This is a genomic window from Streptomyces afghaniensis (genome assembly GCF_044327915.1).
In the GTDB taxonomy this organism is placed as follows: Bacteria; Actinomycetota; Actinomycetes; order Streptomycetales; family Streptomycetaceae; genus Streptomyces; species Streptomyces afghaniensis.
This window is the reverse complement of record NZ_JBIRGJ010000007.1, coordinates 1-54601: the sequence shown is the minus strand read 5'-3', so window position 1 is coordinate 54601 and position 54601 is coordinate 1. Positions and strand designations below refer to the sequence as shown.

The following is a 54601-nucleotide window of genomic DNA, read 5'->3' as shown; positions in this document are numbered from 1 at the left end:
TCTGTGTGAGATCTCCTCGTACCGAGGTGTGTCCTACATCGATTTCGCGGCCGAGTCCCCGATTCTTCCGGGCTCGGCCGCGACGCCTTTCTGACCTGGCCTTTCCCGTGGGAATCCGTTCGGGTGTACGGACACCACTCTTCGGAATTCTGCATTCCGTTTGTGGGGACGCGCTCCCGTCGTCACAACCTTGTCTCACGGACCTTGCCGAATGGGTGGCCATCGGGGCCCGGAGGGGTGATCATGAGGAGACCAGAGCGCACTTCCCATGAGGAGGCACGGGTGGCCGAGACTCTGAAGAAGGGCAGCCGGGTGACCGGCGCCGCGCGCGACAAGCTCGCGGCAGACCTGAAGAAGAAGTACGACGCCGGTGCGAGCATCCGGGCGTTGGCCGAGGAGACCGGCCGCTCGTATGGCTTCGTGCACCGCATGCTCAGTGAGTCGGGCGTCACGCTGCGAGGGCGTGGCGGGGCGACGCGGGGCAAAAAGGCCACGGCCTGACCCCGGGTGGCCCCTCGGCTTCGATGGTGGCCACCCGGTCGGTCGGCTGATCGGCCGGGTGGTTACTGTGCAGTCACTTAGCTGACCGCACACATCGGAGGCGTCCCATGGCTTCGCCCGACAAGGACCTCGTTCCCGTACTCGACAAGGACGGCGTACGGCTCACCGTCGACGACGCGATCGCCACGGTGACGCTGACCAATCCGGCCAAGCGCAACGCGCAGAGCCCCGCTCTGTGGCGGGCGCTGACCGAGGCCGGGCGGCAGCTGCCGGGCTCCGTCCGCGTCGTGGTGCTGCGGGCCGAGGGCAAGTCCTTCTCGGCTGGTCTCGACCGGCAGGCGTTCACGCCCGAGGGCTTCGACGGGGAACCGTCGTTCATCGACCTCGCGCGTGGCAGCGACGCCGAGCTGGACGCGACCATCGCCGAGTACCAGGAGGCGTTCACCTGGTGGCGGCGCAGCGACATCGTCTCCGTCGCCGCTGTCCAGGGGCACGCCATCGGGGCGGGCTTCCAGCTCGCCCTCGCCTGCGATCTGCGCGTCGTCGCGGACGACGTGCAGTTCGCCATGCGCGAGACCAGCCTCGGGCTCGTGCCCGACCTGACGGGCACGCACCCGCTGGTGGGACTCGTCGGATACGCCCGCGCGCTCGAGATCTGCGTGACCGGGCGCTTCGTCACGGCCGAGGAGGCCGTGAACACCGGGCTGGCCAATGTGGCCGTGCCCGTCGGCCAACTCGACGACACCGTCCGCGACCTCGTGTCGGCCGTGCTCGCCGCGCCCCGCGACGCGGTCGTCGAGACCAAGGCACTGCTGCGCGGCGCGCAGGACCGCACCTACGAGGACCAGCGCGGCGCGGAACGCCAGGCCCAGGCCCGCCGCCTGCGCGACCTCGCGGGCGTCGGGGACTGAGCCGGCCGTAGTACGGGCGCCGGCACGGGAGTTGCCGCCGACCGCGCGGTGTCCCGCGCTGCTGCTGGGCCGACGCGGGCGGACGGCAGCGCCACCCATGACGCCGGGCGGCGGGTGCCCACGGTGCGCGGTGCCTGTGCTGCCGCTGGGGCGGCCCAGGCCGATGCGACGGCTGTTCTGCCGCCGGGTGGCGGACGCCCCACGGCGGGTGCGACGGCTGCTCGTGCCGCCGCGTGGCGGACGTCCCGCGGCGGGCCCGCTCCCTCAGCCGTGCCGCCGGGTGGCGGACGCCCCGCGGCGGGTGCGACGGCTGCTCTGCCGCCGGGTGGCGGACGTCCCGCGGCGGGTGCGACGGCTGCTCGTGCCGCCGGGTGGTGGACGCCCCGCGGCGGGTGCCGCTCCCTCAGCCGTGCCGCCGGGTGGCGGACGTCCCGCGGCGGGTGCCGGTCCCTCAGCCGATCCCGCTCACCAGGACCGCCACCGTCGGGTGGTCCGGCAGTGTCGTCCGCACCGCGGTGCGGACCTGGCGCGCCACGTCCCGGGCCCGGTGGTCCTCGCGCACCGCGAGTTCAAGCCGGACGTGGCGGTGCGCCAGCGCGGCGTCGCCCGGGAGCACCTCGATGTGCACGGGGTGGCCCAGCGCGCCGGTCAACCGGAGTACGCCCGGGACCTTGAGCGCGGCGGCGGCGACGCGACCCTCGTCGTCGCCCCCGGCCTGCGCGGCGCGCGGCGGCTCGGGGAGCGGCGCGGTGGGCCCGGCCGGTTCCGTCTCCTCGTCCAGCAGACCTGTCACGCGCAGATCCACTTCCGTCACCGTCAGACCGAGCCGCTGCGTCGCGGCCGTCGCCAGCGTCGCCCGCAGCAGGGACGCCGTCGTCGGCAGCGGCTGCGAGGCCGTGGCCGCGAACTCCGCCGTCACCCGCAGTGGCCCGGGCGGCAGACCGCTCGGCGGGGCCGGCACGGCCGGGCTCCCGGTGTCAGCCGGATCGGCGAGCGCGACCCGGAGCGCGTCGATGCGCACGCCCGGAGCGTCCGCCGCCGCGCGCCGCAGCACCGCCTCGGCCGCCTGCTCGGCGATCCAAGCGCCATCCCGCGCATCACCCAGCGGCAGGAGCCTGCCGAGGCCCAGCTGATGTCTCACTGCCTGCGTCCATCGGTCGGCCGTCATTCCTCCAGCCTGCCGTATCAAAGGCGCGTATCCACGCAACCGTGCTTACCGTGGTCGAAGGACGACAACCGAAAAGGACGTACGGCGATGACTGACATGACCGAGAACCGGGGCGGGGAGACCGAGACGTCGGCGGCGCGCAGGAGTCCGCTGGCCAAGCGCGCCGGGGGAGACCCCGGATCCCGGGGACGGACGACCATCGCGGACGGCGTCGTGGAGAAGATCGCCGGACTCGCCGCACGCGATGTGGACGGCGTGCACGCCATGGGCAGCGGCCTGTCCCGCACCTTCGGAGCCGTGCGCGACCGCGTGCCCGGCGGCGCGAAGTCGGTGACGCGCGGTGTGAAGGCCGAGGTCGGCGAGGTACAGGCCGCCCTCGACCTGGAGATCGTGGTCGTCTACGGCGCGGCGATCGCCGATGTGGCCCGCGACGTGCGGGAGAACGTCATCACCGCCGTCGAGCGGATGACGGGCCTCGAGGTCGTCGAGGTCAACATCGCGGTGAGCGACGTGAAGCTGCCGGACGAGGAGGAAGAGGAACCGGAGCGCCGGATCCAGTGAGGCACCCGCCACCGCAGAGCGCAGCGACCGAGAAGCTGAGGAGCGCAGCATGAGCATGGCCGTCGCCGGCATGATCGCCGGCATGGCACTGGCATTCGCCGGGTATTTCGGCGGGTTCGGCGCCTTCCTGCTGGTGGCGGCGCTGGGCGCCGTCGGCTTGGTCGTCGGCCGGTTCCTGGAGGGGGACATGGACTTCGGCGACTTCTTCCGTCCCCGTGATCGGCGGCGGTGACGGCCGTGAGCGCAGGGGCCGGTGAGCTCGACAGACCCCTGACCGTCGTCCCGCCGGGCGAGCGGGGTGCCACCCGGATCGCCGACCGGGTCGTCGCGAAGATCGCCTCACAGGCGGCCCGCGAGGCCGTCGGGCCGCTGCCGCCCGACGCCGACCGGCCGTCCGCCACCGTCGCCGTGCGCCACGACGTCGCGCACGTCCGCGTGCACGTCGAGCTGGACTACCCCTGCGACGTCGGCGCGCGCTGCCGCCAGGTGCGTCGCCGAGTCGCCGAGCGGGTAGGCGACTTGGTGGGAATGCAGGTGCCGGAGGTCGTCGTCCAGGTGGAGCGGCTGCACCTGGCCGCCGGGCCCGGCGCGGTACAGGGGAGGACGCGATGAGCGAACCCCGGGGCACCGAACCGCCCGAGCCCGAGGGCACCACACAGCGGCTGCCCGTCCTCGAGAAGTCGCAGCCCGGCACGGGACCCGACCGGTCCGCGCCCGAAGCCGGGAACGGAACGCCGCCCGCACTCGAGGGCGAGGGCGGCCGCGAAGGCCGCTTCTGGTCGGCACGCCGCGTCCCGGCGGGCATCGTCGCCCTGCTGCTCCTGGGACTCGCCGGACTGTTCCTCTACGACATCGCGTCCGTGCGCGCCGACCGGCCCGTCATGAGCTGGCGCCGGGAGCTGGCCCGGCAGCTCGCCGAGCGGCCCCTCGACGACACCTGGGTGCTCGTCGGGGCCGGGGTCGCCGCCGCCCTCGGGCTTTGGCTGCTGGTGCTGGCCGCCACGCCCGGCCTGCGGCACGTGCTCCCGATGCGGCGGACGCACGCCGACGTACGCGCCGGACTGGACCGGGACGCCGCCGCGACCGCGTTGCGCGACCGGGCCATGGAAGTGGCCGGCGTGCAGTCGGTGCGGGTGCGCGTGCGCCGGAGGCGGGCGAAAGCCCGCGCCATGTCGCACTTCCGTGAACTGGACGACGTACGAACCGACTTGGACGCCGTGCTCACCGACGCGATCCGCGGGCTGGGACTCTCCCGGCCACCCGCGCTGTCGGTGCGCGTCCGGCGGCCCGGCCGGAAGGAGTGACCGCGATGCTCAGGGTCGTCAACCGCGTGTTCCTGGGGCTCGTCGGCCTCGTCCTGCTGGTGCTGGGCGGCTCCGTACTGGCCGTCGGCCTCGGCGCTCCGGCACCCTCGTGGTGGATCCACGACAGCCGCCACGACGTGCTGCTGAGCGACGCCGAGCGCACGCGCTGGCGGGACGACGGCTGGTGGTGGCCGACTGTCATCGCCGTACTCGCCGTCGCGCTGCTGCTCGCCCTGTGGTGGCTGGTCGCGGTGCTCCGCCGACGCCGCCTCGCCGAAGTCCTCGTGGACACCGGCGACGGCGAGGGCGCCCTGCTGCGCGGCCGGGCCCTGGAGAACGCCCTCACGGAGGAGGCGGCCCGGGTCGACGGTGTCGACCGGGCCCACGCCCGTCTGACGGGCCGCCGCAGCGCCCCCGAGGCCCGCGTACGGCTCGCACTGGAACCGCACGTGGACCCGGGCACCGCCCTGCACGACCTGACGACCGGCGCCCTGACCCACGCCCGGACATCGGCGGGCCTCGCGGCACTGCCGGCGGAGGTACGGCTGCGGGGTGTCAAGCACGGTGCGGAGAGGGTGAGCTGACCGTCCCGGTCGGAGAACGGCGCTCAGAACCCGGCGCTCAGAACCCGTGCCGTGCTCCGCCGTCCACCGGCACCATGACCCCGGTCAGATAGGAAGCCGCCGGAGACAGCAGGAACGCCGCCACCCGGCCGAACTCCTCGGGCGCCCCGTACCGCCGCAACGGGATACGCGACTCCGCCGCCGCCCGGGTCGCCTCGGGATCCGCCGACAGCGCGTCCAGTTCGCGCACGCGGTCCGTGTCGATGCGCCCGGGCAGCACACCGACCACGCGAACGCCTCGCGGCCCCAGTTCGTCGGACAGCGACTTGGCGAACCCGGCCAGCCCCGGCCGCAGTCCGTTCGAGATCGTCAGCCCCGGAATCGGCTCGTACACCGACCCGGACAGCACGAACCCGATGACACCCCCCGACTCCAACTCCGCCGACGCCGCGCGAGCCAGCCGCACCGCGCCGAGGAACACCGACTCGAAAGCCGCCTGCCACTGCTCGTCGGTGTTGTCCGAGACGAACCCGGCCGGCGGCCCGCCCACGCTGACGAGGACGCCGTTGAAGCGCCCGAAGTGCTCCCGCGCGGCACCGATCAGCCGGGCCGGGGCGTCGGGGTCGGCGTTGTCGACGGCCACCCCGACCGCGTTCGGGCCCAGCGCGGCCGCCGCGTCGGCGACGCTCTTCTCGTCCCGCCCCGAGACGACCACCTTCGCCCCGTCCGCGACGAGCTGGCGCGCGGTGGCGTTGCCGAGGCCCCGGGTGGCCCCGGTGACGACGTACACCCGGTCTTTCAGTCCAAGATCCATGGCCCCTATCCTGCCCCGTCCTCACCGAACAGGGCCATGGCGGTGTTGACCAGGCCGATGTGGCTGAACGCCTGCGGGACGTTGCCGAGCTGCCGGCCGGTCACCGGGTCGAACTCCTCGGACAGCAGGCCGACGTCGTTGGCGAGTCCCGCCAGCCGCTCGAACAGCTCCCGGGCCTCTTTCGTACGGCCCGTCATGTGCAGGGCGTCGGCGAGCCAGAACGAGCACACCAGGAAGGCGCCTTCGGAGCCGGGCAGTCCGTCGACGGCCGCGTCGTCCGTGTGGTCGGTGGAGTAGCGGCGCAGGAAGCCGCCGTGGTCCAGCTCCTCGCGGACCGCGTCGATGGTGCCGACCACCCGTGGATCGTCGGGCGGCAGGAAACCGACGCGCGGGATGAGCAGCAGCGCGGCGTCCAGTTCCCGCGAGCCGTAGGCCTGCGTGAAGGTGTTGCGCGCGGGGTCGTAGCCCTTGTCGCACACCTCGCGGTGCACCTCGTCGCGCAGCGCGCGCCAGCCGTCCAGGTCGCCGTCCAGCTCCGGATGGCGTTCCAGGGTGCGCACGGCACGGTCGGCGGCGACCCACACCATCACCTTCGAGTGCACGAACTGGCGCCGGCCGCCGCGCACCTCCCACAGCCCCTCGTCCGGCTGCCGCCAGTGCGTGCGCAGGAAGTCCATCAGGGCTCTCTGCAGCGCCCACACGTCCGGCTGGGCGGACAGGCCCGATTCGCGGGCCAGCGACAGGGAGTCCATGACCTCGCCGTAGACGTCCAGCTGGAGCTGGTTCACGGCGTCGTTCCCGATGCGTACCGGGGCGGCCCCGGCGAAGCCGGACAGCCACGGCACCTCGAACTCGGGCAGCCGTCGCTCACCCGCCACGCCGTACATGATCTGGAGGTCCGCCGGGTCGCCCGCGACCGCGCGCAGCAGCCAGTTGCGCCAGGCCTCGGCCTCCTCCTGGTAGCCCGCGGCCAGCAGCGCGCCCAGGGTGAGGGTGGAGTCGCGCAGCCAGCAGTAGCGGTAGTCCCAGTTGCGCACCCCGCCCGGCTCCTCGGGCAGTGAGGTGGTCGCGGCGGCGACGATGCCGCCGGTCGGGGCGTAGGTGAGCGCCTTGAGGGTGATCAGAGAGCGGACGACGGCGTCCCGGTACGGTCCGTCGTAGCGGCAGCGCGACGCCCAGGCGCGCCAGTCCTCGACGCTGTGGCGCAGTGACTCGTACGGGTCGACGAGCGGCGGGCGTTCCTCGTGCGAGGGGTGCCAGGTGAGGACGAACGCGACCTTCTCCCCCTTGCGGACCGTGAACTCCGCGTGCGTGCCGAAGTCCTCGCCCCAGCTGCGTACCTCCGGCTCGCTGCGCAGCCAGGCCGAGTCGGGGCCGGCGACGGCGACGCGGTGACCGTCGGCCCGGCGTACCCAGGGGATGATCGAGCCGTAGTCGAAGCGCAGCTTGAGGACGCTGTGGAGCGTCACCTCGCCGTCCAGGCCCTCGACGACGCGGACGAGGTCGGGGGCCTGGTCGCGCTGCGGCATCAGGTCGGTGACGCGGACCGTCCCCCGGCCGGTCTCCCACTCGGTGTCCAGGACGAGGGTGTCGGGGCGATAGGCGCGCCGGGTGCACCGGTCCGCCCCCACGGGGGCGATGCGCCAGGAGCCGTTGTCCTCGTCGCCGAGCAGCTTGGCGAAGCAGGCGGCCGAGTCGAAGCGGGGCAGGCAGAGCCAGTCCACGGATCCGTCCGTGCCGACCAGGGCGGCGGTCTGTTCGTCGCCGATGAGCGCGTAGTCCTCGATGCTCGGGTGCACGGAGTGCGGGTTCCCGGCAAGTCGGTGCGGCAATCAGGGCAGGGGCCGGGGGAGTGACGGGCCTTCGGCGACCGGGGCGCGCGTGCCCGAGAAGATCACCCCCGGGTCCGACGGGGCCTGGTTGAGCACCCACAGGCCGATCAGGGTGGCCAGCGTGAACACGACGGCGATCAGCACGGCGAGCACGAGTCGCCGCCGGCGCTCGCGCCGCAGCCACTCACCGCGTGCCGTGCGGTACGCGTCGGGGTCGGGAAGCACCCCGCCCGCCAGTACCCGGAGCGCCTCGCGGAGCTCCTCCTCGGTGCGGCCGTGACCGGCGGTGTCCGGACTGGTGCCGCGCGACGGAGTGTTGTCTCGGTTCGTCATCGCCGGGCCTCCATCGCCTGAGTCAGGGCGGCGATGCCGCGTGCCGTGTGCGTCTTGACCGAACCGCTGGATATGCCCATCGCGGCGGCTATCTCGCTCTCCTTGAGACCGAGCCAGTGCCGCAGCACCAGTGCCTCGCGCTGCCGGGGCGGCAGCTGCTGGAGCGCGTCGATCAGCACGCGCTGGTCGTCCCGCAGCAGCGCGGCGTGCTCGGCGGAGGCGACCGTGTCGTCCGGCGGGTTCTCCTCGTGTCTGCGGGCGACTTGAAGGTGCCGGATCCGCATCCGCGTCAGATTGCAGACCGTGGAGCGCAGATACGCCTCCGCCGCGGCCGCGTCCCGCAGCCGCCGCCACTTGCGGTAGATCTGGTAGTACGCCTCGGCCACCACGTTCTCCGGGTCGTCGGCGCCGAGCAGGACGGCGAGGCGCAGCATCGAGGAGTAGTGCAGCTCGAAGAGGCGGGCGACACCGGCCTCGCGCTCCAGGTCGGCGGAGTCGCCGGCCGGGGGAGCGAGGGGCTCGGCCGGTGCCGGTGCCGGTGGCGGCACCGGTGGCAGCGTGGGGTTCTGTCTGCGTCTCACGGGTTGTTCGCTCCGGTCTCCGGGCGTCGCCGGACGGTCAGGCGGGACGGCAGGTCGGTCGTGTCGGCGCCGCGCGGGACACCGAGGCGGGTCAGCACCGCGGTGACGGTCACCGCGACGGTCAGATTGAGCAGCAGGGCGGCGAGCCCGGCGTAGATCTCCAGCGGCCGGGCGCCGGTGCCGAGCGGCACGATCGGGGAGAACCCCTCGCGCACCACCAGATACGTCCCCGACGCCATGCCCACGGCCCACCCGGCGAGCAGCGCCCGCGGGTGCGGCCACCCGGTGAACAGCCCCACGGCGACGGCCGGGAAGATCTGCAGGATCCACACGCCGCCGAGCAGCTGGAGGTTGACGGCGTCCTGGTCGCGCAGCCCGAACACGAACGCCACGGCCCCCACCTTCGCGGTGAGCGACACCGCCTTGGCGATCCGTACCTGCCGCTTCGGCGTGGCCGTCGGATGGACGTACTCGACGTACACGTTGCGGACGAAACTCGTGGCCGCGGCGATCGACATCACCGCCGCCGGGACGAGCGCCCCCACGGTGATCGCGGCGAACACCAGGCCGGCCAGCGGCGCCGGCATCAGCCGGTCCACCAGCATCGGCACGGCCGCCTCGGCACCCCCGCGCGGCGCCCGCACGCCTGCGGCGAGGGCGGCGATGCCGAGGAAGCCGAACAGCGCGAGCAGCCCGGTCCAGGCGGGCAGCGCCACCGAGACCTTGCGCAGGGTCCGGGGTCCGTCGGCGGCGAAACCGGCGGTGAGCACGTGCGGGTACATCAGCAGGGCGAGCGCGGAGCCGAGCGCGAGCGAGGCGTAGGCCGGCTGCTGCGCGGGGGACAGGAGCAGCGCCGGGCCGCCCAGCCGCCGCGCCGCGCCGTCGAAGACCGGGCCCGGGCCGCCCAGCCGCGCAAGGACCAGCCAGGTCACCGCGGTGAGCGAGACGAACACCGCCACCGCCTTCAGCGCGGAGATGACGGTGGGCGCCCGCAGCCCGTGCCGGTACGTGGCCACCGCGAGCCCCGCGAACAGCGCGACCAGCACCAGGTCCCCGACAGCACCCCGCGGGTACCCGCCCCCGGCCGTCAGGACCGCCCTGATGCCCAGCAGTTGCAGCGCCAGGTACGGCATCGTGGCGAGGATCCCGGTCAGCGCCACCACCAGGGCCAGCGGCGGCGACCCGTACCGGCCGCGCACGAAGTCGGCGGCGGTGATGTAGCCGTGCCGCCGGGCCACGCTCCACAGCCGGCTCAGCAGCACGAAGGCGAGCGGGCAGACGATCACCGTGTACGGCACGGCGAAGAAGGCGGGCGCGCCGTTGCCGTAGGCCAGTCCGGGTACCGCGGTGAAGGTGTACGCGGTGAAGATCGTGCCGCCCAGCAGCAGCCAGGTCCAGCCGGGGCCGAGGGAGCGGTCGGCCAGGGCCCAGCCCTCCAGGGAGGGCAGCCGGTCGACCGGGTGCAGCCGCCGCGCGGTGACGGCGAGCAGCGACGCCCCGCCGATCACGGCGAGGAACGTCGCGGTCATGGCGCCGTCAGCCATGGGTCACCGTCCTTGGTGTGCCTGTGCCCTCGCGCGAGAGTTGCGCGGACGGCCCGTCCGGAGGACAGGAAACCGGCGGGAAATCTTTCTCGAACGCCGTGTCAACCACTTCCGGCGAGTGCGCAACTCTTGCACAGACCGACAGCGAGCGGGAGAGGAGCACAGGTCATGGCACGCACCGGGCACCCCCGGCTACGGCGCGTCGCCGTCGCCCTGCTGCTGCTCGCACCCGCGGCCGGGTTGCTGTGGGTCCCGCTGTACGCCGGTGCCGGTCCGCGGCTCGCGGGGACGCCGTTCTTCTACTGGTACCAGCTCGCGTGGGTACCGGGCTGCGGTCTGTGCCTGCTCGCGGCGTACGCGCTGACGGATCGGGACCGCTGATCCGCACGCCCTGATCCGCACTCCCCGTTGTGCACACCCGTCGAGGTGAGGAGCCGCCATGCCCGTATCAGCCCTGCCCGAATCCGGGCCCGAGGTGCCGGAAAAGTCCAGAACACGGCCGATTCTGCTGTGGACCGCCGTCTCCCTGCTCGGTGCGGTCGCCTGGGGCGTCCTCGCCCTGGCCCGCGGCGAGCGGATCTCCGCGGTCTGGCTGGTGATCGCCGCGCTCGGGTCGTACGCCATCGCCTACCGCTTCTACTCCAGGTTCATCGCCCGCCGGGTCCTGGAGCCGGACGACCGCCGGGCCACCCCCGCCGAACGCCTCGAGGACGGCGTCGACTACCACCCCACCGACCGCCGGGTGCTGCTCGGGCACCACTTCGCCGCGATCGCCGGCGCCGGACCCCTCGTGGGGCCGGTGCTCGCGGCCCAGATGGGCTACCTGCCGGGGACCCTGTGGATCGTGGCGGGGGTGATCTTCGCGGGCGCGGTGCAGGACATGGTCGTGCTGTTCCTGTCGATGCGGCGGGACGGCACGTCGCTCGGGCAGATGGCCCGCGACGAGATCGGCCGGGCCGGCGGGGCCGCCGCCCTGATCGCCGTGTTCGCCATCATGATCATCCTGTTGGGGGTCCTGGCGCTGGTCGTCGTCAACGCCCTCGCCCACAGCCCCTGGGGCACCTTCTCCGTCGCGATGACCATCCCCATCGCCCTGTTCATGGGCTTCTGGCTGCACGTCATCCGACCGGGCCGGGTCGTCGAGACCAGTCTGATCGGCGTGGTCCTGCTGCTGCTCGCCATCGTCGGCGGCAGCTGGATCCAGGAGTCCTCGCTGGCCTCCGCCTTCACGCTCAGTCCCACGACCCTGGTCTTCTGCCTCGTCGGCTACGGCTTCGTCGCCTCCGTCCTGCCGGTGTGGATGCTGCTCGCGCCGCGCGACTACCTCTCCACCTTCATGAAGATCGGCACCATCGCCCTGCTCGCGGTCGGCGTGGTCGTCGCGGCGCCGGTCCTGCGCACGGACGCGGTGAGCGACTTCGCCTCGTCGGGTGCGGGGCCCGTCTTCGCCGGGGCGCTGTTCCCGTTCCTCTTCATCACCATCGCCTGCGGCGCGCTGTCCGGCTTCCACGCGCTGGTCGCCTCCGGGACGACCCCGAAGCTCATCCGGAAGGAGTCCCAGGTTCGGATGATCGGCTACGGCGCCATGCTGATGGAGTCGTTCGTCGCGATCATGGCGCTGATCGCCGCGGCGACCCTGGAACCGGGCCTCTACTACGCCATGAACGCCCCGGCGGCCCTCCTCGGCACGACGGCCGAGTCGGCCTCCCACGCCGTCGCCGGCCTCGGCTTCACCATCACCCCCGACCAGCTCACCCAGGCCGCCAAGGCCGTGGAGGAGCAGACGCTGATCGCCCGCTCCGGAGGGGCCCCGACCCTGGCCGTCGGGATGTCGGAGATCTTCTCCGGAGTCTTCGGCGGCGCCGGGATGAAGGCCTTCTGGTACCACTTCGCCATCATGTTCGAGGCGCTGTTCATCCTGACGACGGTGGACGCGGGCACCCGCGTCGGCCGTTTCATGCTCCAGGACATGCTCGGCAACGTGTGGAAGCCGGCCGGCCGGGTCAACTGGAAGCCGGGCATCTGGCTGTGCAGCGCCCTCGTCGTGGCGGCCTGGGGCTACTTCCTCCACACCGGCGCCACCGACCCGCTCGGCGGGATCAACCAGCTCTTCCCGCTCTTCGGCATCGCGAACCAGCTCCTCGCCGCGATCGCCCTCGCCGTCTGCACCACGATCCTGATCAAGTCCGGCCGGCTGCGCTGGGCCTGGGTCACGGGTCTCCCGCTCGCCTGGGTCGTCGCGATCACCTTCACCGCGGGCTGGCAGAAGATCTTCTCCGCCGACCCGAAGACCGGCTTCTTCGCCCAGCGCGCGCGGTACGCCGACGCCCTCGACGCCGGTCAGGTCCTGCCGCCCGCCAAGAACCTCGACGACATGCACACCGTGGTCACCAACTCCACGGTCGACGGTGTGCTGATCGCCCTGTTCCTGCTGCTGGTCGCCGTCGTGATCGGCAACGCCGCGGTGGTCTGTGTGCGGGCGATCCGGGCCCCGGGCTCCACTCCGGTCACGGAGGCGCCGTACGTCGAGTCCCGCCTCGACGTGCCGGACGAGCCGCTGGCGGGAGCCCGTACATGAGGGTGGTGCGCTGGGCGCGGGCGGTGCGCTGGTACGTGCGGGAACTGGCGGAGGTACTGAACCGGTCGCACCGGGAGGAGTGCCGGCAGGGGCGCTGCTGCTGACGCGGCCGAGGGACGGCCGGCGGGGGTCACACCGCCGCCGGCTCCGTCTCACTCGCGTCGGTTTCCCGGGCCGCCGCCTGCGCCCGGTCGCGGGCCTCGCGGCGGGCCAGGACCACCCAGCCGACCGGGACGGCGGCGGAGAACAGCCACCACTGGATGGCGTAGGCGTAGTTGAGGGCGGCGTCCTCCTTGCCGGGGTCGCCCAGCAGTTCGGGGGTGTCGCCCTTGGGCTCGGGGGCCGTCTGCGCGATGTAGCCGCCGAGCACCTGCGCGTCCAGGCGCCGGGCCTCCTGCTCGCTGTTGATCAGCATGATCTGCCGGTCCGGCAGGCCCTTGAGGTCCTTGATCCCGCTCGCCGCGGTCGTCTCACTCGGCATCAGCCGCCCCTCGACGGTCACCTCGCCGGCCGGCGGCGCGGGGACCTTCGGGAACGTGGTCTGGCTCGGGCCGTCCGAGGGGATCCAGCCCCGGTTGACCAGCAGGACCTTGCCGTCGTCGAGGACGAACGGGGTCAGGACGTGGTAGCCGACCTCGTCGTCGGAGTTGGTGCGGCGGCGGACGACGACCTCGTCCTCGGTGTCGAAGCGGCCCTTCGCGGTCACGGTCCGGTACCGCTCGGCGCTCGTGACGGTGCGCCCGGGCGCGGTCAGCTTCTCCACGGGCACCGGCTCGGCCGCCAGCGCGTCGGTGACCAGCTGGTTCCGGGCCGTGCGCTCCTCGTAGCGATGCATCTGCCAGATGCCCAGCCTGATCATCGTGGGGATGAGAAGCAGGGCGATCAGCGTCAGGATCACCCACTGCCGGGACATCAGGAAGCGGTACACCCCACGACCGTACAACTCGGTCGTGGGGCGCATTCAGGCGGGTACGGGTTCAGACCTTGTCGACAATTCCCACCTTTCCCTCCGCGCGGGCGCAGTGGGCTCCGCAGAACCAGTGACCCTCGACCTCGACGCCCTGGCCGATGATCTGGACCCGGCAGTGCTCGCAGATGGGGGCCATGCGGTGGATCGCGCAGGCGAAGCAGTCGAAGACGTGCACCGCCCCCTGCGCATGCACCTCGAAGGTCATTCCGTACTGATTGCCACATACCTCACAGGTCGCCATGCGCCACAGGGTGAGCCGTCGTCCCCGCCCGGGCGAGCGGCCGCCGGGCGAGTCGCCCGTCAATCACCCATCCGTACGGTCACCCGTCCGTACGGTCACCCGTCCGTACGGTCACCCGTCCGTACGGTCACCCGTCCGTACGGTCATCCGTCCGTACGGTCACCCGTCCGTACGGTCACCCCTCCGAAGCCGGCTCCACATCCGCGAGGAGTTGCCCGAACGCCGCCTCGTCCACGATCGGGGTGCCGAACTGCCGGGCCTTGACCACCTTGGACGTGCCGGAGTCCGGGTCGTTCGTGACGAGCAGGCTGGTCAGCCTGGACAGGCTGGTGGCCACGTGCAGCCCGGCCTCGGTCGCCCGGTCCTCCAGCAGGTCGCGCTCGGTCGAGGTGTCGCCGGAGAAGGCGACCCGCATGCCCTGCTTGAGCCGCCCGCCCGTCTCGTAGCGCCCGGGGTTCGGGTAGGGGCAGGCGGGCCGCTTCCGGGACGGGCGCCAACTGGTCTGGCGGTAGCCGCCGTAGCCTCGCGGTCCCGCCTGCTGCCCGATGCGGGGCGTGGCGGGGCGGTCCGACCACTCCGTCAGCGGCCGGCACTCGTGCAGCGGCAGCCGCACGCCGCTCGCCGCCGCGGCCCTGAGGCTGGGGCGGAACGCCTCCGCCAGCACGCGCGCGTCGTCCAGCGCGTGGTGCGCCTGCCGCTGGACGACGCCGAAGTGCGCGGCGAGCGACTCCAGCTTGTGGTTGGGCAGCGGAAGCCCGAGCTCCTTGGAGAGCGCGATGGTGCACAGCCGCTGCCGCACCGGCGCCTCGCACTTCGCGCGCGCGTACTCCCGGGCGATCATCTGCCAGTCGAAGACGGCGTTGTGCGCGACGAGCACCCGACCCTGGAGCCGGGCCGTGAACTCCTCGGCGATGTCCTGGAAGAGGGGCGCGCCCTCGAGTGCCTCGCTCGTCAGTCCGTGGATCCATACGGGGCCGGGGTCGCGCTCCGGATTGACCGTCGTGTACCAGTGGTCCTCGACCTCGCCGCGCGCGTCCAGCCGGTAGACGGCCGCCGAAATGATGCGGTCGTCCCGGGCCAGGCCCGTGGTCTCCACGTCAACGACCGCGTACCCCTTGGGATACGCGGCCGGCCACGACGTGGGAGAGAACGCTGCGGTTGTCAGGTCTTCCAGCATGGTTCCTGAGGATACGGGCCACGACTGACACCGCCGTCCGCCAGGTGCGCAAGCTCCGCTCTTCCGATGCCCCCTCAGGCGCCTTGTCCGGTCTGTCCGTTCGTGAGGGGTACGTCTGATCGAGGCTCAGGTGTTGTCGTCCCGCTCCGTTTGGCGGAGATCGCCAAGAAGCAAGCGCGTACCGTTGGTAATACTTGTGGGTAACAACGTCTGGTGGGGACAGGACGCCCGCCCTACGGTTCAGGCATGCCGAACCTGCCCGATGTCGTGCTGTGGTCGATACCCGCATTTGTGCTGCTCACCGTGGTGGAGATGGTCAGCTACCGCCTCCATCCCGACGAGGACGCCGCGGGCTACGAGGCGAAGGACGCCGCGACGAGCATCGGCATGGGGCTCGGCAGTCTCGTCTTCGACTTCCTTTGGAAGATCCCGATCGTCGCCCTCTACACGGTCCTCTACGAACTCACGCCCCTGCGCGTGCCCGTCCTGTGGTGGACCGTCCCGCTGATGCTGCTCGCACAGGACTTCTTCTACTACTGGTCCCACCGCGGCCACCACGTCGTCCGCATCCTGTGGGCCTGCCACGTCGTCCACCACTCCAGCCGGAAGTTCAACTTCACCACCGCGCTGCGCCAGCCCTGGACCTCCCTGACCGTGTGGCCGTTCTACGTCCCCCTCATCGCCGCCGGAGTCCACCCGGCCGCGCTGGCGTTCTGCTCCTCCGCGAACCTCGTCTACCAGTTCTGGATCCACACCGAGCGGATCGACAAGATGCCCCGCTGGTTCGAGTCCGTCTTCAACACCCCCTCGCACCACCGGGTCCACCACGCCTCCCAGGGCGGTTACCTGGACCGCAACTTCGGCGGCATCCTCATCGTCTGGGACCGGCTGTTCGGATCCTTCGTCGCCGAGACCGTGCGGCCCGTGTACGGACTGACCAAGAACATCGACACCTACAACCCGCTGAAGGTGGCGACGCACGAGTACGTGTCCATCGCCAAGGACCTGAAGGCGGCGCGCGACTGGCGCGAGCGCGCGGGGCGCGTGTTCCGGGGGCCGGGGTGGGGGCCCGCGCCGGCCGCGGCGCCGGTGTCCCCTGCCGGTACGGCTGCTGAGAGCACGTCGGCGTGAGCCGCTCCCGACTCCTGCTCGGCGCCTTCGGTCTCGCTGTCGTCGTCGACCTCCTCTCCCTCGCGGCCGGCTTCGACGCCGGGCACGCCGTCGCCAAGCCGCTGCTGATGCCGCTCCTGGCGTTCTGGGCCGTCCTGCGCCGGGCGCCCCGGCCGCTCGTGGCCGCCCTGCTGTTCGGCTGGGGCGGGGACGTGCTGCTGCTGTCCGACGCCGAGCCGGCCTTCCTCGCCGGCATGGGCTGCTTCGCGGCCGGACACGTCTGCTACCTCGTCCTCTTCGGGAGGTACGGCAGCCGGTACGCGGTCCCCCGCGCGCGTGCGGCCCTCCTCGCCCTGGGCTACGCCACCGCCCTCGTCACGACCGTCGCGCTGCTGTGGCCGGACCTGCCCGCTGACCTGCGGCTGCCCGTCGCCGGGTACAGCCTCCTGCTCACGGCCATGGCGTACCGGGCCGCCATCCGGCTCGGCCTCTTCACCGGACTCGGCGGTGCGCTCTTCCTGCTGTCCGACACGCTCATCGCGACCGGCGTCGCCGACTGGGCGCAGCCGCCCGCGCCGGACTTCTGGATCATGCTCACGTACATCGCCGCGCAGGCCCTGCTGGCCGGCGGCACGCTCGGGGCGCTCAACGCGCGCAGGGCACCGGCCGCGACGTACGGAGAGATGCGCGCCGTCTGAGGCTCGCCGGCGGATGGCCGGCGTCACCAGCGGATGGGCAGCGGAAGGGCCGTCAGCAGCCCGGACACGGCGACCGCCAGGCCCAGCGCGACCACCTCCGCGCGCGCCGGTGCACAGGCGGTCAGCGGGTCGGCCGCCCGGCGCAGCCGCCGCCGGGCCCACAGGGCGAGGGCGGCGACGGCGGCCACGAGGAGCACCTTGGCGAGCAGGGTCCGTCCGTACGCCGTCGTCGTCAGCTGCTCCAGGACCGTCTCCGGCGGCATCCGGCGCAGTGAACTCCACACGCCCGTGGCGGTGATGGCGGCCAGCAGAACGGTTGCCACGCGCGCGTAGAGACCCAGCAGGGCCGCGCCCGCCTCCGTGCCGTACCGGCCGTGCCACAGCCGCAGGGTCCGCAGCGCGTGCAGCAGACCGCCCGTCCACAGCGCCGCACAGGTCAGGTGGACGAGCGTCAGCCCGGAACCGGTCAGCGGGGTGTGCTCGGTCGCGGGGTGCGCGCGCAGGGCCTCGGCGACCACCACGGCGGCCAGCGGCCACACCTGCGTGGCCGGCCGGCGCGACACGGCACACAGCCCCGCCACGAGGAACGCGTTGACCTCCAGCAGGGCCAGCTTGCCGTCCCGGGAGGCGTAGAGGCCGCCGACGTCGATGTCCGACGGGCCGTCAGGGACGAGATTGCCCGTGGCCACGACCGAGGCGAGCCCGAGCGCGGCGACGAAACCGGCGGCGGCCGCGAGCGCCGACCAACTGCGCGGCACGACCGGATGGCCTTCGGCTCGCTCAGTGCCCGGCACGGAACGCGCCAGCCGGTTCACGAACAGTTCGCCGATCGGTACGCACAGGGCCGCGAACAGCACCGCGCGCAGCAGTGCTATGCCGCCGGCGCCGGGCGCGGCGGCCTCCCCGGTGCCGTGCAGCGCGGAGGACGGGCCGAGCAGCGGGATCAGCGCGGCCAGGGCCACCAGCACCAGGACGGCGACGGGTCTTGTCAAAGTCACCCCGAGATCTTCACCAGCCTTCACACGGCTGGGCAAATCCTCGAGGACGAACTCAGGCGACCTTCGACGCCGCCGACCACCACAACCGGACTTCCTTGCACACGTCCGTCGGCCGCAGCTCCCATCCCTGTGCGAGCGCGACCTCGGCGACGTACCAGCCGCCGACGCCGCGGTAGGCCCGCAGCGGTATCGCGCCCTCGGCCGGCGGCCGCGGCTTGTTCGGCTCGACCGGAGCCGAGGCCCGGGCGGTCAGCTTCGCGACCGCCTTGTCCACGCGTGCCTTGTAGTACCCGGCATCTCCCTCATGCCGCAGCTCCGGCCAGGACACGCACCAGGAGGCCAGGCGCGCGACGCGGTTCAGCATCACGTCCATGGCGCGGAGGTAGCCGCGTTCGAGGGTGTTGCTGAACACCGTGATCACCTCGGCGAACATGCCGACGACGAGGAACGCGGCCGCCACCGCCGCCCACAGCACACACACCACCGGAAACCACACCACACTCCCGGCGAACCGCAGGGCCAACTGCCATCTCGGCCGCACCGGTTGAGCCGTCCAGGTCGCCGGATCCTCGTACACGTCCATGACAAGGAATCCTGCCGCAGGCATGGAGCGGGCCGGGCGGGTGCCCCCGCCCGGCCCTGACTACCTCCACACGAGCTCTACTTGGTCACCGCGTCCAGCGCATCCGCGATGCCCCAGCCGTAGAAGCCGTTGCGGTTCTTCGAGCCCTCGCACACCGCGTCGATCTTGCCGTCGGCGTCGATGTCGTACGGGTCCGTGCACGGCGTGGCGTCGGCCTCGGCGTACAGGAGGGCCTTCACCAGGGCCGGAGAAGCGTACGGATGCGTCGACTTGATGAGGGCGGCGACGCCCGCGACGTGCGGGGAGGCCATCGACGTACCGGCCATGTAACCCCACTTGCCGCCCGGCAGCGTGCCGAGGATCAGCCCGCTCGTGGCCGGCGCCTCCGGCTTCTGGTAGGCGGTCGAGTCGCCGCCCGGGGCGGCTATGTCCGCGACGCCCAGACCGTAGTTGGAGAAGGACGACTTGATGCCCTTCGCCCCCGTCGAGGCGACCGTGACGACGCCCGGCAGCTGGGTCGGGATGTCGAGGCACTCCGACGGGTCGACGACCCGGTCGCCCGGCGTGGTGTCGTTCGGCGAGGACGGGTCGGTGATCTCGTCGGAGGCCAGGTCATAGTTCTCGTTGCCGGCCGCCGCGACGTTGACCGCGCCCTTCTTCTCCGCGTACCGCGAGGCCCGGCCGACCGCGTCCAGCAGCGCCTTCTGGTCCGGGTCGTTCTTGCAGTTGAAGTACCAGGGGTCGGTGTAATAGCTGTTGTTCGTCACGTCGACCCCGTGCTCGGCCGCCCACACGAAGCCGCACACCACGGCCTCCGTGTAGAAGAAGCCGGCCGGGTTGGACACCTTGATGCCGGAGACCTTCACCCCGGGCGCGACACCGGTCATGCCGACGCCGTTCTTCGCGGCGGCGATCTCACCCGCCACGTGCGTCCCGTGCGGGCTCTCCCCGGCGCCCGGCCGCCAGGCTCCGTCGGACGTGTCCGGCTTGCCCGAGACACAGTTGACCGACGCGTCCCGGTCGAAGTTGGGTGCGATGTCGGGGTGGGTGTCGTCGACGCCGGTGTCGATCACGGCGACCGTGACCTTCTTGCTGCCCAGCGACTTCTCGTGCGCCTTGTCCGCCTTGATGGCGGGCAGATCCCACTGCTGCGGCTCCAGCGGGTCCTGCCCGGCGGGGGCCTCGGCCTTGGCGACCTCGGCCGCGCTCAACGCCTTCGGCGTGCCCAGGTCACCCGTCGACGCCGACTGCAGCGGCTTGGTGCGGGTGGCACCGGCCGACTGCACCCCGCGCACCGTGCGGATGCTCTTGGCGAAGTCGGGGTTCGAGGAGTGGACGACGATGACGCCGATCTGGTCGTACGACGTCACGATCGTGCCCCCGGCCTTGCCGACGGCCTTCTTCACGTACGCCGAAGTGCCGTGGCCCGGCTTGACGTTGACGACGTAGCTGAGCGAGGTCGCGTCGGCCGAGACCGCCGCGGGCGCCTCGTCGGCGGCCGTGGCCGTGGTGTTCGGCAGGAAAGCGAGGGCCGTGGCCACGGCCATTCCGGCCGGGATCGCGACGGCGCGGCGGTAACGCGCGTGCGGCGCAGTCATGCAGTCTCCAGTTCGTTCGCGGTACGGGCGGACTGTGCGGAAAGTCTGGGCAGCGCGCGTCACTTGACGGCGCGCAGCGCGTTGACGATGCCGTAGCCGTAGAAGCCGTTGACGCGCTTGCCGCCCTCGCACACCGCGTCCTGCGTGCCGTCACCGTCCTGGTCGTACGACTCGGGGCACGCCGTCCGGTCGGCCTGCGCCTTCAGCAGGGTCTGGAGCTGGGCCGCGGACGCCCACGGGTGCTTGGACTTCAGCAGCGCGGCCACCGCGGAGGCATGCGGGGAGGCCATCGAGGTGCCCTGGAGGAAGCCGTACGCGCCGTTCGGCAGCGTGGACAGGATGCGGCCGTCCTTCGAGGGCGTGTCGGGTATCTGGTAGCGCCGGTCGCCGCCCGGCGCCGCGACGTCGACGACGCCCTCGCCGTACGTCGAGAAGTACGACTTCACGCTGTCGACGCCCGTCGAGCTCACCGTGACGACACCCGGAAGCTGGTTCGGCACGTCGAAGCACTCGTGCGGGTCGATGGTGCGCTCGACGGGGGTGGAGTCGTCCGGGCTGGAGTCGTCGACGATCGCGTCCGAGTCCAGGTCGTGGTTGGAGTTGCCCGCCGCGGCGACGTTGAGCGTGCCCTTCTTCTGCGCGTACAGCTGCGCCCTGTTGACCGCGTCGACGATGGCCCGCTGGTCCGGGTCGTCCATGCAGTTGTACAGCCACGGATCGACGTAGTAGCTGTTGTTCGTGATCTCGACGCCGTGGTCGGCGGCGAACACGAAGGCGCACACCACGCTCTCCGGGTAGAAGAGACCGTTCGCCCGGTCGGTGACGTTGATGCTGGAGACCTTCACACCGGGTGCGACGCCGGCGACGCCGATTCCGTTGCGCGCGGCGGCTATCTCACCCGCGACATGCGTGCCGTGGTAGTCCTCGGCGGTGTACGGCCGCCAGGCGCCCTCGCTGGTGTCGGGCTTGCCGCCGGCGCAGTTGGCGGACTGGGACGCGGAGAAGTTCGGGGCGATGTCGGGGTGGGTGTCGTCCACGCCGGTGTCGATCACGGCGACGGTCACCTTGCTGCTGCCCGGGTTGATCTTCGCGGCCTTGTCGGCGCCGATCGCGCGCAGATCCCACTGATCGGCCTCGAGGGGCTCGCTCTCGGGCGTCTTCGCCGAGGCGGCCTCGGTGCGCTTCGCCTGCGCGGCCGTCAGGTACTCGACCGCGCCCTCCTCCTTCGTCCCCGCGGCCGTCAGGGGCGTCGTGCGCGTCGCACCCGCCGACTGGACCCCGCGGGCCGTGCGTATGGTCTTGGCGAAGTCGGCGTTCGAGGAGTGGACGACGATCACGCCGATCCGCTGGTACGTGGCCACGACCGAGCCGCCGGCCTTCCCGATCGCCTTCTTCACCGACGCGATCGTGTGCCGGTCCACCTTGGTGTTGACGACGTACGCCAGCTTCGGCGCGTCCGCCGTGCGGGCGGCCGACTCCGCCTGCGGGGCCGCCGACGCGGCGGCGGGCAGGAAGCCCAGAGAGGCCGTCAGAGACAGCACGACGGGCACGGCGAGGGCGAGCCGGCGTCTGGAACGCGAGTGAGACATGGGGTCTCCACATCCTCCGGAAACGAAACCGGCCCGAGGCACAGGTGGTGCTCGGGCAGGTACATGACGAGGTGGTGCAGGGCGAAGCTATCTCGCGCTCTCGCTGGCCAGCAACGTTTTGTCGAAACGACTTCGGAAAGAACGCCGCGCGGTTGAACCGGTTCTCGCGTGCCGCCGTGACGTTGGACAAGGAGCGCGAGGACACTCGCCTCCGTCCCCGTTCACAACCGCTTCCGTCATCGCGAGGAGACTCTCCGTGGCCACCGACGCACCGCCCCCCTCGAAAGAGCAACACAAACTCCCCTCACCCGAGGAGTTCAGCGAGGTGCAGGAGAGCGCGGAGTTCGGTGAACTGCGCCGCTCCTACCGCTCCTTCGCCTTCCCGCTGACCGTCGCCTTCATCGCCTGGTACCTGCTGTACGTCCTGCTGTCGAACTACGCGGGCGGCTTCATGGGCACCAAGCTGTTCGGCAACATCAACGTCGCCCTCGTCTTCGGGGTCGCCCAGTTCGTCACCACGTTCCTCATCGCCTGGTGGTACTCGAAGCACGCCGCGGCGAATCTCGACCCCAAGGCCGAGGCCATCAAGTCCCGGATGGAGGGCGGCGCATGAGCCCCGCACAGCAGACCCTTCTCGCCGCGAACGAGGCCAGCGAGCACCGCCCGCTGATCATCACCCTGTTCGCGCTGTTCGTCGTCGCCACCCTCGGCATCACCATCTGGGCGGGCCGCCAGACCAAGGACGCCGCCGACTTCTACGCCGGCGGCCGCCAGTTCAGCGCCTTCCAGAACGGCCTCGCCGTCTCCGGCGACTACATGTCCGCCGCGTCCTTCCTCGGCATCGCGGGCGCCATCGCCCTCTTCGGCTACGACGGCTTCCTCTACTCCATCGGCTTCCTGGTCGCCTGGCTCGTCGCCCTGCTCCTGGTGGCCGAGCCGCTGCGCAACTCCGGCCGCTACACCATGGGCGACGTCCTCGCGTACCGCATGCGCCAGCGCCCGGTCCGCACCGCCGCCGGCACCTCCACGATCGTCGTGTCGATCTTCTACCTGCTGGCCCAGATGGCCGGCGCCGGCGTCCTCGTGTCGCTGCTGCTCGGCATCACCACCGACGCCGGCAAGATCCTCATCGTCGCCCTCGTCGGCATCCTGATGATCGTCTACGTCTCCATCGGCGGCATGAAGGGCACCACCTGGGTCCAGATGATCAAGGCCGTGCTGCTCATCGGCGGCACCATCCTGATCACCTTCCTGGTGCTGCTGAAGTTCAACTTCAACATCTCCGACCTGCTCGGCCAGGCCGCCGAGAACAGCGGCAAGGGCGCCGCCTTCCTGGAGCCTGGCCTGCAGTACGGCGCCACCGGCACCTCCAAGCTGGACTTCATCTCCCTCGGCATCGCCCTGGTGCTCGGCACCGCCGGCCTGCCGCACATCCTGATCCGCTTCTACACGGTGCCCGACGCCAAGGCCGCCCGTAAGTCCGTGAACTGGGCCATCGGCATCATCGGCGGCTTCTACCTGATGACGATCGCGCTCGGCTTCGGCGCCGCCGCGCTCATCTCGCAGGAGGAGATCATCGCCTCCAACCCGTCCGGCAACACGGCGGCACCCCTGCTCGCCCTGCACCTGGGCGGCGTCGACTCGACCTGGGGCGCGATCCTGCTCGCCACGATCTCGGCGGTGGCCTTCGCGACGATCCTCGCCGTCGTCGCCGGCCTGACCCTGGCCTCGTCGTCGTCGTTCGCGCACGACATCTACGCCAACGTCATCCGCAAGGGGAAGGCCTCCGGCGCCGAGGAGGTCCGCGCGGCCCGCTGGGCGACCGTCTTCATCGGCGTCGTCTCCATCGGCCTGGGCGCCCTCGCCCGCGACCTGAACGTGGCCGGCCTGGTCGCGCTCGCCTTCGCCGTCGCGGCCTCCGCCAACCTGCCGACGATCCTCTACAGCCTGTTCTGGAAGCGGTTCACCACCCAGGGCGCCCTGTGGTCGATCTACGGCGGTCTGATCGTCGCCGTCGGCCTGGTGCTGTTCTCGCCCGTCGTCTCCGGCGACCCCAAGGCGATGTTCCCCGAGGTCGACTTCGCCTGGTTCCCGCTGAAGAACCCGGGCATCATCTCCATCCCGTTCGGCTTCCTCATGGGCTGGCTCGGCACGGTCCTGTCCAAGGAAGAGCCGGACGTCAAGAAGTACGCCGAGCTGGAGGTCCGGTCCCTGACCGGCACCGGCGCCCACTGAGCACGAACCCCCTCGCGCGGCCGCGTCGTAGGAACCTCCAGGTCCCTGCGGCGCGGCCGCGTTCCACGTCGTGGGATCGGGCCTGTGGTGATGTCAGCGGGGTCACGTAGGCTCTCAGGTGTCGGAGAAGAAGTGCTCCGGGCACGATCCGCGTCGAGGGAGGGGGCCCACGTGCTCATCGACACCTACGGCCGAGTGGCCACCGACCTGAGGGTCTCGCTGACCGACCGCTGCAATCTGCGCTGCACGTACTGCATGCCCGAGGAGGGCCTGCAGTGGCTGGCCAAGCCGGACCTGCTCACGGACGACGAGATCGTCCGCCTGATCGACATCGCGGTCACCTCCCTCGGTATCGAGGAGGTCCGCTTCACCGGCGGCGAGCCCCTGCTGCGCCCCGGCCTGGTCGGCATCGTGGAGCGCGTCGCGGCCCTTCAGCCGCGCCCCCAGATGTCCCTCACGACCAACGGCATCGGCCTCAAGCGCACGGCGGCGGCCCTGAAGGACGCGGGCCTGGACCGGGTCAACGTCTCCCTCGACACGCTCCGCCCGGAGGTCTTCAAGACCCTCACCCGCCGCGACCGCCACAAGGACGTCATCGAGGGACTGCACGCCGCGCGCGACGCGGGCCTCACGCCGGTCAAGGTCAACTCGGTCCTGATGCCGGGGCTCAACGAGGACGAGGCCCCCGACCTCCTCGCCTGGGCCGTGGAGCACGACTACGAGCTGCGCTTCATCGAGCAGATGCCCCTGGACGCCCAGCACGGCTGGAAGCGCGACGGCATGATCACGGCGGGCGACATCCTGACCTCCCTGCGCACGCGCTTCGAACTGACCGCCGAGGGCGACGAGAAGCGCGGCTCGGCCCCGGCGGAGCGCTGGCTGGTCGACGGCGGCCCGCACGTCGTCGGCGTGATCGCCTCCGTCACCCGCCCCTTCTGCGCCGCCTGCGACCGCACCCGCCTCACCGCCGACGGGCAGATCCGCAACTGCCTGTTCGCCCGGGAGGAGACCGACCTGCGCGCCGCCCTGCGCTCCGGCGCCCCGGACGAGGAGATCGCCCGCATCTGGCGCCTGGCGATGTGGGGCAAGAAGGCGGGAGCGGGGCTGGACGACCCGACCTTCGTACAGCCGGACCGTCCCATGTCGGCGATCGGTGGCTAGCTAGGGGTTCTGCGAGGACTCCCATTCCTTCAGCAGCACCACGTCCTTCAAGAACCCCCGCACCCCGAGGAACTGCGACAGATGCTCGCGATGCTCCTCGCACGCGAGCCACGTCTTGCGCCGCTCCGGCGTATGGATCTTCGGGTTGTTCCACGCCAGCACCCACACGGCGTCCGCACGGCAGCCCTTCGCGGAACAGATGGGCGTCTCGTCACTCACAGCTTCGTCTCACCACTGCACACAGAAAAGGCGACGCCGAGCAGCCACGGGGGGAGCTGCCCGGCGTCGGTCCGTCGCTCCGACGGGGGATGCGGAGCGCGTACGAAGTATGTCACGGGTAACCCCGGGCCCGGCACCTGAACAACATGATTGATCTGAGCTTTTCTTGAGCTTGGCGGGAAGATGACTTCCGCTTGCGATCGCTCCGGAGCGCCTCTACCGCTCCTGCGACTCGGACCGCGCTCCCGGCACCGTCCCGGACACGGCATCTTCCGCGACGGATTCCGAAGGACCGTCCTGTGTCTCCGGCGGCGCGATCATCGGCCGCACCGGCGGCACCACGAACGTGGACGGCAGGGACGGCGCGTTCTCGCGCCCGGCGTTCGCGATCACCACCGCGATGTACGGCAGCACCAGCCCGAGCACCAACGCCACGACGGCGACGTGCCGTTCGACGTTCCACAGCGTGGCCGCGAGGATCACGGAGATCGTGCGGACCGTCATCGAGATCACGTACCGGCGCTGCCGCCCGCGGACGTCCTCCTGGAGTCCGGCCCGGGCGCCGGTGATCCGGAACACCTCGACGTGTCCGCCGCCATGCTGCTTCCGCATCGCATTCCACCATCCGCCCGTATCGGATCTCCCCGCCCCGTAGCCGCCCTGGGCCGGTCGGGGAGCCTGGCCAGGACAGCTTCCACGTTACGCCGCGCCTGCGTCGGCTACGAGACCGGGGCCGGTCCGGCCCGGGCGAACGGCCTGAGCCGTGCTACGTACGGCCATCCCTGGCATGCGGCGTAGGGCGCCTCGACCGACACTGGGCGTAGTGCTCACGTCGAGCCGTACGAGGAGGCAGCGATGGGCTGGTTGTGGGCGATCATCGTGGGATTGGTACTCGGCCTGGTCGCCAAGGCGATCATTCCGGGCAAGCAGCATGTCCCCCTGTGGCTGACCGTCATCCTGGGCATGATCGGCGCCATCGCCGGCAATGCCATCGCCCGGGCGGCCGGTGTCGACGCCACGGAGGGCATCGACTGGTGGCGGCACGTCTTCCAGCTGGCGATGGCGATCATCCTCGTCGGTCTCGGCGACCGGGCCTGGACGGCGGTCAGGGGAAGCAGACGCAGGGCATGACGAGACGGATGAGGGCATAACGGGGCGATCGGCGAAGGGGGGCGGCCTCCGCACCGGAGACCGCCCCCCTTCCTCGCGTCCTCGCGCCCTCAGGCGCCGGTGACCTCCACCGCCGCCAGGTTCTTCTTGCCCCGGCGCAGCACCAGCCAGCGGCCGTGCAGCAGGTCCTCCTTGGCGGGGACCGCGTCCTCGCCGGCGACCTTGACGTTGTTCACGTAGGCGCCGCCCTCCTTGACCGTGCGGCGCGCGGCCGACTTGCTGGCCACCAGGCCGACCTCGGCGAACAGGTCGACGGCCGGACCGAGCTCGGCGACCTGGATGTGCGGCACCTCCGACAGGGCCGCGGCCAGCGTCCGCTCGTCGAGCTCGGCCAGCTCGCCCTGCCCGAAGAGGGCCCTGGACGCGGCGATCACGGCGGCCGTCTGGCCGGCGCCGTGCACCAGCGTCGTCAGCTCCTCGGCCAGCGCGCGCTGCGCGGCCCGGGCCTGCGGACGCTCCTCGGTCTGCTGCTCCAGCTCCTCCAGCTCCTCGCGGGAACGGAAGGACAGGATGCGCATGTACTTGGAGATGTCCCGGTCGTCCACGTTCAGCCAGAACTGGTAGAACGCGTACGGCGTCGTCATCTCCGGGTCGAGCCAGACGGCGCCGCCCTCGGTCTTGCCGAACTTGGTGCCGTCCGCCTTGGTCATCAGCGGGGTCGCCATGGCGTGCACCGTGGCGTCCGGCTCCAGCCGGTGGATCAGGTCCAGACCCGCCGTGAGGTTCCCCCACTGGTCGCTGCCGCCCTGCTGGAGCGTGCAGCCGTAGCGCCGGTACAGCTGGAGGAAGTCCATGCCCTGGAGGAGCTGGTAGCTGAACTCCGTGTAGCTGATGCCCTCGGAGGACTCCAGGCGCCGGGCGACGGAGTCCTTGGTCAGCATCTTGTTGACGCGGAAGTGCTTGCCGATGTCCCGCAGGAACTCGATCGCGGAGAGGTTCTCCGTCCAGTCGAGGTTGTTGACCATGACGGCCGCGTTCTCGCCCTCGAAGTCCAGGAACGGCTCGATCTGGGAGCGCAGCTTGCCGACCCAGCCGGCGACCGTCTCCGGATCGTTCAGCGTGCGCTCCGCGGTCGGGCGCGGGTCGCCGATCAGGCCCGTGGCGCCGCCCACCAGCGCCAGCGGCCGGTGACCGGCCTGCTGGAGCCGGCGCACGGTCAGCACCTGCACCAGGTGCCCCACGTGCAGCGACGGCGCCGTCGGGTCGAAGCCGCAATAGAACGTGACGGGACCGTCCGCGAGCGCCTTGCGCAAAGCGTCCTCGTCAGTGGACAGGGCGAACAGCCCGCGCCACTTCAGCTCGTCGACGATGTCCGTCACGGTTCTCGTGTCTCCTTGATGATCTTCGGGCAGTCGGGTGACAGCCGACTACGAGGTTATACGCCCTGACTGACAGAGCTCATATTGAAATCCGGTACGCGCAGCGCGGGCATCGCGGCCCTGGTGAACCAGTCGCTCCACTCCCTGGGCAGCGTCTTCTCGGTGCGGCCGGCCTCCGTGGCCCGGCCGAGCACGCCGACCGGCGACTCGTTGAACCGGAAGTTGTTCACCTCGCCGGTCACCTCGCCGTTCTCGACCAGGTAGACGCCGTCCCGGGTCAGACCCGTGAGCAGCAGCGTCGCCGGATCGACCTCCCGGATGTACCACAGGCAGGTCAGCAGCAGCCCGCGCTCGGTGTTCGCGACCATCTCCTCCAGGGAGCGGTCCTCACCCCCGTCCATGACGATGTTGTCGATGACCGGCGCCACGGGCAGGCCGGTGAGGCCCGCGCTGTGCCTGCTGGTCGTCAGGTGCCGCAGCTCACCCCGGCTCATCCACTCGGTGGCCGCGAGCGGCAGCCCGTTGTCGAACACCGACTGGTCGCCGCCGGAGGAGTGCGCGATCACGAAGGGCGCCGACTCCAGACCGGGCTCGTGCGGGTCGCTGCGCAGGGTCAGCGGCAGCTCGGTCAGCTTCTCGCCGACGCGCGTGCCCCCGCCCGGCTTGGAGAACACCGTGCGGCCCTCCACCGCGTCCCGGCCGGACGCCGACCACATCTGGTAGATCAGCAGATCGGCGACGGCCGTCGGCGGCAGCAGCGTCTCGTACCGGCCCGCGGGCAGCTCCACGCGCCGCTCGGCCCACCCGAGGCGCACGGCCAGCTCCGCGTCCAGCGCCGCCGGGTCGACGTCCTTGAAGTCCCGGGTGGAGCGACCGGCCCAGGCGGACCGGGTCCGGTCCGGCGACTTGGCGTTCAGCTCCAGCGTGCCGTTCGGCTGGTCGTGCCGCAGCCGCAGCCCCGAGGACGTCCCCAGGTACGTCGACACCAGTTCGTGGTTGGCGAAGCCGTACAGCTCCCGGCCGCCCGCACGCGCGCGTGCGAAGGCCTCGCCGAGCGCCGGAGCGAAGTCGGCGAACACGGCCGAGGAGGTCTCGGCGGGCGTCTCCATGAACTCCGGCGCCTGCGTCACGCCCGTGACCAGCGGCTGTGCGTCCTCGGCGGGCCCGGCGCCGCGCGCGGCGGCCTCGGCGGCCCGCACCAGGGGCTCCAGCTCGTCGGGCGTCACCGCGGACCGTGACACGACCCCCGAGGCCGTGCCCTCCTTGCCGTCGACCGTGGCGACGACGGTGAGCGTGCGTCCGCGCGTGACCCCGTTCGTGGTCAGCGCGTTGCCCGCCCAGCGCAGGTTGGCGGTGGACTGCTCGTCGGCGATGACGACACACCCGTCCGCCCGGGACAGTTCTAGGGCGCGCTCGACGACCTCGTGCGGCTTGCTGATACGCCCGCTCATCGACCGGCCTCCTGGGTCGTGTTAAGGATGTTGACGCCCTTGAAGAGGGCCGACGGGCAGCCGTGCGACACGGACGCGACCTGGCCCGGCTGGGCCTTGCCGCAGTTGAAGGCGCCGCCCAGGACGTACGTCTGCGGACCGCCCACCGCGGCCATCGAGCCCCAGAAGTCGGTCGTCGTCGCCTGGTAGGCCACGTCCCGCAACTGCCCGGCGAGCCGCCCGTTCTCGATGCGGTAGAAGCGCTGCCCGGTGAACTGGAAGTTGTACCTCTGCATGTCGATCGACCAGGACCGGTCGCCGACCACGTAGACGCCCCGCTCCACGCCCCCGATCAGGTCCTCGGTGGACATCCCGGCCGGGTCCGGACGCAACGACACGTTGGCCATGCGCTGCACCGGCACGTGCCCGGGGGAGTCGGCGTAGGCGCATCCGTTGGACCGCTCGAAGCCGGTCAGTCTCGCGATCCGCCGGTCCAGCTGGTAGCCGACGAGCCTGCCGTCCTTCACCAGGTCCCAGGACTGCGCCGCGACGCCCTCGTCGTCGTACCCGATGGTGGCCAGCCCGTGCTCGGCGGTGCGGTCGCCGGTGACGTTCATCAGCTCCGAGCCGTAGCGCAGCTTGTTCAGCTGGTCGAAGGTGGCGAAGGAGGTGCCGGCGTAGGCGGCCTCGTAACCGAGCGCCCGGTCCAGCTCGGTGGCGTGCCCGATGGACTCGTGGATGGTCAGCCACAGGTTGGACGGGTCGACGACCAGGTCGTACAGGCCCGCCTCGACGCTCGGCGCCCGCATCTTCTCGGCGAGCAGTTCCGGGATCTGCTCCAGCTCGCTCTCCCAGTCCCAGCCGGTGCCCCGCAGGTACTCCCAGCCGCGTCCCACGGGCGGGGCGAGGGTGCGCATCGAGTCGAACTCGCCGCTCGACTCGTCCACCGACACGGCGTTGAACACCGGGTGCAGCCGCACCCGCTGCTGCGTGGTCACCGTCCCGGCGGTGTCGGCGTAGAACTTGTTCTCGTGGACGGTGAGCAGCGAGGCGTCCACATGGTCGACCCCGTCGGCCGCCAGCAGCCGCGCGCTCCAGTCCCCGATCAGCCCGGCCTTCTCCTCGTCGGGCACGGTGAACGGATCGATCTCGTACGACGAGATCCAGGTCTTCTCGGCGTGCACCGGCTCGTCGGCCAGCTCCACACGCTCGTCGGACCCGGCCGCCTTGATCACCTGGGCGGACAGCCTGGCCATCGCCACCGCCTGCCCGGCGACCCGGGCGGCGGCGTCCAGGGAGAGGTCCACGCCGGACGCGAACCCCCAGGTGCCGCCGTGCACCACCCGCACCGCGTACCCGAGGTCGGTGGTGTCCGACGACCCGGCGGGCTTGGCGTCCCGGAACCGCCAGGAGGCGCTGCGCACCCGCTCGAACCGGAAGTCCGCGTGCTCGGCGCCCAGCGCACGCGCGCGTGCGAGGGCCGCGTCGGCGAGGGCGCGTAGGGGGAGGGCCGTGAAGGCCTCGTCGATGGTATGAGGCACCGCCGTCTCTTTCTGTCGAGGTGAGGGTGGTCGCCGTACTTCGTGACTGTTCCGATCATGTCGTCTCGGCCCGCGCTCGGGCCACGAGTTTCGTGACCCGGGTGCGCGCATTTCTGTAGGGACCCGACAGCGAGTCCCCTACGCCACTGTCGGTGCCCGATTGTCCGCGAGCGTGCCCGGACCGATAGGTTTTCGAGGAAGCCGCCTGTCTTCGCCGCCTGTCGTCCAGGCGCCCGGGCGGGGTATCAGACCGCTATCGAAAGGGTGATCCGTTGAGCCGCTCGGTTCTCGTCACCGGAGGCAACCGGGGCATCGGCCTCGCCATCGCCCGCGCTTTCGCCGATGCCGGCGACAAGGTCGCCATCACGTACCGCTCGGGTGAGCCCCCGGCGGGCTTCCTCGCTGTCAAGTGCGACATCACCGACGCCGAGCAGGTGGAGCAGGCCTACAAGGAGATCGAGGAGGCCCACGGCCCCGTCGAGGTCCTGGTCGCCAACGCCGGCGTCACCAAGGACCAGCTCCTGATGCGCATGTCCGAGGAGGACTTCACCTCGGTCATCGACACCAACCTCACCGGCACCTTCCGGGTCGTCAAGCGCGCCAACCGCGGCATGCTGCGCGCCAAGAAGGGCCGCGTCGTCCTCATCTCCTCGGTCGTCGGGCTGCTCGGCTCCGCGGGGCAGGCCAACTACGCCGCCTCCAAGGCCGGCCTCGTCGGCTTCGCGCGCTCCCTCGCCCGTGAGCTGGGCTCGCGCAACATCACCTTCAACGTCGTCGCGCCCGGCTTCGTCGAGACCGACATGACCGCGGTGCTCTCCGACGAGCAGCGCGCCGGCATCGTGAAGCAGGTCCCGCTCGGCCGGTACGCGCAGCCGGAGGAGATCGCCGCCACGGTGCGGTTCCTCGCCTCGGACGACGCCTCGTACATCACTGGAGCCGTCATCCCCGTTGACGGCGGACTGGGAATGGGTCACTGATCACCATGAGCGGAATTCTCGAGGGCAAGCGCGTCCTGATCACCGGTGTGCTGATGGAGTCCTCCATCGCCTTCCACGCCGCCAAGCTGGCCCAGGAGCAGGGCGCCGAGATCATCCTGACCGCGTTCCCGCGGCCCACGCTGACCGAGCGGATCGCCCGGAAGCTGCCCAAGCCCACCAAGGTCATCGAGCTCGACGTGACGAACGACGAGCACCTCGGGCGCCTGGCCGACATCGTCGGCGAGGAGCTCGGCGGCCTCGACGGCGTCGTCCACTCCATCGGCTTCGCCCCGCAGGACGCCCTCGGCGGCAACTTCCTCAACACGCCGTTCGAGTCGGTCGCCACGGCCATGCACGTCTCGGCGTACTCCCTGAAGTCGCTCACCATGGCCTGCCTGCCGCTGATGCAGAACGGCGGCTCCGTCGTGGGTCTGACCTTCGACGCGCAGTACGCCTGGCCGCAGTACGACTGGATGGGCCCGGCCAAGGCCGCCCTGGAGGCGACCAGCCGCTACATGGCCCGTGACCTGGGCAAGCAGAACATCCGCTGCAACCTGATCTCGGCGGGCCCGATCGGCTCCATGGCCGCGAAGTCCATCCCGGGCTTCGGCGAGCTGGCCTCCGTGTGGGACTCCCGCTCCCCGCTGGAGTGGGACCTGAAGGACCCCGAGCCGGCCGGCCGCGGCATCGTCGCCCTGCTGAGCGACTGGTTCCCGAAGACCACCGGCGAGATCATCCACGTGGACGGCGGTCTGCACGCCATCGGAGCCTGATCTCCCGTACGGAGCCTGATCTCCCGTACGGAGCCTGATCTCCCGTACGTCGTAGGCGCCCCGTTTCCCGCAGTGCGCGGGGAGCGGGGCGTCACCCGTTCGGCTCATCCGGCCGGGCGGGGGAGGCGCACCCCCGGGCACGCTGGAGTACGCGTCACCACGCGATCCCCTCCCCAGCACGGCCGAGGAGGTCCCCTTGTGCGCTTGTCCCGCCGAACGGCCTCACTGTCCCTCGCCATCGCCCTCGTCCTGATCCTGGCGTACGAGGCGGTGCCCCACGCGCGCGTACCCGCCGGCGAGCAGGATCCGGCCGACCCCTTCGGCGCCGCGTGCCGGATCCGCGTCACCGGCTCCAAGGTGACCGTGTACTGCCACAACCCGTACCCCGAGGCCGACCGCGTGAGCCTGCACGTCGAGTGCGCCCGCTGGTGGGACATCGACACCGACAGCTCCCCGGTGGAGGCCGGGCCCGCGCAGACCGTGCGGCTGACGGGACGCTGCTGGAAGGAAGTCGGCGACGTGTGGATCAGTCACCGGCGGGCGAGCTGATCCCGCCCAGGCGGCACTGGAACGGATAGCGGGCGGCTTCCGCCGCCGCCTGCTCCGCGTCGCCCGTGCGGATCGCGTCGAGCAGCCGCGCGTGCTCCATGTACGTCTCCGGCGTCAGCTCCTCGCCGACGTCCTCGCGCAGCCAGTCCCGCAGGACCTCGCCCAGGTCCGCGTACATGGCCGTCATCACGTCGTTGTGGGAGGCGGACACCACGGCCAGGTGGAAGGTCGCGTCCGCCGTCACGAACGCCTCCGCGTCACCCGACTCCCAGGCCTCCTCACGCCGCAGCAGCAGTGCGTCGAGCTGCTTGAGGTCCTTCTCCGTACGCCGCTCGGCGGCCAGCCGGGCGGCCGCCGACTCCAGCGTGGAGCGCAGCTCGGCGACGTGCCGGGGGTCGGCACCGGCGAACCGCCGCTGCATCACCCCCGCCAGCTCGCTCGTCGCCACGACATACGTGCCGGAGCCCTGGCGGATGTCCAGCAGGCCGTTGTGCGACAGGGCGCGGACGGCCTCGCGGACCGTGTTGCGGGCGACACCCAGCTGCTCGACGAGCTCGGGCTCGGTCGGGATGCGGGAGCCGACCGGCCACTCGCCGGAGGTGATCTGGGCCCGCAGGGCGGCGATGACCTGTTCGGAGAGGGCCGAACGTCGGGGATGGCTCAGGGGCATGGCACACCTTCGCACGACCGGGGCGCCGGGGCGCGGCCTGGGAGGGAGCGAAGTGGACAGTCAATCATCCTATGATTCTATGATGGGCCGCATGGCTAGTGAGGAAACCCGGACGATGACGCCCCCGACCGTACGCAGCTCGGCCGCGCACGAGGCCCGGGAACCCGGCGGCTCCTCCACGCGCGCGTGGACGATGCGGCTGCTCGTCCTCGGCATCGTGCTGTCCGCGCTGAACCTCCGCCCCGCCATCACCAGCCTCGGCGCCCTCCTGGAGGAGGTCCGCGACGGGCTCGGCATGAGCGGCAGCGTGGCCGGGCTGCTCACCTCCGTGCCGCCGCTGTGCTTCGCCGTCTTCGGCGTCATGGCCCCGCGGCTCGCCCGCCGCTTCGGAGCCGGCGCCGTGGTGTGCGCCGGCATGGCCGCCATCGCCGCCGGCCTGGCGATCCGGCCGTACGCCGGCGGCACGGCCGGCTTCCTGGCCGCCAGTGCCCTCGCCCTCATGGGCATCGCGGTCAGCAACGTGCTGATGCCGGTCATCGTCAAGCACTGGTTCCCCGACCGCGTGGGCTCCATGACCGGCCTGTACTCCATGGCGCTCGCCCTGGGCACGGCCCTCGCGGCCGCGGTCACGGTGCCCCTGACCGACGCCCTGGGCGGCAGCTGGCAGTCGGGCCTCGCCCTGTGGGCGGGGCTGGCCGTGGCGGCGGTCCTGCCGTGGCTGCCGTTCGTACGGGGGCGTGCGGCGGCGCCCGGGGCGGGGGAGCGGGGCGGAGACGGACGCGCGTCTGCCCGGGGCGCCGCGGCGGAGACGCCGGCCTCCGCCGGGACGGAACCCGGGCGCGAGGAGACCTCTGCCTCGACCTCGACGACACACTCGCGCGAGGAGACCTCCGCCTCCGCTTCGACGACACACGCGCGCGAAGAGGCTCCGCGGCTGCGGATCACCCGGAGCCGCACCGCCTGGGCCCTGGCCGTCTTCTTCGGGCTCCAGGCGACCGCCGCCTACATCACCATGGGCTGGATGGCGCAGATCTTCCGGGACGCGGGCGTACCCGCGGGCACCGCGGGGCTGCTGCTCGCGGTCACCATGGTGATGGGCGTACCCCTGGCCTTCGTCATACCGCGCCTGGCCACGCGGCTGCCGCACCAGGGCCCGATCGTGCTCGCCCTGGGCGTCTGCGGCCTCGCCGGCTACGCCGGGCTGTACCTAGCGCCGGCCGCCGGCGCCTGGGCCTGGGCCGTGCTGCTCGGTGTCGCCAACTGTGCCTTCCCGCTCGCCCTCACCATGGTCGGCATGCGGGCCAGGACCGGCCCGGGCGTGGCCCAGCTGTCGGCGTTCGCGCAGAGCACCGGCTACCTGATCTCCATCCCGGGGCCGCTCCTGGTGGGCGTCCTCTACCAGCACAGCGGCGGCTGGGGCCTGCCGATCGCGCTGATGAGCGCCCTGATGATCCCGCAGATGGCGATCGGCTTCCTGGCGGGCCGGGACCGCACGGTCGAGGACGAGGCGGGCCGCTGACCCCGCCGCGGAGCCGTTGATCTCACCCCGGGGCGACCGGTGCCCGCGGCGGGTGCGAGACTTGCCCCATGCCAGTGCTCGACCCGAATCCCCAGCACGGTCAGAAGAAGATGCTGCTCGTGTTCGGCGCCTTCTTCGCGATCTTCATCATCATCGGCGTCATCGCGACCATCGCCTCGCCATGACCGGCCCTCGCCCCGCCCATGGTGGGGCTAGCCCCCCTGTCCCCTAGGGGGTGAGGGTCAGGGTCAAGTGGGTGGATCACCGGATGGGCCGGCCGCCTCGGATTCCGTAACTTCGACGTGTGACCGCGAGACGCGGGCACGGACCATTCGAAGAGCGGAGGCACCATGTCGGCTCCTACGCACACCCGGCCCCATCCGGCGACCCGGGCCGGCGTCGACAGCCGGCTGCCCTGGTGGGCCCTCGCCCTGCCCACGCTCGCCTTCGTCGCGCTGCTCGTGCTGATCCTGAACCCGTCCGACGCCCAGGCGGCCACCGGCGACCCGGTGATCACCCACCTCTTCGAGCGCGTCCAGCAGCTGATAGCCCGCTGAGCACGGCGGAAAGCCGGTGGTCAACTCCCTGCGCCCCGTGGCCTGTTTCGTGCGAAGCTGGATCTCATGAGCGTCGCAGAACCCCGCAGGATTGTCCTCTTCCGCCATGCGAAAGCCGACTGGCCACAGGTGAGTGATCACGAGCGTCCGCTCGCTGACCGGGGCCGAAAAGAAGCGGCGGAGGCCGGGCGCAGGCTGGCCGACACCGGCATCGCCTTCGACCTGGCCCTGTGCTCCACCGCGGTCCGGACCCGCGAGACCTGGAAGCTCGCCGTCCAGGAGTTCCCACAGCGGCCGAAAACCGTCTACGAGGAGCGGATCTACGAGGCTTCGCCCGGCGAACTGATCGCCGTGCTCAACGAGACCCCCGACGACGCGCAGAACCTTCTCCTGATCGGCCACAATCCGGGCGTCCAGGGCCTCGCCGACATCCTGGCGGGCACGGCCGAGGGCGACGCCCGCGACCGGATGACCCGCCGTGGGTTCCCGGCCGCAGCCTTCGCCCTGCTGTCCTTCACCGGCTCGTGGAAGAGCCTGGAGCCGGGCGTGGCCACGCTGGAGGACTACTGGGCGCCGACCGAGTGACCGACTCCGCGTGAGCGGGGCCCGGCACCGTGCGGTGCCGGGCTCACTTGGCCGGTTCAGACCGTGTCGAGGGTGTCCGCCGCCTCGACCTCTTCGCGCGTGATGCCCAGCAGGTACAGCACGGTGTCCAGGAAGGGGAAGTTCACCGCGGTGTGCGCGGCCTGGCGCACCACCGGCTTGGCGTTGAAGGCGACGCCGAGACCGGCCGCATTCAGCATGTCCAGGTCGTTGGCGCCGTCACCGATCGCCACGGTCTGCGACAGCGGCACACCGGCCTCGGCGGCGAACCGGCGCAGCAGCCGGGCCTTGCCGGCACGGTCGACGATCTCGCCCGTGACCTTGCCCGTCAGCTTCCCGTCGACGATCTCCAGCGTGTTGGCGTGGGCGAAGTCCAGCCCGAGCCGCTCCTTCAGATCGTCGGTGACCTGGGTGAAACCGCCGGAGACGACACCGACTTGGTAGCCGAGCCGCTTCAGTGTGCGGATCAGGGTGCGGGCGCCCGGCGTGAGCCGCACCTCGCTGCGCACCTTGTCCACGACCGAGGCGTCGAGCCCCTCCAGCAGCGCCACGCGCGCGTGCAGGGACTGCTCGAAGTCCAGCTCGCCGCGCATCGCGGCCGCCGTCACCTCGGCGACCTGGTCCTCGCAGCCGGCGTGCCCGGCGAACAGCTCGATGACCTCGTCCTGAATGAGCGTCGAGTCGACGTCCATGACGACCAGGCGCTGCGCGCGCCGGTACAGCCCCGCGGCGACGACCGCCACGTCGATGCCGAGCTTCGCCGCGTCGGGCGCCAGGGCGGTCCGCAGCGGCTCGGTCTCCACGCCGGACACGGCGAACTCGACGGCGGTCACGGGGTACTTGGCGAGCCGGAAGATACGGTCGATGTTGCCACCGGTCTTCGTGATCCGCGCGGCGATCGCCGCCGTGGCCTCCGCGGTGAGCGGATGCCCGAGCACGGTCACCAGGGAGCGGCCCAGCCCGCGCGGCCGGTTGTCGCCGAGGCCGGAGATGATCTCCGCCTGCATCTTCATCGACTCGGCCCAGCTGTGGACGGTCGCCCGCAGATCGCCCTCGAGCCCCTTGGGCGGCTCGGTCACGAGCGCGCACAGGACCATTCGCCCACGGGTGACGACCTGCTCGATGTCGACGACGTCGACGGAGTAGGCGGCGAGGGTGTCGAAGAGGCCGGCCGTGATGCCCGGACTGTCCTTGCCGAAGATCTTGACAAGGAGGGTGGGGACGTCGGAGGACGAGGTCTGCGAAGCGCTCATGGTGGTTCCACCGTATCCGGCAGGCAGGTCACACCGCCCGTGAGGTCCGCCTGGCGGACAGCGAACAATGGGTGACACACGGGTGGCGCGAACCTTGCGTCCCCCGTCCCCGGCGCCTGCTGCTGTCCCCGACGGGCCTACGTCCCCCCACGCGGCTTCCGCGGCGGCGGGGGAGGAGGCGGAGGCGGCGGTGGCCCGTCGTCCGGCCGGGCCGGCGGACGGTTCCCACCCTTCGGCTTGGGCGGCTGCCGGGGCCCACGCGGCGGCGGCCCGACCGGCCGCGCCACCGTGGGCGCGCCGTACACGTCCCCGTCCCCGTCCCGGTGAGCAGCCGGGTCACTGCCCGAGCGTGATGCGTGAGGTGCCCCGGGTTCGCCGGGGCGTGGCCGCGCGTCCTGCGGTTCTCGCAGTGCGTCCGGCACCCGGAGGTACGGATTGGTGGCCGGGTTCGGCGGCCGGTACGGCACTCCCGGCGCGTACGGCCCGGCCTCCTCCCCGTACGACGACGCCCGCCCGGCGTCGGTCCCGTCCCACTCCCCGGACCGCCCGGCACCGGCGTCGTACCCGGTCCGCACCCCGCTCGCCGCTGGTCCGGCCGCCCCCCGGGCCAAAGCCGTAGCCGACCGCCCCGCGGCCCCGCTCGCCCACGCGAGCAACGCCCCCACCGCCCCGGCCCCCGCACCCCACACCGCGCCCAGCAGCAGGGCCATGCCGAGGTGGCCGTGCAGTTCGACGCCCGCGCCGAACGCGTCGAAGCCGAGCACGGACAGGGAGGCGGTCACGGACACGTCCGTCAGCCAGGCGAGCAGCGGCAGGGCCGGCGCGGTCACCACCCCCAGCCGCAGCGCACACCGCCCCGCGAAACCGAGAGCCCCCGAACCCCGTACGCCCGCCGGACCGGGCACCGGCGTCCGCGCCGCCGCCAACACCCCCGCCAGCAGCATCATCAACGCCGCCGCCACCCCCAGCAGCCACACCCGACCGTCCAGCTCGGCCAGCCGCCCCAGCGTCACCGGCTCGGAGCGGCCCGCGAGCAGGTCGTCCAGCGGGTCCGGCAGGAGACGGGTCAGTTCACCCGTGGCCCGGCCGTCCCACGGCACGAGCAGACCGATCGGGACGCCCAGCCACACCCCGTTCGGCGCCCCGAGCAGTGCCGCGCCGGCGATGCGGCGGGGATGGTCGTCACCGGTCGCCGCGTACGCCGCCGCCGCGAGCCCCGCCGCCACCGCCACCAGCAGCACGGTCACCACCGCGGAAACGGCGGGCCGTACGACCCGGTGCACGGCCTCCCAGCCCCGCGGCAGCGGCGTGCGGCGCGAGGCCAGCAGGGCGATGACGAGGATCCCGGCCGACCAGCCCAGCCCGCCGAGCAGCGTGGGAGCGGTGTCGACCGTGAACCCGACCGCCGCCCGCGCGTCGACCAGATCGCCGATCCGGTCCGGCAGCAACCCGCCGACGTCCCCCAGCCCGGGAATCTCCAGGCCGTCTCCACCGCCCCCGCCCGTGAGGTCGTCCAGCCCCAGCGCGCCGCCGTCGATCGTGATGACATCGTGCCCCGCCCAGGCCAGCCCGCCCAGCATCGCCACGAACAGCGTGACCACCGCGCCCGCACGCGCGAGGAGTTCGGCGGGCGATATCACAACTCCCGCCGCCCGCAAGGACCGTAGGAAGAAGTACGACAGCAGCACCGCCCCGGCCAGGCTCACCCCCAGTGGCGTGATCTCGATGGCGGTGTCCGCCTCCGCACCCGTGAGACCGAACGCCGACACATCACCGGACGGCGTGACCGAACCACCCGCCCCAAGTGCCACCACCGCCGCGGTCATCGGCCCCAAGGAGCCCGCCGTGTCCGCCTCCAGCAGCCGCAGACCCAGCGCAGCCGTACCCGCCATTCCGATCAACGCCCAGCTCACGGCGGCCACGGCGGACATCAGCACGTCCCCCCACGGCACGCGCGTGCCGCCCCTCGCCGTCTCCGCACCTGTACCGGCACCCATGGCAGACCCCCCGATCCGCTACGCGGCGGGAACACCGCGTCCGTCCCCCTCGCGTCGAAATACCACTCTCCGGCCCGTTTTCAACCCCGTCAACGGAAACGGCTGATGCGTCCGAACGCGGTCTTCACAAGGCCCGACTTTCGGTCAGGCGGCCGCTACTGAAATAGTTCCCCCCGATGTTCGACATCCCTAGACTCCCCATGTCGGGGGTAACTCGGGGGACAACTCAGTGGGGCATGGAGTGCCGGAACTCGTACTGGAATCAAACGGACGTACCTGGACGCTCGATCCGTCCAGGGCTTACACCCTCGGACGTGATCCGCAGGGGGACGTCGTCTTCGACGACGCCAGGGTCTCCTGGCGTCACGCCACGGTCAGTTTCAACGGGCGCAGTTGGGTCATCGAGGACCATGGCAGCACCAACGGCACCTTCGTGCAGGGGCAGCGGATCCATCAGCTGGAGCTCGGCCCGGGCTCGGCGGTCAACCTGGGCAACGCGACCGACGGCCCGCGCCTGGACTTCTCCGGTGCCGCAGCCTCCGTCGCCACGCCGCAGGCCCAGCCCCAGCAGCAGCCGTACGCCGCACAGGGCGCGAATCCCGGCTGGGCCCAGCAGGCCCCTGCTCAGCAGGCGCCCCACCAGCAGTTCCAGGCCCCGCAGCAGGAGGCCCAGGCCGGCTGGCAGCAGCAGCCGCAGCAGCACGCGGCGCACATCCCACAGCAGCAGGGCCCCGGCGGCGTCGCGGGGGCGCCGCCGGTCTACGGCGACCGCAGCCCGACCACGTTCCACCAGTTCTCCCTCGGCCGCGTGATGCGCATCGGCCGGGCCCTGGAGAACGAGCTGGTCGTCTCCGACCTCCAGGTCTCCCGGCACCACGCCGAGTTCCACTCGACGCCCGACGGGCGCATGGAGATCCGCGACCTGGGCTCGCACAACGGCACGTACGTCAACGGCCAGCCGATCCCCAAGGGCGGCACGCAGCTGCTCGGTCCTGCCGATGTCGTCGGCGTCGGCCACTCGACGTTCCGGATCGTCGGCGACCGGCTCGAGGAGTTCGTCGACACCGGTGAGGTGTCCTTCTCCGCGCGCCACCTGACCGTCACCGTCGACGGCGGCAAGCAGATCCTCAAGGACGTCTCCTTCGGCGTCCCGGAGAAGTCGCTGATCGCGGTCATCGGCCCGTCCGGGTCCGGCAAGTCAACCCTGCTCAAGGCGCTCACCGGCTACCGCCCGGCCGACCAGGGCGAGGTCCTCTACGACAACCGGAATCTCTACAAGCAGTTCGCCGAGCTGCGCCAGCGCATCGGTCTGGTCCCGCAGGACGACATCCTGCACAAGGAGCTGACCGTCAAGAAGGCCCTCAAGTACGCGGCCAAGCTCCGCTTCCCGGCGGACACCACGGCCGCCGAGCGCGACGCCCGTATCGACGAGGTGCTGCGCGAGCTGAAGCTGGACATCCACAAGGACAAGAAGGTCACGTCCCTGTCCGGCGGCCAGCGCAAGCGCGTCTCCGTGGCCCTGGAGCTGCTCACCAAGCCGTCGCTGATCTTCCTGGACGAGCCGACCTCCGGCCTCGACCCGGGCATGGACCGCGATGTCATGCAGCTGCTGCGCGGCCTGGCGGACGACGGCCGTACGGTCCTCGTCGTCACCCACTCCGTGGCGGAGCTGGCGCTGTGCGACAAGCTGCTGGTGATGGCGCCCGGCGGCGCGGTGGCCTACTTCGGCCCGCCGGAGGAGGCGCTGAACTTCTTCGGCTACGACACCTGGGCCGATGTCTTCTCCGCCTTCGAGAACTACCGCGACTACGACTGGGCGGGCCGCTGGAAGGGCTCGCAGCACTACCAGATGTACGCCGCGGACATCGACGCCGTCGCGCCGCAGTCCGTACAGGTTCCGCCGATGCAGGCGATGAAGCCGCCGAAGCCGCAGGGCTGGATGTCCCAGTTCGTCACGCTCGTCCGGCGCTATGTCTCGGTGATCGCGTCCGACAAGGGCTTCCTCGCCCTGATGGTGATCCTGCCGGCGGTGCTCGGCGCGGTGAGCCTGCTCATCGACGCGGACAAGGGTCTGCTGCCCAACCCGGCCAATCCGCAGACCGGCCGGATCATCCCGAACGGCACGGCCACCACGGTCCTGCTGATCCTCGCGGTCGGCGCCTGCTTCGCGGGCGCGGCGAACTCGGTCCGCGAGCTGATCAAGGAACGGGTCATCTACGAGCGGGAGCGCGCGACCGGCCTGTCGCGCTCGGCGTACCTGATGTCGAAGGTGTTCGTGCTCGGCATGATCACCGTCCTGCAGGGCCTGCTGGTCGGCGTCATCGGCTTCTCCAGCCGGGAGATCCCCGAGGAGGGCCTGGTCTTCGGCAGCGCCACGCTGCTGGAGCTGTCCGTGCCGATCATGGCCCTGGGCTTCACCTCCATGATGTTCGGTCTGATCATCTCGTCGCTGGTCAAGACCGCGGAGAAGACCATGCCGCTGCTGGTGATGTTCGCCATCATCCAGGTCGTCTTCACGGGCTGCCTGTTCACGCTGCACGGCTCGATCGGCGTCAACCAGTTCTCGTTCCTGATGCCGTCGCGCTGGGCGGTCGCCGCCTCCGGTGCCACGCTGGACTTCAACAAGATCAGCCCGCCCGAGACGGCCGGCGACAACGACCCGCTGTGGGAGCACACCGTCGGGGCCTGGGCCATGGACATGGGCGCGCTCCTTGTCCTGGGCGTGATCTGCGGCTTCTTCGTGGCCCGCTTCCTGCGCCGCCACGAGCCCGAGGTCATGCGCAAGTAGTCACCGCTCCACCGTGCCCGAAGGGCGGCACCCCGTCAGGAGGGGTGCCGCCCTTCGGCGTTCAGTCAGCGAAGCAGAGGTCCGCGCCAGCCTCAGTACGCGCTGTTGACGTTGTCCATCGAGCCGTACTTGTCGGCCGCGTAGTTGCAGGCGGCGGTGATGTTGGCGACCGGGTCGTAGATGTCCCAGGAGGTGCCGGGGACGTGCCAGTGCTTGAAGGTCGGCGGGATGACCTGGAGCAGGCCCTTCGACGGGATGCCGTTGATGGCGTTGATGTCCCAGTTGTTGATCGCCTTCGGGTTACCCGAGGACTCTCGGATGATGTTGCGCTTGATGCCGTCGTAGGAGCCGGGAATCCCGTGCTTCTTCATGACGTCGAGCGACTCGCGGATCCAGCCGTCGAGGTTGTTCGGGTAGCTCTTGGCGGCGGCCTTCTTGACCTGGGCGCGCTTGGCGTCCCGGCTCGCGGCCTCCTTGGCCTTGCGTGCGGCCTCGGCCTTCTTCTTCGCGGCCTCGGCGGCGGCCTTCTTCTTGGCGGCGGCCGCGGCGTCGGCCTTCTTCTTCGCCGCGATCTGCTCCGCCTTCAGGCTGGCGCTGGCCATCTGGTCGGTGACGCTCGCCTTGACGTCCTTGATCTGCTCGGTGCTGAACGCCACCGCAGCCGGCTGAGCGGCCTCGGTCGTGGTCTTGGTCGACGCGCCGCTCGGCACCGCGGAGAGGCCGATGGCGGCGGCGCCGAGGGTGGCGACACCCGCCATGGCGATCTTGTGGTGACGGGTCAGGCGACGACTCTGAACACGGCTGAAGATGTTCTTGGGCATGCTGCTGTGGACCTCTTCGAATAGCGCGGGAGTCGCTCGGCGTCCGGCGTTGGACTCGGTGTGTTTCCGACACGAACGCCGCGGAGGTGAACCCACGGCGCTGAGCGACGCCAGCAATTCTTAGCGGCCGCAAAATCGCGTGGCAAAGGTGTGACGTACGATGCCCGATAGTGGATCAGGGAGGGGCAAATCGGGGCAGACTGGACTGTCCGCGCCGCTCAATAGGTGCGGCTTTGTCTCCTATGCACTTTCGTACGTGACGTGGGTCCTATGCGCGGGCTCACACCCGGCGAAGGGTGGTCTCACCGCTGGTTGCACAAGCGATGCTCAGCGTGAGGGTCCTGCACGCCCCTGCTACTGCAGGACGAGGTGCACGTCCCCGAACTCGTGCCACAGGTAACGGCCCTGGAGCGCGGCCTCGTAGCCACGCTCGATCGCCTCCCGCCCGGCGACCGCCTCCAGCATCAGCAGATGCGAGGCCTCCGGTTCGTGCAGCCCGGTCAGCAGCCCGTCCACCACACGCACCCCGCGCTCCGGAGTGACGACGAGATCCGTCCACCCCGCACGCGCGCGTACGCCCCCGTCGGCGCCCACCGCCGACTCCACGGCCCGCACCGCCGTCGTCCCGACCGCTATGACCCGGCCTCCACCGGCCTTCGCGGCGTTGATCAGCCGCGCCGACGCCTCGGGCACCGCGAAGCGCTCCGGATACGGCGGCTCGTGCGCCTCCGCCGACGCCACCCCCGTATGCAGCGTGACCGGCGCGAACTGCACGCCCCGGCTCACCAGCTCAGCCACCGACCGCGCCGTGAAGGGCCGCGCCGCACTCGGCATCTCCGCACTGCCCGCCCCGTCCTCGGACGGCAGCGCGAACACCGTCTGGTAGACGGACAACGGCTGGTCGCGCTCCGTGTACGAGTAGCGAATGGGCCGCCCGTGCTCCCGCAGCAGCCTCGGCACCCCCGGCCCGGCGACCCGCGCCCACCACAGCCGCCGGCTCCGACCGCTCAGCGGCTCCTCCAGAACCAGCCACCCACCTCCCGGCAGGCACACCCCCGTACCCGCGGGCCCACCCGCACGCGCGCGCGTGGTGCCCCGCCCGTCGGGCTCCCGCAGCTCCACCGCCCAGCGGCCGTCGTCCCCACACGTGGAGAAGTGCACCACCACGCGCGCGTGCCCGATCCACCCGTCCACGGCCGCCGCCAGCGTGGCCGACGTGTTGACCACGAGCAGATCCCCGGCCCGCAACAGCCGCGGCAGCTCCGGGAACGTGTGATGCGCCACCTCAACGCCCCGGGACACCAGCATCCGCACGGCGTCCCGGTCCAGCCCGGGCCGCCGCTGCTCGACCGGCACCCGGGCCGACAGCTCATCCGGTACTCGCACGGCCAGTGTCATCGGGCCTCGTCCACCAGGGCCGGAGCCCCGTACCGCCCACTCGCGGGCCGCTCCTCCAGCAGCCGCAGGAACCCCGGCACCACAGCCGCCGGCTCCGGCCGCGGACCGTGATCGTCCGGTACGGCCGCCGCATACAGGTCCGTGGCCATGTCCCCGGGATCCACCGCCCAGACCCGCAGCCCCGGCTCCTCCACGGCGAGCACCGCCATCAGCTGGTCCAGGGCCGCCTTGGACGCCCCGTAGCCGCCCCAGGTCTCGTACGCCTCGGCGGCCGCGTCCGAACTGACCGCCACGACGGTGCCCGCCCGCGAGGCCCGCAGCAGCGGCAGCGCCTCCTGGACCAGGCCGAGACCCGCCACCAGGTTCACCTCCAGCGCCCGCCGCAGCCCCTCCAGGGGCAGCTCCTCCAGCCGCACCAGGGGCTCGGCGCCCAGCGCGCTCGCGTTGTGCACCAGCAGGTCGACGCCGCCGAGCCGCCACGCCGCCGCCACCAGCGCCGCACGGTGCGCTGCGTCCGTGACGTCCCCGGGCAGGGCGGTCACGCGCGTGCCGTGCGCGGAGACGGCCTCCGCCGCGTCCGTCAGTGCCTCGGTGCCCCTGGCATCGAGCACCAGATCCCAGCCCCGCCCGGCCAGGGCCTCCGCGAGCGCCCGGCCCAGGCCCTTCGAGGCCCCGGTGATGATCGCAACCGGCATGATCCGCTCCCTCGCTGTGATCGTGTGCCCTCAACCTAGGAACGGAGACACCCCGACCGCCTCGGACGCGGGCCGCAGACCACCGGGTCACTTCGCCCTACGCCACCGGCCCGGCGCCCTGGGCCCTACGCCGCGCCGCCCGGCCGCATCGGCCCCGCGACCTAGGCCCACCGGACCGGGCGCCCGCCCCCACCGGTCCGATCCGCGATGTCACAGCCCGCCGGTACCGTGAGGACATGAGTCACGGTCCCCGGTCCGGCCTCGCCGCGGTGAGCTCCGCGTTGCTGGCCATGAGCAGGCATCTCGAGGTGCGCGACGTCCTCAAGACGATCGTCGCCTCGGCCCGCGAACTGCTCGACGCGCAGTACGCCGCGCTCGGCGTCCCGGACGACCACGGCGGCTTCGCCCAGTTCGTGGTGGACGGCGTCAGCGAGGAGCAGTGGAAGGCCATCGGCCCGCTCCCGCGCCAGCACGGCATCCTCGCCGCGATGCTCCACGAGGCCAGGGTCGAGCGCCTCGCCGACGTCCGCAAGGACCCCCGCTTCGAGGGCTGGCCGAGCGCCCACCCCGACCTGGTCGACTTCCTGGGCCTGCCCATCCGGGACGGCGACGAGGTCATCGGCGCACTCTTCCTCGCCAACAAGAACTGCCCCAAGCCGCAAGGCGGCTGCGGCTTCACACAGGACGACGAGGAACTGCTCGGCATCCTGGCCCAGCACGCGGCGATAGCCCTCACCAACGCCCGGCTCTACGAACGCAGCCGAGAACTCACCATCGCCGAGGAACGCTCCCGCCTCGCCCACGAACTGCACGACGCGGTCAGCCAGAAGCTCTTCTCCCTCCGCCTGACCGCCCAGGCAGCGGCCCGCCTGGTGGACCGGGACCCCTCCCGTGCCAAGGGCGAACTCCAGCAGGTGGCGGCCCTCGCCGCCGAGGCCGCCGACGAACTGCGCGCCGCCGTCGTCGAGTTGCGCCCCGCCGCCCTCGACGAGGACGGTCTCGTGGCCACCCTCCGGACGCAGGTCCAGGTGCTCGACCGTGCGCACTCCGCCCGCGTCACCTTCGCCGGCCGCGGTGTGAAGGCTCTGCCCGCCTCCCAGGAGGAGGCCGTCCTGCGCGTCGCCCAGGAGGCCCTGCACAACGCCCTGCGCCACTCCGGCGCCGACCACGTGGACGTCACCCTGGACCGCCGCGGCAGCGGAGCCGTCCTGCGCGTCACGGACGACGGCAGCGGCTTCGACCCGCAGGCGGTCCGCCGCGCAGGACGCCATCTGGGCCTGGTCTCCATGCGGGACCGGGCGAGCGGCGCCGGCGGCACGCTGACCGTGGAATCGGCGCCCGGCAAGGGCACCACGATCGAGATGGAGGTCCCCGGTGGCTGACGCAATCAAGGTGCTGCTCGTCGACGACCACCAGGTCGTCCGCCGGGGCCTGCGTACGTTCCTCGAGGTGCAGGACGACATCGAGGTCGTCGGCGAGGCGGCGGACGGCGCCGAGGGGGTCGACCGCGCGGAGGAGCTGCGGCCCGACGTCATCCTCATGGACGTCAAGATGCCGGGCATGGACGGCGTCGACGCCCTGCGCAGACTCCGCGAACTGGACAACCCCGCGCGCGTGCTGATCGTCACCAGCTTCACGGAGCAGCGCACGGTGGTCCCGGCCCTGCGCGCGGGCGCCGCCGGTTACGTCTACAAGGACGTCGACCCCGACGCCCTCGCCGGAGCCATCCGCTCCGTCCACGCGGGGCACATCCTCCTCCAGCCGGAGGTCGCCGACGCCCTGCTGTCCCAGGAGGAGGCCAACTCGGGCCCGGGACGTGCCGGTTCGCTCACGGACCGGGAGCGCGAGGTGCTCGGCCTGATAGCGGACGGCCGCTCCAACCGGGAGATCGCCCGCGCGCTCGTCCTCTCCGAGAAGACCGTCAAGACCCACGTCTCGAACATCCTGATGAAACTCGACCTGTCCGACCGGACCCAGGCCGCCCTGTGGGCCGTTCGCCATGGCGTGACCGGCTGACACGCTCATCCCACGGCAACACGGAGGGTTCCATTCCAGACCGAGATTCATACTGTCGTGGGAACGTCCCTCACATGGCGCAACCTCGGTGGATCTCCGCCGTTCTCCAGTGCGTGCTGCGGCGCCTGCCGCGGCAATCGCAAGGAGGGCTCAGAAGTGAAGAACCTGAAGAAGGCCGCTGCCGTGACGATGGTGACCGGTGGCCTGCTGGCCGCGGGCGCGGGCATCGCCTCCGCCACCAGCGCGCACGCTGACGGCCAGGCCGTGGGCTCCCCGGGCGTCGGCTCGGGCAACGTCGTCCAGGCCCCGGTGCACGTCCCGGTCAACGTCTCCGGCAACAGCGTGAACGTCGTGGGCGCGCTGAACCCGGCCTTCGGCAACCACGCCGTCAACCACTGACCCCCCACCTCCGTCTCCGAGCCGGAGGTGACCACCGGCCTCCCAGTCCCACTGGGAGGCCGGCCCGCTCAGCCCCGCTTGGCTGCGGGCAGTCGTGCCGCTGGGGCGGCACGGGTGGGCGCAGCGGCACCCCGCCACGCCGGGCTGCGCACACACCCGCCCTCAGCACCAACGCCGAGCACCAGACAACCCACAGTCACCGCACCCCCCGCTCCCGCTCCTCCACAACGGAGTTGTACGCCGCGACCTGCGCCCGCCGAGCCGTCCGCTCCACCGGCCGCAACGCCTCCCGCCGCGCAGACATCTCGGACGAACTCACCGCACCGCCGTGCCCGCTCTCCGTCGCCACAACGATGAGCGTCCCCACCCGCTGCGCCAACTCCAGCACCCGCACCGCCCGTGACGGATACCCCGGCGCCAGCACCTCCCGCCCCCGCTCGGCCCGAGCCCGATACGCGTCGACCGCCGCCTCCGCCACCGGCCCCGACCCGGCCACATCCAGCCGCGTCAGTACCTCGGTCGCCTCCCGGAGAGCCTCCGCGAGCTCCCGCTCGGCCTCACCCAGCGACGGCACGTCCGCAGGCGGCGCCTCCCGCACGGGCAGCACATGCCACACCACCTCGACCTGAACACCCTCAGGCCCGGCGTCGTACACGTCCGGCACCAACCCCAGGGCGGCCCCGTAACAGACCACCGCCTCCTCGGCCTCCAGCGCCCGCGCGTTGAACTCCGGCGGCCCGCTCAGCCCCAGCGGATGCCCCGGCGCGGGCAGTGCCACCCGCAGCCCGGTCACCCCGAGCCTGCGCAGCCGCCCCAGCGCGAGCGTCAGCCCGACCTGGCCCGACTCTCCCGGCAGCCCTTCCACCCGATGCACCGCGTCCTCGCCGACGATGGCGAGCACAGCGTCATCCGGTGAGACAAGTCCGGCCAAAAGGGCATTTCCCCATGCAGCGAGACGTCCAGCGCGTGGTTCCGTGAGCATGTCCCCACCCTAGGACCCTCCAAGGACCGGACCGAGGGAATGTCCCGGCCGACCGGTGGCGTAGATTTCATGGAGGGCTGCGCCCACCGGCGCGGCGGACCGAGCCACAGGCTTACGCGACAGCCGAGACCGGCCACACTGCAAGGGGAGACAACGCGCTCATGAGCGATGTTCTGGAGCTTCAGGACGTATCCGTGGTCCGCGAGGGCCGGGCTCTGGTGGACCAGGTCTCCTGGTCGGTCAAGGAGGGCGAGCGCTGGGTCATCCTGGGCCCGAACGGCGCCGGCAAGACCACCCTCCTCAACCTCGCTTCCACCTACCTCTTCCCCAGCTCGGGCACCGCCGCCATCCTCGGCGAGACCCTCGGCAGGCCCGGCACCGACGTCTTCGAGCTGCGCCCGCGCATCGGCATGGCCGGCATCGCCATGGCCGACAAGCTCCCCAAGCGCCAGACGGTCCTGGAGACGGTGCTGACCGCCGCCTACGGCATGACCGCCACCTGGCACGAGGACTACGAGGAGATCGACGAACAGCGCGCCCGCGCCTTCCTCGACCGCCTCGGCATGAGCGAGTACCTGGAGCGCAAGTTCGGCACGCTCTCCGAGGGCGAGCGCAAGCGCACCCTCATCGCCCGTGCCCTGATGACCGACCCCGAGCTGCTGCTCCTCGACGAGCCCGCCGCCGGCCTCGACCTCGGCGGCCGCGAGGACCTCGTCCGCCGCCTCGGCCGCCTCGCCCGCGACCCGATCGCCCCCTCGATGCTCATGGTCACCCACCACGTCGAGGAGATCCCCCCGGGCTTCACGCACGTCCTCATGATCCGCCAGGGCAAGGTCCTCGCCGCCGGTCCGATGGAGCTCGAACTCACCTCCCGCAACCTCTCCCTCTGCTTCGGCCTCCCCCTCGTCGTCGAACAGGCGGGCGAGCGCTGGACGGCACAGGGCCTCCCGCTGTCCTGACCCGGCGCCTCGCCCCGCAAATCCCAGAGTAAGAACGGCATTTCACACGCTGGGCGCCCTGTCGGTGACAGGGCCGTCGGACCTACCATGACCATGTGGAAATCGACGCATGGCTGTGGTGGCTGATCGGCGCGACAGCGCTCGGGATCGCGCTCGTGGTCACCGCGATGCCGGAACTCGGCATGCTCGCGGTGGGCGCCATCGGCGCCGCGGTCGTCAACGGCGTGTTCGGCGGCGGAGCCGTCGCCCAGGTCGTCGTCTTCGCCGTCATCTCGACCGCGGGCATCGCCGTCGTACGGCCCATCGCGAACCGGCACCGCGCCCAGCGGCCCCAACTCGCCACCGGCGTGGACGCGTTGAAAGGCAGACAAGCCGTCGTCCTGGAACGCGTCGATGCCTCCGGCGGCCGGATCAAGCTGGCCGGAGAGGTCTGGTCGGCCCGCGCCCTCGACACCGACCGCGCCTACGAAGTAGGGCAGGAAGTGGACGTCGTGGACATCGAGGGAGCCACTGCGATCGTCATGTGACCTCGCAGGACGTAACTGGAGTGAACTCCTCGCCAGCTACGTGACGGTCTGACAGACTCGACCAGCAAGATCTTCGACAACCATGAGATCTGCCGAAGTCGCCGAGGCGGAGAAGGGTACGGGGAACGACGATGGAACCGGTCATCATCGTCCTGATCATTCTGGTGGTGTTGGTCTTCATCGCCCTGATCAAGACGATCCAAGTCATCCCACAGGCCAGTGCGGCCATCGTCGAGCGCTTCGGCCGCTACACGCGGACGCTGAACGCCGGCCTCAACATCGTCGTCCCGTTCATCGACACCATCCGCAACCGCATCGACCTGCGCGAACAGGTCGTGCCCTTCCCGCCGCAGCCGGTGATCACCCAGGACAACCTGGTGGTCAACATCGACACGGTCATCTACTACCAGGTGACCGACGCCCGCGCCGCGACGTACGAAGTCGCCAGCTACATCCAGGCGATCGAGCAGCTCACCGTCACCACGCTCCGCAACATCATCGGTGGCATGGACCTGGAGCGGACCCTGACCTCCCGCGAGGAGATCAACGCGGCCCTGCGCGGCGTCCTCGACGAGGCCACCGGCAAGTGGGGCATCCGCGTCAACCGCGTCGAGCTGAAGGCCATCGAGCCGCCCACCTCCATCCAGGACTCGATGGAGAAGCAGATGCGCGCCGACCGCGACAAGCGCGCCGCCATCCTCCAGGCCGAAGGTGTCCGGCAGTCCGAGATCCTGCGCGCCGAAGGTGAGAAGCAGTCCCAGATCCTGCGCGCCGAAGGTGAGGCCAAGGCAGCCGCCCTGCGCGCCGAGGGCGAGGCCCAGGCCGTCCGTACGGTCTTCGAGGCCATCCACGCCGGCGACCCGGACCAGAAGCTCCTCTCCTACCAGTACCTCCAGATGCTCCCGAAGATCGCCGAGGGCGACGCCAACAAGCTCTGGATCGTCCCCAGCGAGATCGGCGACGCCCTCAAGGGCCTGTCCGGCGCGATGGGCAACTTCGGCGGCATCGGCGGAGGTTCCGGTGGCAACGGCGGCGCGTCCGGCGGCCACGTCCCCGCGCAGGAGCGCCGCGAGAAGCCGTCCATCGACTGACCCGGCACGCATGAAGGGGCCCGCTTCCGATCGGAAGCGGGCCCCTTCATGCGACGGACCCTAGGCCGCAGGCTGGGCCAGCCACTCCGGCAGCGCGTCGAAGTCGTCCCGCCCCAGAGCCAGCAGCATCGCGTCCGCCGGAGTCGGCTCGAACGGCTGCCGCAGCAGCGGCATCCCCGCCTCCTCCGGAGTCCGGTTCGCCTTGCGGTGGTTGTCCTGCGCGCACGAGGCCACCGTGTTCAGCCAGGTGTCCTGACCGCCCTGCGACCGCGGCACCACATGGTCGACGGTCGTCGCCCGCCTCCCGCAGTACGCGCACCGGTGCCGGTCCCGGACCAGCACACCCCGCCTCGACCACGGCGCTCGTCTTCGGAAGGGCACCCGTACGTACTGGCAGAGCCTGATCACCCGGGGCGCCGGTATGTCGACCGCGGCTCCCCGCATCCGCAGCTCGGGGTGGGCCTGCTCGACGACGGCCTTGTCCTGAAGCACCAGAACGACGGCTCGGTTCAGCGTCACCGTCGACAGCGGCTCGAAGCTCGCGTTGAGTACCAGCGTGTCCCGCATACCAGCCCACCTCCCGTGTGCACCGGCCCACCCCATGGCGGGCTGGGATCAACTCTGGCCGGGCACGCCGAGATGGACAACGCAATATCTGCTGCTCCCACGGGGGGTGACCCCCGCGGCCCCCGGCAACAAAAATGCCCGCTCCTGATCAATTCCAAGACCAGGAGCGGGCAAACGTTCCGTGAACGCCGGGATCGCGGGGCGGCTCGTCAGCCCTCGGCGGGCACCTCGTACTCACCGATCAACTGAGCGCGCCCGATCGTGTGGAACCGAAGATTGAAGCCCACGACGGCGGGCGAAGCCTCCGCGTCCGGACCGAGCTTCTCCTGATCCACGGCGTACACCGTGAACACGTACCGGTGCGGCCCGTCCCCGGGCGGCGGCGCGGCACCGCCGAACTCCTTGCCGCCGTAGTCGTTACGAGCGTGGACCGCACCCTCGGGCAGGCCCTCGAACCCGCTGCCCGCACCCGCCGGCAGCTCGGTCACCGACGCCGGGATGTCGAACAGCACCCAGTGCCAGAACCCGCTGCCCGTCGGGGCATCGGGGTCGTAGCAGGTCACGGCGAAGCTCTTGGTCTCAGGCGGGAAGCCCTCCCACCGCAGCTGCGGCGAGGTGTTGCCGGCCGCCTGGACCTGAGCGTCCTTGAGCGTCGCACCCTCCTGGACGTCCTCGCTCGTCACCGTGAACGACGGCACAGGCGGATGGAAGTCGTGGGGGAGCGGCCGCCGCTTGAGCTCGGTCACCTCGGTACCTCCTGATCGGTTCTTGCAGTTGACCCCGAGCCTAGGGCCTCTCCTAGAACCAGTTGCGCTTGCTGCCCACCTCGGAGAGCCACTGGTTGAGGTACGCCGTCCAGTCGGTCCCCTGGTAGTCGTTGAGACCCACCTGGAAGGACCGGAAGGTGTCGCTGCCCTCGCTGAACAGACCCGGCTTCTTGTCCATCTCGAGCACCACGTCCATGGCGTTCGCGTCGGCCACGAAGCTCAGCTCGACCTGGTTCAGCCCCCGGTACTGCTGCGGCGGGTAGAACTCGATCTCCTGGTAGAACGGCAGCTTCTGCCGCGTACCCCGGATGACCCCGCGCTCCATGTCCGCGTTCTTGAAGCGGAAGCCCAGCTGGATGAAGGCGTCCAGGATCGCCTTCTGCGCCGGCAGCGGGTGCACCTTGATCGGGTCCAGGTCACCGGAGTCCACCGCCCGCGCGATCTCCAGCTCCGTGGAGACCCCGATGTGCATCGAGCGCAGCTCCTGACCGTCGATCGTCGTGATCGGCGTCTCCCACGGGATCTCCAGCCCGAACTGCACCGCGTGCACCGCGTTCGCCTGAAGCTCGAACGCCCCGCCCAGCCGGGACTTCGTGAACTCGATGTCCTGCTTGTACTCCTGGTCGCCGCTCTCCACCTCGACCTTGGCCTGGAGCCCGACCGAGAGCCCCTCGATCTGCTGGTTCACGGACCCGCCCTGGATCCGCACCTCACCCTGGACGACACCGCCCGGGACGACGTTGACCTCGTGCAGCACCGTCTCGACCGAAGCCCCGCCGGCCCCCAGGCTCGCGAGCAGCTTCTTGAACGCCATGTCTCTCCCTCTCGCCCACTACGGGTGAATCCCTGATCAGTACAAACGCGATCCGGCCGTGGCCGGTTCCACACCCTCACCCTGGCAAGGCCGGCGCTCTGAGGCCACCCCGCCGCACCACCCGTCTCCAGTACCCTCGGACGGCATGATCGCGACCCCCGACCGTACGCCCCTGCCCAGGGAGTTCTTCGACCGGCCCGTCCTCGATGTCGCCCCCGACCTCCTCGGCCGCATCCTGGTACGCACCACCCCGGACGGTCCGATCACCCTCCGCCTCACAGAGGTAGAGGCCTACGACGGTGCCGACGACCCCGGCTCACACGCCTATCGCGGCCGCACGGCCCGCAACGGCGTGATGTTCGGTCCCCCCGGGCACGTCTACGTCTACTTCACCTACGGCATGTGGTTCTGCATGAACCTGGTGTGCGGCCCCGAGGGCAAGGCGAGCGCGGTCCTGCTCCGTGCAGGCGAGATCATCGAGGGCGCCGAGCTGGCCCGCACCCGTCGACTCTCGGCCCGCAACGACAAGGAACTGGCCAAAGGCCCGGCCCGTCTGGCCACGGCTCTGGACGTGGACCGCTCCCTGGACGGCACGGACGCATGCACCTCCGACGCCACCCCCCTGAGGATGCTCACGGGCACGCCCGTACCGCGTGACCAGGTACGCAACGGCCCACGCACCGGAGTCGCGGGCGACGGGGGCAACGGCGACATCCACCCCTGGCGCTTCTGGATCGCCAACGATCCGACGGTGAGCCCTTATCGGGCCCATGTCCCGAGGCGCCGCCGAAGTTGACGCGTACCCGCAGGATGCGTAATGTAGCCCGAGCCGCTTGACCCGGGTACGGCATTCGCCAGCAGCCGGAAGCGGCCAACCCACTACCTAGCGACTCCCCTCAGCAGGGGCGAATTCTGCGTGCCCGCATGCCTGAATTCGGCGCCGACGGACTCGATTATGAGTTGGACGGCGAATCGGTTAACGTAGTGAATGTCGAAAGGCCGACGAGCGAAAGCCAAGGCCGCCCGGCAAATCCCGCCGACAGGGAATCGGATCGAGAAAAAGATCTGATAGAGTCGGAAACGCAAGACCGAAGGGAAGCGCCCGGAGGAAAGCCCGAGAGGGTGAGTACAAAGGAAGCGACCGTTCCTT

Annotated in this window: 59 protein-coding genes; 31 read left to right on the top strand and 28 right to left on the bottom strand. The window is 71.3% G+C overall.

Features of this window, described 5'->3' with window-relative positions; genetic code table 11:
* Nucleotides 1-282 precede the first annotated feature (282 nt).
* Nucleotides 283-501, top strand: coding sequence for a helix-turn-helix domain-containing protein (locus ACH4G3_RS26055; protein ID WP_010037790.1), 219 nt, complete (start codon nucleotides 283-285; stop codon nucleotides 499-501).
* A gap of 107 nt (nucleotides 502-608) precedes the next feature.
* Nucleotides 609-1412: an enoyl-CoA hydratase/isomerase family protein gene (locus ACH4G3_RS26050; RefSeq protein WP_397626781.1), complete on the top strand. Its 804-nt coding sequence runs from the start codon at nucleotides 609-611 to the stop codon at nucleotides 1410-1412.
* 451 nt (nucleotides 1413-1863) lie between these two features.
* Here ACH4G3_RS26050 and ACH4G3_RS26045 read toward each other — a convergent pair whose 3' ends face one another.
* A complete protein-coding gene (locus tag ACH4G3_RS26045; protein ID WP_397626780.1) occupies nucleotides 1864-2580 on the bottom strand; it encodes a nucleopolyhedrovirus P10 family protein in 717 nt (238 codons plus the stop codon).
* Nucleotides 2581-2667: 87 nt separating this feature from the next.
* Here ACH4G3_RS26045 and ACH4G3_RS26040 point away from each other — a divergent pair, with 87 nt between their 5' ends.
* Genes ACH4G3_RS26040 through amaP form a run of 5 tightly spaced genes read left to right on the top strand, consistent with a single transcriptional unit; the run spans nucleotide 2668 to nucleotide 5029 of the window.
* Nucleotides 2668-3141, top strand: a complete 474-nt coding sequence (locus tag ACH4G3_RS26040; protein WP_397626779.1) for an Asp23/Gls24 family envelope stress response protein — start codon at nucleotides 2668-2670, stop codon at nucleotides 3139-3141.
* Between the two features lie 49 nt (nucleotides 3142-3190).
* Complete coding sequence (locus tag ACH4G3_RS26035; RefSeq protein ID WP_037670573.1) at nucleotides 3191-3373, top strand: hypothetical protein; 183 nt, start codon at nucleotides 3191-3193, stop codon at nucleotides 3371-3373.
* Entirely contained in the window at nucleotides 3370-3753 is a 384-nt protein-coding gene (locus ACH4G3_RS26030; RefSeq protein WP_397626778.1) for an Asp23/Gls24 family envelope stress response protein, read from the top strand. Before ACH4G3_RS26035 ends, ACH4G3_RS26030 begins: the two co-directional genes overlap by 4 nt.
* Nucleotides 3750-4445, top strand: a complete 696-nt coding sequence (locus ACH4G3_RS26025; RefSeq protein WP_397626777.1) for a DUF6286 domain-containing protein — start codon at nucleotides 3750-3752, stop codon at nucleotides 4443-4445. Before ACH4G3_RS26030 ends, ACH4G3_RS26025 begins: the two co-directional genes overlap by 4 nt.
* Complete coding sequence (gene amaP / locus ACH4G3_RS26020) at nucleotides 4442-5029, top strand: alkaline shock response membrane anchor protein AmaP (protein ID WP_397626776.1); 588 nt, start codon at nucleotides 4442-4444, stop codon at nucleotides 5027-5029. Before ACH4G3_RS26025 ends, amaP begins: the two co-directional genes overlap by 4 nt.
* 37 nt (nucleotides 5030-5066) lie before the next feature.
* Here the strand turns inward: amaP and ACH4G3_RS26015 are convergent, their stop codons facing one another.
* The 5 genes from ACH4G3_RS26015 to ACH4G3_RS25995 are packed head-to-tail and all read right to left on the bottom strand — an operon-like array spanning nucleotide 5067 to nucleotide 10112.
* A complete protein-coding gene (locus ACH4G3_RS26015; protein ID WP_397626775.1) occupies nucleotides 5067-5822 on the bottom strand; it encodes an SDR family oxidoreductase in 756 nt (251 codons plus the stop codon).
* Nucleotides 5823-5827: 5 nt separating this feature from the next.
* Entirely contained in the window at nucleotides 5828-7621 is a 1794-nt protein-coding gene (locus tag ACH4G3_RS26010; RefSeq protein WP_397626774.1) for a glycoside hydrolase family 15 protein, read from the bottom strand.
* Between the two features lie 33 nt (nucleotides 7622-7654).
* On the bottom strand, nucleotides 7655-7987 hold the full coding sequence (locus ACH4G3_RS26005) for a hypothetical protein (protein ID WP_397626773.1): 333 nt from the start codon (nucleotides 7985-7987) through the stop codon (nucleotides 7655-7657).
* On the bottom strand, nucleotides 7984-8568 hold the full coding sequence (locus ACH4G3_RS26000; protein WP_397626772.1) for a SigE family RNA polymerase sigma factor: 585 nt from the start codon (nucleotides 8566-8568) through the stop codon (nucleotides 7984-7986). The genes ACH4G3_RS26005 and ACH4G3_RS26000 overlap by 4 nt, the downstream gene beginning before the upstream one ends.
* Complete coding sequence (locus ACH4G3_RS25995) at nucleotides 8565-10112, bottom strand: sodium:solute symporter family protein (RefSeq protein ID WP_397626771.1); 1548 nt, start codon at nucleotides 10110-10112, stop codon at nucleotides 8565-8567. Before ACH4G3_RS25995 ends, ACH4G3_RS26000 begins: the two co-directional genes overlap by 4 nt.
* A 168-nt stretch (nucleotides 10113-10280) precedes the next feature.
* Between ACH4G3_RS25995 and ACH4G3_RS25990 the strand changes: the two genes are divergently transcribed.
* The gene (locus ACH4G3_RS25990; protein ID WP_397626770.1) at nucleotides 10281-10493 is read left to right on the top strand and encodes a DUF3311 domain-containing protein; all 213 of its coding nucleotides are present in this window, start codon (nucleotides 10281-10283) and stop codon (nucleotides 10491-10493) included.
* A 58-nt stretch (nucleotides 10494-10551) separates the two neighbouring features.
* Nucleotides 10552-12690 (top strand): carbon starvation CstA family protein, encoded by a 2139-nt coding sequence (locus ACH4G3_RS25985; RefSeq protein ID WP_397626769.1) that lies wholly within the window; start codon nucleotides 10552-10554, stop codon nucleotides 12688-12690.
* Nucleotides 12691-12820: 130 nt separating this feature from the next.
* Here the strand turns inward: ACH4G3_RS25985 and ACH4G3_RS25980 are convergent, their stop codons facing one another.
* From ACH4G3_RS25980 to ACH4G3_RS25970, 3 genes are all read right to left on the bottom strand, one after another.
* The gene (locus ACH4G3_RS25980) at nucleotides 12821-13618 is read right to left on the bottom strand and encodes an SURF1 family cytochrome oxidase biogenesis protein (protein ID WP_397626768.1); all 798 of its coding nucleotides are present in this window, start codon (nucleotides 13616-13618) and stop codon (nucleotides 12821-12823) included.
* Nucleotides 13619-13667: 49 nt separating this feature from the next.
* A complete protein-coding gene (locus tag ACH4G3_RS25975) occupies nucleotides 13668-13901 on the bottom strand; it encodes a hypothetical protein (RefSeq protein ID WP_082319948.1) in 234 nt (77 codons plus the stop codon).
* A gap of 175 nt (nucleotides 13902-14076) precedes the next feature.
* Nucleotides 14077-15078 (bottom strand): DEDDh family exonuclease, encoded by a 1002-nt coding sequence (locus tag ACH4G3_RS25970; protein ID WP_397626767.1) that lies wholly within the window; start codon nucleotides 15076-15078, stop codon nucleotides 14077-14079.
* A gap of 246 nt (nucleotides 15079-15324) precedes the next feature.
* Between ACH4G3_RS25970 and ACH4G3_RS25965 the strand changes: the two genes are divergently transcribed.
* Nucleotides 15325-16209, top strand: a complete 885-nt coding sequence (locus ACH4G3_RS25965) for a sterol desaturase family protein (protein ID WP_397626766.1) — start codon at nucleotides 15325-15327, stop codon at nucleotides 16207-16209.
* On the top strand, nucleotides 16206-16886 hold the full coding sequence (locus tag ACH4G3_RS25960) for a lysoplasmalogenase (RefSeq protein WP_397626765.1): 681 nt from the start codon (nucleotides 16206-16208) through the stop codon (nucleotides 16884-16886). The genes ACH4G3_RS25965 and ACH4G3_RS25960 overlap by 4 nt, the downstream gene beginning before the upstream one ends.
* Before the next feature lie 23 nt (nucleotides 16887-16909).
* Here ACH4G3_RS25960 and ACH4G3_RS25955 read toward each other — a convergent pair whose 3' ends face one another.
* The 4 genes from ACH4G3_RS25955 to ACH4G3_RS25940 all read right to left on the bottom strand — a co-directional run bounded on the left by ACH4G3_RS25955 (nucleotide 16910) and on the right by ACH4G3_RS25940 (nucleotide 21654).
* Nucleotides 16910-17884 carry a CopD family protein gene (locus ACH4G3_RS25955; RefSeq protein WP_397626764.1) on the bottom strand — a complete coding sequence of 325 codons (975 nt, stop codon included), beginning with the start codon at nucleotides 17882-17884 and terminating at the stop codon, nucleotides 16910-16912.
* Nucleotides 17885-17936: 52 nt separating this feature from the next.
* On the bottom strand, nucleotides 17937-18467 hold the full coding sequence (locus ACH4G3_RS25950; RefSeq protein ID WP_397626763.1) for a hypothetical protein: 531 nt from the start codon (nucleotides 18465-18467) through the stop codon (nucleotides 17937-17939).
* A 77-nt stretch (nucleotides 18468-18544) separates the two neighbouring features.
* A complete protein-coding gene (locus tag ACH4G3_RS25945; RefSeq protein WP_397626762.1) occupies nucleotides 18545-20065 on the bottom strand; it encodes a S8 family peptidase in 1521 nt (506 codons plus the stop codon).
* Nucleotides 20066-20124: 59 nt separating this feature from the next.
* A complete protein-coding gene (locus ACH4G3_RS25940) occupies nucleotides 20125-21654 on the bottom strand; it encodes a S8 family peptidase (RefSeq protein ID WP_397626761.1) in 1530 nt (509 codons plus the stop codon).
* A gap of 256 nt (nucleotides 21655-21910) precedes the next feature.
* Here ACH4G3_RS25940 and ACH4G3_RS25935 point away from each other — a divergent pair, with 256 nt between their 5' ends.
* From ACH4G3_RS25935 to moaA, 3 genes are all read left to right on the top strand, one after another.
* Nucleotides 21911-22267, top strand: a complete 357-nt coding sequence (locus tag ACH4G3_RS25935) for a DUF485 domain-containing protein (protein WP_020274125.1) — start codon at nucleotides 21911-21913, stop codon at nucleotides 22265-22267.
* On the top strand, nucleotides 22264-23889 hold the full coding sequence (locus tag ACH4G3_RS25930) for a solute symporter family protein (protein WP_397626760.1): 1626 nt from the start codon (nucleotides 22264-22266) through the stop codon (nucleotides 23887-23889). Before ACH4G3_RS25935 ends, ACH4G3_RS25930 begins: the two co-directional genes overlap by 4 nt.
* A gap of 171 nt (nucleotides 23890-24060) precedes the next feature.
* Nucleotides 24061-25050 carry a GTP 3',8-cyclase MoaA gene (gene moaA / locus ACH4G3_RS25925; RefSeq protein WP_397626759.1) on the top strand — a complete coding sequence of 330 codons (990 nt, stop codon included), beginning with the start codon at nucleotides 24061-24063 and terminating at the stop codon, nucleotides 25048-25050.
* On the opposite strand, the gene ACH4G3_RS25920 is transcribed toward moaA, so the two are convergent.
* Both ACH4G3_RS25920 and ACH4G3_RS25915 read right to left on the bottom strand, forming a co-directional pair.
* Complete coding sequence (locus tag ACH4G3_RS25920) at nucleotides 25051-25269, bottom strand: hypothetical protein (protein WP_193506345.1); 219 nt, start codon at nucleotides 25267-25269, stop codon at nucleotides 25051-25053. It abuts the gene before it with no gap.
* Nucleotides 25270-25485: 216 nt separating this feature from the next.
* Nucleotides 25486-25881, bottom strand: coding sequence for a DUF3099 domain-containing protein (locus ACH4G3_RS25915; RefSeq protein ID WP_397626758.1), 396 nt, complete (start codon nucleotides 25879-25881; stop codon nucleotides 25486-25488).
* Between the two features lie 243 nt (nucleotides 25882-26124).
* Between ACH4G3_RS25915 and ACH4G3_RS25910 the strand changes: the two genes are divergently transcribed.
* Nucleotides 26125-26400 (top strand): GlsB/YeaQ/YmgE family stress response membrane protein, encoded by a 276-nt coding sequence (locus ACH4G3_RS25910; protein ID WP_397626757.1) that lies wholly within the window; start codon nucleotides 26125-26127, stop codon nucleotides 26398-26400.
* A gap of 89 nt (nucleotides 26401-26489) precedes the next feature.
* Here ACH4G3_RS25910 and tyrS read toward each other — a convergent pair whose 3' ends face one another.
* From tyrS to ACH4G3_RS25895, 3 genes are read right to left on the bottom strand one after another with little or no spacing between them, the layout of a single operon-like run.
* Entirely contained in the window at nucleotides 26490-27758 is a 1269-nt protein-coding gene (gene tyrS, locus ACH4G3_RS25905) for a tyrosine--tRNA ligase (RefSeq protein WP_397626756.1), read from the bottom strand.
* Nucleotides 27759-27814: 56 nt separating this feature from the next.
* Complete coding sequence (locus ACH4G3_RS25900; RefSeq protein WP_397626755.1) at nucleotides 27815-29209, bottom strand: metallopeptidase TldD-related protein; 1395 nt, start codon at nucleotides 29207-29209, stop codon at nucleotides 27815-27817.
* Nucleotides 29206-30729: a TldD/PmbA family protein gene (locus tag ACH4G3_RS25895; protein WP_397626754.1), complete on the bottom strand. Its 1524-nt coding sequence runs from the start codon at nucleotides 30727-30729 to the stop codon at nucleotides 29206-29208. Before ACH4G3_RS25895 ends, ACH4G3_RS25900 begins: the two co-directional genes overlap by 4 nt.
* Before the next feature lie 272 nt (nucleotides 30730-31001).
* On the opposite strand from ACH4G3_RS25895, the gene fabG reads away from it, so the two are divergent.
* From fabG to ACH4G3_RS25880, 3 genes are all read left to right on the top strand, one after another.
* Nucleotides 31002-31706: a 3-oxoacyl-[acyl-carrier-protein] reductase gene (gene fabG / locus ACH4G3_RS25890; protein ID WP_397626753.1), complete on the top strand. Its 705-nt coding sequence runs from the start codon at nucleotides 31002-31004 to the stop codon at nucleotides 31704-31706.
* Nucleotides 31707-31711: 5 nt separating this feature from the next.
* A complete protein-coding gene (gene fabI / locus ACH4G3_RS25885; RefSeq protein ID WP_010037733.1) occupies nucleotides 31712-32479 on the top strand; it encodes an enoyl-ACP reductase FabI in 768 nt (255 codons plus the stop codon).
* 198 nt (nucleotides 32480-32677) lie between these two features.
* On the top strand, nucleotides 32678-33028 hold the full coding sequence (locus ACH4G3_RS25880; RefSeq protein ID WP_397626752.1) for a hypothetical protein: 351 nt from the start codon (nucleotides 32678-32680) through the stop codon (nucleotides 33026-33028).
* Here the strand turns inward: ACH4G3_RS25880 and ACH4G3_RS25875 are convergent.
* Entirely contained in the window at nucleotides 33006-33698 is a 693-nt protein-coding gene (locus tag ACH4G3_RS25875; RefSeq protein ID WP_397626751.1) for a FadR/GntR family transcriptional regulator, read from the bottom strand. The two genes, ACH4G3_RS25880 and ACH4G3_RS25875, sit on opposite strands and share 23 nt — an antisense overlap.
* A 79-nt stretch (nucleotides 33699-33777) precedes the next feature.
* Here ACH4G3_RS25875 and ACH4G3_RS25870 point away from each other — a divergent pair, with 79 nt between their 5' ends.
* From ACH4G3_RS25870 to ACH4G3_RS25855, 4 genes are all read left to right on the top strand, one after another.
* Nucleotides 33778-35217 (top strand): MFS transporter, encoded by a 1440-nt coding sequence (locus ACH4G3_RS25870; RefSeq protein ID WP_397626750.1) that lies wholly within the window; start codon nucleotides 33778-33780, stop codon nucleotides 35215-35217.
* Between the two features lie 68 nt (nucleotides 35218-35285).
* Complete coding sequence (locus ACH4G3_RS25865) at nucleotides 35286-35402, top strand: SGM_5486 family transporter-associated protein (RefSeq protein ID WP_086012488.1); 117 nt, start codon at nucleotides 35286-35288, stop codon at nucleotides 35400-35402.
* Between the two features lie 165 nt (nucleotides 35403-35567).
* Complete coding sequence (locus tag ACH4G3_RS25860; protein WP_397626749.1) at nucleotides 35568-35774, top strand: hypothetical protein; 207 nt, start codon at nucleotides 35568-35570, stop codon at nucleotides 35772-35774.
* 66 nt (nucleotides 35775-35840) lie between these two features.
* Nucleotides 35841-36359 (top strand): SixA phosphatase family protein, encoded by a 519-nt coding sequence (locus tag ACH4G3_RS25855; protein WP_397626748.1) that lies wholly within the window; start codon nucleotides 35841-35843, stop codon nucleotides 36357-36359.
* A 56-nt stretch (nucleotides 36360-36415) separates the two neighbouring features.
* On the opposite strand, the gene serB is transcribed toward ACH4G3_RS25855, so the two are convergent.
* Nucleotides 36416-37630, bottom strand: coding sequence for a phosphoserine phosphatase SerB (gene serB, locus ACH4G3_RS25850; RefSeq protein ID WP_397626747.1), 1215 nt, complete (start codon nucleotides 37628-37630; stop codon nucleotides 36416-36418).
* A gap of 137 nt (nucleotides 37631-37767) precedes the next feature.
* Nucleotides 37768-39627: a streptophobe family protein gene (locus ACH4G3_RS25845; protein ID WP_397626746.1), complete on the bottom strand. Its 1860-nt coding sequence runs from the start codon at nucleotides 39625-39627 to the stop codon at nucleotides 37768-37770.
* A gap of 241 nt (nucleotides 39628-39868) precedes the next feature.
* On the opposite strand from ACH4G3_RS25845, the gene ACH4G3_RS25840 reads away from it, so the two are divergent.
* On the top strand, nucleotides 39869-42415 hold the full coding sequence (locus tag ACH4G3_RS25840; protein WP_397626745.1) for an ABC transporter ATP-binding protein/permease: 2547 nt from the start codon (nucleotides 39869-39871) through the stop codon (nucleotides 42413-42415).
* Between the two features lie 92 nt (nucleotides 42416-42507).
* On the opposite strand, the gene ACH4G3_RS25835 is transcribed toward ACH4G3_RS25840, so the two are convergent.
* The 3 genes from ACH4G3_RS25835 to ACH4G3_RS25825 form a co-directional block, all read right to left on the bottom strand.
* On the bottom strand, nucleotides 42508-43236 hold the full coding sequence (locus ACH4G3_RS25835) for a transglycosylase SLT domain-containing protein (protein ID WP_397626744.1): 729 nt from the start codon (nucleotides 43234-43236) through the stop codon (nucleotides 42508-42510).
* A 354-nt stretch (nucleotides 43237-43590) separates the two neighbouring features.
* Complete coding sequence (locus ACH4G3_RS25830; RefSeq protein WP_397626743.1) at nucleotides 43591-44634, bottom strand: S-adenosylmethionine:tRNA ribosyltransferase-isomerase; 1044 nt, start codon at nucleotides 44632-44634, stop codon at nucleotides 43591-43593.
* Nucleotides 44631-45329, bottom strand: coding sequence for an SDR family NAD(P)-dependent oxidoreductase (locus ACH4G3_RS25825; RefSeq protein ID WP_397626742.1), 699 nt, complete (start codon nucleotides 45327-45329; stop codon nucleotides 44631-44633). The genes ACH4G3_RS25830 and ACH4G3_RS25825 overlap by 4 nt, the downstream gene beginning before the upstream one ends.
* 236 nt (nucleotides 45330-45565) lie before the next feature.
* Between ACH4G3_RS25825 and ACH4G3_RS25820 the strand changes: the two genes are divergently transcribed.
* From ACH4G3_RS25820 to ACH4G3_RS25810, 3 genes are all read left to right on the top strand, one after another.
* Nucleotides 45566-46711 carry a GAF domain-containing sensor histidine kinase gene (locus tag ACH4G3_RS25820; protein ID WP_397626741.1) on the top strand — a complete coding sequence of 382 codons (1146 nt, stop codon included), beginning with the start codon at nucleotides 45566-45568 and terminating at the stop codon, nucleotides 46709-46711.
* The gene (locus ACH4G3_RS25815; protein WP_037668875.1) at nucleotides 46704-47345 is read left to right on the top strand and encodes a response regulator; all 642 of its coding nucleotides are present in this window, start codon (nucleotides 46704-46706) and stop codon (nucleotides 47343-47345) included. The genes ACH4G3_RS25820 and ACH4G3_RS25815 overlap by 8 nt, the downstream gene beginning before the upstream one ends.
* Before the next feature lie 156 nt (nucleotides 47346-47501).
* Nucleotides 47502-47744 (top strand): chaplin, encoded by a 243-nt coding sequence (locus ACH4G3_RS25810; protein WP_397619760.1) that lies wholly within the window; start codon nucleotides 47502-47504, stop codon nucleotides 47742-47744.
* A 196-nt stretch (nucleotides 47745-47940) separates the two neighbouring features.
* Here the strand turns inward: ACH4G3_RS25810 and ACH4G3_RS25805 are convergent, their stop codons facing one another.
* Complete coding sequence (locus ACH4G3_RS25805) at nucleotides 47941-48726, bottom strand: hypothetical protein (protein WP_082319847.1); 786 nt, start codon at nucleotides 48724-48726, stop codon at nucleotides 47941-47943.
* 161 nt (nucleotides 48727-48887) lie between these two features.
* On the opposite strand from ACH4G3_RS25805, the gene ACH4G3_RS25800 reads away from it, so the two are divergent.
* The 3 genes from ACH4G3_RS25800 to ACH4G3_RS25790 all read left to right on the top strand — a co-directional run bounded on the left by ACH4G3_RS25800 (nucleotide 48888) and on the right by ACH4G3_RS25790 (nucleotide 51303).
* Complete coding sequence (locus ACH4G3_RS25800; protein WP_020272309.1) at nucleotides 48888-49685, top strand: ABC transporter ATP-binding protein; 798 nt, start codon at nucleotides 48888-48890, stop codon at nucleotides 49683-49685.
* Nucleotides 49686-49780: 95 nt separating this feature from the next.
* A complete protein-coding gene (locus tag ACH4G3_RS25795) occupies nucleotides 49781-50212 on the top strand; it encodes an NfeD family protein (RefSeq protein ID WP_397626740.1) in 432 nt (143 codons plus the stop codon).
* 131 nt (nucleotides 50213-50343) lie between these two features.
* Complete coding sequence (locus tag ACH4G3_RS25790) at nucleotides 50344-51303, top strand: SPFH domain-containing protein (RefSeq protein WP_397626739.1); 960 nt, start codon at nucleotides 50344-50346, stop codon at nucleotides 51301-51303.
* A gap of 60 nt (nucleotides 51304-51363) precedes the next feature.
* On the opposite strand, the gene ACH4G3_RS25785 is transcribed toward ACH4G3_RS25790, so the two are convergent.
* The 3 genes from ACH4G3_RS25785 to ACH4G3_RS25775 form a co-directional block, all read right to left on the bottom strand.
* The gene (locus tag ACH4G3_RS25785) at nucleotides 51364-51870 is read right to left on the bottom strand and encodes an HNH endonuclease (RefSeq protein WP_397626738.1); all 507 of its coding nucleotides are present in this window, start codon (nucleotides 51868-51870) and stop codon (nucleotides 51364-51366) included.
* Between the two features lie 209 nt (nucleotides 51871-52079).
* The gene (locus tag ACH4G3_RS25780) at nucleotides 52080-52616 is read right to left on the bottom strand and encodes a YbhB/YbcL family Raf kinase inhibitor-like protein (RefSeq protein WP_397626737.1); all 537 of its coding nucleotides are present in this window, start codon (nucleotides 52614-52616) and stop codon (nucleotides 52080-52082) included.
* Between the two features lie 52 nt (nucleotides 52617-52668).
* Entirely contained in the window at nucleotides 52669-53451 is a 783-nt protein-coding gene (locus ACH4G3_RS25775; RefSeq protein ID WP_020272304.1) for a sporulation protein, read from the bottom strand.
* Between the two features lie 145 nt (nucleotides 53452-53596).
* Here ACH4G3_RS25775 and ACH4G3_RS25770 point away from each other — a divergent pair, with 145 nt between their 5' ends.
* Together ACH4G3_RS25770 and ACH4G3_RS25765 are read left to right on the top strand one after the other, a co-directional pair.
* On the top strand, nucleotides 53597-54247 hold the full coding sequence (locus ACH4G3_RS25770; protein ID WP_397626736.1) for a DNA-3-methyladenine glycosylase: 651 nt from the start codon (nucleotides 53597-53599) through the stop codon (nucleotides 54245-54247).
* Nucleotides 54248-54375: 128 nt separating this feature from the next.
* On the top strand, nucleotides 54376-54601 hold a 226-nt coding region (locus ACH4G3_RS25765; protein WP_397626735.1), incomplete at its 3' end, for a hypothetical protein.

Excerpts from the sequence above, each read along its gene's own strand:
- ACH4G3_RS26050 (WP_397626781.1), top strand. The coding sequence starts at position 609 with ATGGCTTCGCCCGACAAGGACCTCGTTCCCGTACTCGACAAGGACGGC.
- ACH4G3_RS26045 (WP_397626780.1), bottom strand. The coding sequence starts at position 2,580 with ATGACGGCCGACCGATGGACGCAGGCAGTGAGACATCAGCTGGGCCTC.
- ACH4G3_RS26040 (WP_397626779.1), top strand. The coding sequence starts at position 2,668 with ATGACTGACATGACCGAGAACCGGGGCGGGGAGACCGAGACGTCGGCG.
- ACH4G3_RS26035 (WP_037670573.1), top strand. The coding sequence starts at position 3,191 with ATGAGCATGGCCGTCGCCGGCATGATCGCCGGCATGGCACTGGCATTC.
- ACH4G3_RS26025 (WP_397626777.1), top strand. The coding sequence starts at position 3,750 with ATGAGCGAACCCCGGGGCACCGAACCGCCCGAGCCCGAGGGCACCACA.
- ACH4G3_RS26015 (WP_397626775.1), bottom strand. The coding sequence starts at position 5,822 with ATGGATCTTGGACTGAAAGACCGGGTGTACGTCGTCACCGGGGCCACC.
- ACH4G3_RS26005 (WP_397626773.1), bottom strand. The coding sequence starts at position 7,987 with ATGACGAACCGAGACAACACTCCGTCGCGCGGCACCAGTCCGGACACC.
- ACH4G3_RS25995 (WP_397626771.1), bottom strand. The coding sequence starts at position 10,112 with ATGGCTGACGGCGCCATGACCGCGACGTTCCTCGCCGTGATCGGCGGG.
- ACH4G3_RS25990 (WP_397626770.1), top strand. The coding sequence starts at position 10,281 with ATGGCACGCACCGGGCACCCCCGGCTACGGCGCGTCGCCGTCGCCCTG.
- ACH4G3_RS25985 (WP_397626769.1), top strand. The coding sequence starts at position 10,552 with ATGCCCGTATCAGCCCTGCCCGAATCCGGGCCCGAGGTGCCGGAAAAG.
- ACH4G3_RS25975 (WP_082319948.1), bottom strand. The coding sequence starts at position 13,901 with ATGGCGACCTGTGAGGTATGTGGCAATCAGTACGGAATGACCTTCGAG.
- ACH4G3_RS25970 (WP_397626767.1), bottom strand. The coding sequence starts at position 15,078 with ATGCTGGAAGACCTGACAACCGCAGCGTTCTCTCCCACGTCGTGGCCG.
- ACH4G3_RS25965 (WP_397626766.1), top strand. The coding sequence starts at position 15,325 with ATGCCGAACCTGCCCGATGTCGTGCTGTGGTCGATACCCGCATTTGTG.
- ACH4G3_RS25950 (WP_397626763.1), bottom strand. The coding sequence starts at position 18,467 with ATGGACGTGTACGAGGATCCGGCGACCTGGACGGCTCAACCGGTGCGG.
- ACH4G3_RS25945 (WP_397626762.1), bottom strand. The coding sequence starts at position 20,065 with ATGACTGCGCCGCACGCGCGTTACCGCCGCGCCGTCGCGATCCCGGCC.
- ACH4G3_RS25940 (WP_397626761.1), bottom strand. The coding sequence starts at position 21,654 with ATGTCTCACTCGCGTTCCAGACGCCGGCTCGCCCTCGCCGTGCCCGTC.
- ACH4G3_RS25930 (WP_397626760.1), top strand. The coding sequence starts at position 22,264 with ATGAGCCCCGCACAGCAGACCCTTCTCGCCGCGAACGAGGCCAGCGAG.
- ACH4G3_RS25915 (WP_397626758.1), bottom strand. The coding sequence starts at position 25,881 with ATGCGGAAGCAGCATGGCGGCGGACACGTCGAGGTGTTCCGGATCACC.
- ACH4G3_RS25910 (WP_397626757.1), top strand. The coding sequence starts at position 26,125 with ATGGGCTGGTTGTGGGCGATCATCGTGGGATTGGTACTCGGCCTGGTC.
- ACH4G3_RS25900 (WP_397626755.1), bottom strand. The coding sequence starts at position 29,209 with ATGAGCGGGCGTATCAGCAAGCCGCACGAGGTCGTCGAGCGCGCCCTA.
- fabI (WP_010037733.1), top strand. The coding sequence starts at position 31,712 with ATGAGCGGAATTCTCGAGGGCAAGCGCGTCCTGATCACCGGTGTGCTG.
- ACH4G3_RS25875 (WP_397626751.1), bottom strand. The coding sequence starts at position 33,698 with ATGCCCCTGAGCCATCCCCGACGTTCGGCCCTCTCCGAACAGGTCATC.
- ACH4G3_RS25870 (WP_397626750.1), top strand. The coding sequence starts at position 33,778 with ATGATGGGCCGCATGGCTAGTGAGGAAACCCGGACGATGACGCCCCCG.
- ACH4G3_RS25865 (WP_086012488.1), top strand. The coding sequence starts at position 35,286 with ATGCCAGTGCTCGACCCGAATCCCCAGCACGGTCAGAAGAAGATGCTG.
- ACH4G3_RS25860 (WP_397626749.1), top strand. The coding sequence starts at position 35,568 with ATGTCGGCTCCTACGCACACCCGGCCCCATCCGGCGACCCGGGCCGGC.
- ACH4G3_RS25855 (WP_397626748.1), top strand. The coding sequence starts at position 35,841 with ATGAGCGTCGCAGAACCCCGCAGGATTGTCCTCTTCCGCCATGCGAAA.
- serB (WP_397626747.1), bottom strand. The coding sequence starts at position 37,630 with ATGAGCGCTTCGCAGACCTCGTCCTCCGACGTCCCCACCCTCCTTGTC.
- ACH4G3_RS25845 (WP_397626746.1), bottom strand. The coding sequence starts at position 39,627 with ATGGGTGCCGGTACAGGTGCGGAGACGGCGAGGGGCGGCACGCGCGTG.
- ACH4G3_RS25835 (WP_397626744.1), bottom strand. The coding sequence starts at position 43,236 with ATGCCCAAGAACATCTTCAGCCGTGTTCAGAGTCGTCGCCTGACCCGT.
- ACH4G3_RS25830 (WP_397626743.1), bottom strand. The coding sequence starts at position 44,634 with ATGACACTGGCCGTGCGAGTACCGGATGAGCTGTCGGCCCGGGTGCCG.
- ACH4G3_RS25825 (WP_397626742.1), bottom strand. The coding sequence starts at position 45,329 with ATGCCGGTTGCGATCATCACCGGGGCCTCGAAGGGCCTGGGCCGGGCG.
- ACH4G3_RS25820 (WP_397626741.1), top strand. The coding sequence starts at position 45,566 with ATGAGTCACGGTCCCCGGTCCGGCCTCGCCGCGGTGAGCTCCGCGTTG.
- ACH4G3_RS25805 (WP_082319847.1), bottom strand. The coding sequence starts at position 48,726 with ATGCTCACGGAACCACGCGCTGGACGTCTCGCTGCATGGGGAAATGCC.
- ACH4G3_RS25800 (WP_020272309.1), top strand. The coding sequence starts at position 48,888 with ATGAGCGATGTTCTGGAGCTTCAGGACGTATCCGTGGTCCGCGAGGGC.
- ACH4G3_RS25790 (WP_397626739.1), top strand. The coding sequence starts at position 50,344 with ATGGAACCGGTCATCATCGTCCTGATCATTCTGGTGGTGTTGGTCTTC.
- ACH4G3_RS25785 (WP_397626738.1), bottom strand. The coding sequence starts at position 51,870 with ATGCGGGACACGCTGGTACTCAACGCGAGCTTCGAGCCGCTGTCGACG.
- ACH4G3_RS25775 (WP_020272304.1), bottom strand. The coding sequence starts at position 53,451 with ATGGCGTTCAAGAAGCTGCTCGCGAGCCTGGGGGCCGGCGGGGCTTCG.
- ACH4G3_RS25770 (WP_397626736.1), top strand. The coding sequence starts at position 53,597 with ATGATCGCGACCCCCGACCGTACGCCCCTGCCCAGGGAGTTCTTCGAC.